This window comes from Sphingomonas sp. GW821-FHT12D09 (assembly GCF_058807215.1).
In genome coordinates this window covers 436476-489543 of sequence record NZ_JBXAQL010000002.1, presented here as the reverse complement: position 1 = coordinate 489543, position 53068 = coordinate 436476, and the positions used below count along the sequence as shown (strand labels likewise).

The 53068-nt window shown below is 66.7% G+C and carries 63 protein-coding genes and 1 tRNA gene (2 of these 64 only partly in view); 29 read left to right on the top strand and 35 right to left on the bottom strand.

Annotated features, from left to right (window positions below; translation table 11 throughout):
- From AC1RPL_RS12435 to AC1RPL_RS12425, 3 genes are all read left to right on the top strand, one after another.
- Positions 1 to 133 carry the 3' portion of a proline iminopeptidase-family hydrolase gene (locus tag AC1RPL_RS12435; protein ID WP_493069607.1) on the top strand. The gene continues 851 nt to the left of window position 1, outside the view, so the window shows 133 of its 984 coding nt (coding positions 852-984); its start codon lies beyond the left edge, outside the window; the stop codon is at positions 131 to 133.
- Between the two features lie 59 nt (positions 134 to 192).
- Positions 193 to 831 (top strand): (d)CMP kinase, encoded by a 639-nt coding sequence (gene cmk, locus AC1RPL_RS12430; protein WP_493069606.1) that lies wholly within the window; start codon positions 193 to 195, stop codon positions 829 to 831.
- 63 nt (positions 832 to 894) lie between these two features.
- The gene (locus AC1RPL_RS12425; protein WP_493069605.1) at positions 895 to 3264 is read left to right on the top strand and encodes an HAD family hydrolase; all 2370 of its coding nucleotides are present in this window, start codon (positions 895 to 897) and stop codon (positions 3262 to 3264) included.
- A gap of 12 nt (positions 3265 to 3276) precedes the next feature.
- Here AC1RPL_RS12425 and AC1RPL_RS12420 read toward each other — a convergent pair whose 3' ends face one another.
- The gene (locus tag AC1RPL_RS12420; RefSeq protein ID WP_493069604.1) at positions 3277 to 3549 is read right to left on the bottom strand and encodes a hypothetical protein; all 273 of its coding nucleotides are present in this window, start codon (positions 3547 to 3549) and stop codon (positions 3277 to 3279) included.
- Between the two features lie 304 nt (positions 3550 to 3853).
- Here AC1RPL_RS12420 and rpsA point away from each other — a divergent pair, with 304 nt between their 5' ends.
- From rpsA to AC1RPL_RS12405, 3 genes are all read left to right on the top strand, one after another.
- Positions 3854 to 5566 (top strand): 30S ribosomal protein S1, encoded by a 1713-nt coding sequence (rpsA, locus tag AC1RPL_RS12415; RefSeq protein ID WP_493069603.1) that lies wholly within the window; start codon positions 3854 to 3856, stop codon positions 5564 to 5566.
- A gap of 170 nt (positions 5567 to 5736) precedes the next feature.
- Positions 5737 to 6015 (top strand): integration host factor subunit beta, encoded by a 279-nt coding sequence (locus AC1RPL_RS12410; protein WP_116838546.1) that lies wholly within the window; start codon positions 5737 to 5739, stop codon positions 6013 to 6015.
- 52 nt (positions 6016 to 6067) lie between these two features.
- Positions 6068 to 6154: transfer RNA gene (locus AC1RPL_RS12405), tRNA-Leu, on the top strand.
- Positions 6155 to 6193: 39 nt separating this feature from the next.
- On the opposite strand, the gene AC1RPL_RS12400 is transcribed toward AC1RPL_RS12405, so the two are convergent.
- Entirely contained in the window at positions 6194 to 6427 is a 234-nt protein-coding gene (locus AC1RPL_RS12400; RefSeq protein WP_493069602.1) for a hypothetical protein, read from the bottom strand.
- A 167-nt stretch (positions 6428 to 6594) separates the two neighbouring features.
- Here AC1RPL_RS12400 and AC1RPL_RS12395 point away from each other — a divergent pair, with 167 nt between their 5' ends.
- On the top strand, positions 6595 to 8058 hold the full coding sequence (locus tag AC1RPL_RS12395) for an ABC transporter substrate-binding protein (RefSeq protein ID WP_493069601.1): 1464 nt from the start codon (positions 6595 to 6597) through the stop codon (positions 8056 to 8058).
- Positions 8059 to 8120: 62 nt separating this feature from the next.
- Complete coding sequence (locus AC1RPL_RS12390) at positions 8121 to 8474, top strand: DUF4112 domain-containing protein (protein WP_493069600.1); 354 nt, start codon at positions 8121 to 8123, stop codon at positions 8472 to 8474.
- Here AC1RPL_RS12390 and AC1RPL_RS12385 read toward each other — a convergent pair whose 3' ends face one another.
- Positions 8475 to 9191: a ribonuclease T2 family protein gene (locus tag AC1RPL_RS12385; protein WP_493069599.1), complete on the bottom strand. Its 717-nt coding sequence runs from the start codon at positions 9189 to 9191 to the stop codon at positions 8475 to 8477.
- Positions 9191 to 10042, bottom strand: a complete 852-nt coding sequence (gene nadC / locus AC1RPL_RS12380) for a carboxylating nicotinate-nucleotide diphosphorylase (RefSeq protein ID WP_493069598.1) — start codon at positions 10040 to 10042, stop codon at positions 9191 to 9193. Before nadC ends, AC1RPL_RS12385 begins: the two co-directional genes overlap by 1 nt.
- 250 nt (positions 10043 to 10292) lie before the next feature.
- On the opposite strand from nadC, the gene AC1RPL_RS12375 reads away from it, so the two are divergent.
- Positions 10293 to 11285, top strand: coding sequence for a phytanoyl-CoA dioxygenase family protein (locus tag AC1RPL_RS12375; protein WP_493069597.1), 993 nt, complete (start codon positions 10293 to 10295; stop codon positions 11283 to 11285).
- A 125-nt stretch (positions 11286 to 11410) separates the two neighbouring features.
- On the opposite strand, the gene nadA is transcribed toward AC1RPL_RS12375, so the two are convergent.
- From nadA to AC1RPL_RS12275, 20 genes are all read right to left on the bottom strand, one after another.
- A complete protein-coding gene (gene nadA / locus AC1RPL_RS12370; RefSeq protein WP_493069596.1) occupies positions 11411 to 12430 on the bottom strand; it encodes a quinolinate synthase NadA in 1020 nt (339 codons plus the stop codon).
- Positions 12431 to 12482: 52 nt separating this feature from the next.
- Entirely contained in the window at positions 12483 to 13256 is a 774-nt protein-coding gene (locus tag AC1RPL_RS12365; RefSeq protein ID WP_493069595.1) for a hypothetical protein, read from the bottom strand.
- Between the two features lie 113 nt (positions 13257 to 13369).
- Positions 13370 to 14077 carry a DUF4230 domain-containing protein gene (locus AC1RPL_RS12360; RefSeq protein WP_493069594.1) on the bottom strand — a complete coding sequence of 236 codons (708 nt, stop codon included), beginning with the start codon at positions 14075 to 14077 and terminating at the stop codon, positions 13370 to 13372.
- On the bottom strand, positions 14038 to 14928 hold the full coding sequence (locus AC1RPL_RS12355) for an MBL fold metallo-hydrolase (RefSeq protein ID WP_493069593.1): 891 nt from the start codon (positions 14926 to 14928) through the stop codon (positions 14038 to 14040). Before AC1RPL_RS12355 ends, AC1RPL_RS12360 begins: the two co-directional genes overlap by 40 nt.
- A 136-nt stretch (positions 14929 to 15064) precedes the next feature.
- Entirely contained in the window at positions 15065 to 16597 is a 1533-nt protein-coding gene (locus AC1RPL_RS12350; RefSeq protein ID WP_493069592.1) for a M56 family metallopeptidase, read from the bottom strand.
- Entirely contained in the window at positions 16594 to 16962 is a 369-nt protein-coding gene (locus AC1RPL_RS12345; RefSeq protein WP_493069591.1) for a BlaI/MecI/CopY family transcriptional regulator, read from the bottom strand. Before AC1RPL_RS12345 ends, AC1RPL_RS12350 begins: the two co-directional genes overlap by 4 nt.
- Before the next feature lie 564 nt (positions 16963 to 17526).
- On the bottom strand, positions 17527 to 17856 hold the full coding sequence (gene grxD, locus AC1RPL_RS12340) for a Grx4 family monothiol glutaredoxin (protein ID WP_493069590.1): 330 nt from the start codon (positions 17854 to 17856) through the stop codon (positions 17527 to 17529).
- 5 nt (positions 17857 to 17861) lie between these two features.
- Positions 17862 to 18101 carry a BolA family protein gene (locus AC1RPL_RS12335; protein ID WP_493069589.1) on the bottom strand — a complete coding sequence of 80 codons (240 nt, stop codon included), beginning with the start codon at positions 18099 to 18101 and terminating at the stop codon, positions 17862 to 17864.
- A complete protein-coding gene (locus tag AC1RPL_RS12330; RefSeq protein ID WP_493069588.1) occupies positions 18101 to 18424 on the bottom strand; it encodes a DUF1476 domain-containing protein in 324 nt (107 codons plus the stop codon). Before AC1RPL_RS12330 ends, AC1RPL_RS12335 begins: the two co-directional genes overlap by 1 nt.
- 192 nt (positions 18425 to 18616) lie before the next feature.
- Positions 18617 to 19612, bottom strand: coding sequence for an NADPH:quinone oxidoreductase family protein (locus AC1RPL_RS12325; protein ID WP_493069587.1), 996 nt, complete (start codon positions 19610 to 19612; stop codon positions 18617 to 18619).
- Positions 19575 to 20204: a 3-isopropylmalate dehydratase small subunit gene (gene leuD / locus AC1RPL_RS12320; RefSeq protein ID WP_493069586.1), complete on the bottom strand. Its 630-nt coding sequence runs from the start codon at positions 20202 to 20204 to the stop codon at positions 19575 to 19577. Before leuD ends, AC1RPL_RS12325 begins: the two co-directional genes overlap by 38 nt.
- A 144-nt stretch (positions 20205 to 20348) precedes the next feature.
- On the bottom strand, positions 20349 to 21791 hold the full coding sequence (gene leuC / locus AC1RPL_RS12315) for a 3-isopropylmalate dehydratase large subunit (protein WP_493069585.1): 1443 nt from the start codon (positions 21789 to 21791) through the stop codon (positions 20349 to 20351).
- An 81-nt stretch (positions 21792 to 21872) separates the two neighbouring features.
- Positions 21873 to 22712: a c-type cytochrome gene (locus AC1RPL_RS12310; protein ID WP_493069584.1), complete on the bottom strand. Its 840-nt coding sequence runs from the start codon at positions 22710 to 22712 to the stop codon at positions 21873 to 21875.
- A 70-nt stretch (positions 22713 to 22782) separates the two neighbouring features.
- Positions 22783 to 23733 (bottom strand): NAD-dependent epimerase/dehydratase family protein, encoded by a 951-nt coding sequence (locus tag AC1RPL_RS12305; RefSeq protein WP_493069583.1) that lies wholly within the window; start codon positions 23731 to 23733, stop codon positions 22783 to 22785.
- 161 nt (positions 23734 to 23894) lie between these two features.
- A complete protein-coding gene (locus AC1RPL_RS12300; protein WP_493069582.1) occupies positions 23895 to 24578 on the bottom strand; it encodes a ferritin-like domain-containing protein in 684 nt (227 codons plus the stop codon).
- A 66-nt stretch (positions 24579 to 24644) separates the two neighbouring features.
- Positions 24645 to 25535: an alpha/beta hydrolase gene (locus AC1RPL_RS12295; RefSeq protein ID WP_493069581.1), complete on the bottom strand. Its 891-nt coding sequence runs from the start codon at positions 25533 to 25535 to the stop codon at positions 24645 to 24647.
- Entirely contained in the window at positions 25535 to 26182 is a 648-nt protein-coding gene (locus AC1RPL_RS12290; protein WP_493069580.1) for a CoA transferase subunit B, read from the bottom strand. The genes AC1RPL_RS12295 and AC1RPL_RS12290 overlap by 1 nt, the downstream gene beginning before the upstream one ends.
- Positions 26182 to 26496, bottom strand: a complete 315-nt coding sequence (locus tag AC1RPL_RS12285) for a DUF5076 domain-containing protein (protein WP_493069579.1) — start codon at positions 26494 to 26496, stop codon at positions 26182 to 26184. Before AC1RPL_RS12285 ends, AC1RPL_RS12290 begins: the two co-directional genes overlap by 1 nt.
- Positions 26493 to 27572, bottom strand: coding sequence for an HAD family acid phosphatase (locus AC1RPL_RS12280; protein WP_493069578.1), 1080 nt, complete (start codon positions 27570 to 27572; stop codon positions 26493 to 26495). The genes AC1RPL_RS12285 and AC1RPL_RS12280 overlap by 4 nt, the downstream gene beginning before the upstream one ends.
- Positions 27569 to 28288 carry a CoA transferase subunit A gene (locus AC1RPL_RS12275; RefSeq protein WP_493069577.1) on the bottom strand — a complete coding sequence of 240 codons (720 nt, stop codon included), beginning with the start codon at positions 28286 to 28288 and terminating at the stop codon, positions 27569 to 27571. The genes AC1RPL_RS12280 and AC1RPL_RS12275 overlap by 4 nt, the downstream gene beginning before the upstream one ends.
- A 269-nt stretch (positions 28289 to 28557) precedes the next feature.
- Between AC1RPL_RS12275 and AC1RPL_RS12270 the strand changes: the two genes are divergently transcribed.
- Complete coding sequence (locus AC1RPL_RS12270) at positions 28558 to 29076, top strand: outer membrane protein (protein ID WP_493069576.1); 519 nt, start codon at positions 28558 to 28560, stop codon at positions 29074 to 29076.
- Positions 29077 to 29230: 154 nt separating this feature from the next.
- On the opposite strand, the gene AC1RPL_RS12265 is transcribed toward AC1RPL_RS12270, so the two are convergent.
- From AC1RPL_RS12265 to AC1RPL_RS12255, 3 genes are all read right to left on the bottom strand, one after another.
- Positions 29231 to 29602, bottom strand: a complete 372-nt coding sequence (locus tag AC1RPL_RS12265) for a VOC family protein (RefSeq protein WP_493069575.1) — start codon at positions 29600 to 29602, stop codon at positions 29231 to 29233.
- A gap of 87 nt (positions 29603 to 29689) precedes the next feature.
- The gene (locus AC1RPL_RS12260; RefSeq protein ID WP_493069574.1) at positions 29690 to 30379 is read right to left on the bottom strand and encodes a helix-turn-helix transcriptional regulator; all 690 of its coding nucleotides are present in this window, start codon (positions 30377 to 30379) and stop codon (positions 29690 to 29692) included.
- Positions 30380 to 30458: 79 nt separating this feature from the next.
- Positions 30459 to 31211 (bottom strand): glutathione S-transferase family protein, encoded by a 753-nt coding sequence (locus AC1RPL_RS12255; protein ID WP_493069573.1) that lies wholly within the window; start codon positions 31209 to 31211, stop codon positions 30459 to 30461.
- Positions 31212 to 31306: 95 nt separating this feature from the next.
- Between AC1RPL_RS12255 and AC1RPL_RS12250 the strand changes: the two genes are divergently transcribed.
- From AC1RPL_RS12250 to AC1RPL_RS12240, 3 genes are all read left to right on the top strand, one after another.
- Positions 31307 to 32131 (top strand): energy transducer TonB, encoded by an 825-nt coding sequence (locus tag AC1RPL_RS12250; RefSeq protein WP_493069572.1) that lies wholly within the window; start codon positions 31307 to 31309, stop codon positions 32129 to 32131.
- Positions 32132 to 32175: 44 nt separating this feature from the next.
- Positions 32176 to 33828, top strand: coding sequence for a thiamine pyrophosphate-binding protein (locus AC1RPL_RS12245; protein ID WP_493069571.1), 1653 nt, complete (start codon positions 32176 to 32178; stop codon positions 33826 to 33828).
- A gap of 73 nt (positions 33829 to 33901) precedes the next feature.
- Positions 33902 to 34141: a hypothetical protein gene (locus AC1RPL_RS12240; RefSeq protein ID WP_493069570.1), complete on the top strand. Its 240-nt coding sequence runs from the start codon at positions 33902 to 33904 to the stop codon at positions 34139 to 34141.
- On the opposite strand, the gene AC1RPL_RS12235 is transcribed toward AC1RPL_RS12240, so the two are convergent.
- Complete coding sequence (locus AC1RPL_RS12235) at positions 34138 to 34626, bottom strand: winged helix-turn-helix transcriptional regulator (protein ID WP_493069569.1); 489 nt, start codon at positions 34624 to 34626, stop codon at positions 34138 to 34140. The two genes, AC1RPL_RS12240 and AC1RPL_RS12235, sit on opposite strands and share 4 nt — an antisense overlap.
- A 69-nt stretch (positions 34627 to 34695) precedes the next feature.
- Here AC1RPL_RS12235 and AC1RPL_RS12230 point away from each other — a divergent pair, with 69 nt between their 5' ends.
- Positions 34696 to 35502, top strand: coding sequence for an SDR family NAD(P)-dependent oxidoreductase (locus AC1RPL_RS12230; RefSeq protein ID WP_493069568.1), 807 nt, complete (start codon positions 34696 to 34698; stop codon positions 35500 to 35502).
- A gap of 185 nt (positions 35503 to 35687) precedes the next feature.
- On the opposite strand, the gene AC1RPL_RS12225 is transcribed toward AC1RPL_RS12230, so the two are convergent.
- The gene (locus AC1RPL_RS12225) at positions 35688 to 35891 is read right to left on the bottom strand and encodes a CsbD family protein (RefSeq protein ID WP_493069567.1); all 204 of its coding nucleotides are present in this window, start codon (positions 35889 to 35891) and stop codon (positions 35688 to 35690) included.
- A 91-nt stretch (positions 35892 to 35982) separates the two neighbouring features.
- On the opposite strand from AC1RPL_RS12225, the gene AC1RPL_RS12220 reads away from it, so the two are divergent.
- Positions 35983 to 36579, top strand: coding sequence for a class I SAM-dependent methyltransferase (locus AC1RPL_RS12220; protein ID WP_493069566.1), 597 nt, complete (start codon positions 35983 to 35985; stop codon positions 36577 to 36579).
- 138 nt (positions 36580 to 36717) lie between these two features.
- Here AC1RPL_RS12220 and AC1RPL_RS12215 read toward each other — a convergent pair whose 3' ends face one another.
- The 3 genes from AC1RPL_RS12215 to thiS all read right to left on the bottom strand — a co-directional run bounded on the left by AC1RPL_RS12215 (position 36718) and on the right by thiS (position 38974).
- Positions 36718 to 36972 (bottom strand): hypothetical protein, encoded by a 255-nt coding sequence (locus AC1RPL_RS12215; RefSeq protein WP_493069565.1) that lies wholly within the window; start codon positions 36970 to 36972, stop codon positions 36718 to 36720.
- Between the two features lie 203 nt (positions 36973 to 37175).
- Positions 37176 to 37934: a serine aminopeptidase domain-containing protein gene (locus tag AC1RPL_RS12210; protein ID WP_493069564.1), complete on the bottom strand. Its 759-nt coding sequence runs from the start codon at positions 37932 to 37934 to the stop codon at positions 37176 to 37178.
- 35 nt (positions 37935 to 37969) lie between these two features.
- Positions 37970 to 38974 carry a sulfur carrier protein ThiS gene (thiS, locus tag AC1RPL_RS12205; RefSeq protein ID WP_493069563.1) on the bottom strand — a complete coding sequence of 335 codons (1005 nt, stop codon included), beginning with the start codon at positions 38972 to 38974 and terminating at the stop codon, positions 37970 to 37972.
- An 81-nt stretch (positions 38975 to 39055) separates the two neighbouring features.
- Between thiS and aroQ the strand changes: the two genes are divergently transcribed.
- From aroQ to AC1RPL_RS12170, 7 genes are all read left to right on the top strand, one after another.
- Positions 39056 to 39490 (top strand): type II 3-dehydroquinate dehydratase, encoded by a 435-nt coding sequence (gene aroQ / locus AC1RPL_RS12200; protein WP_493069562.1) that lies wholly within the window; start codon positions 39056 to 39058, stop codon positions 39488 to 39490.
- Positions 39491 to 39524: 34 nt separating this feature from the next.
- A complete protein-coding gene (accB, locus tag AC1RPL_RS12195) occupies positions 39525 to 40004 on the top strand; it encodes an acetyl-CoA carboxylase biotin carboxyl carrier protein (protein ID WP_493069561.1) in 480 nt (159 codons plus the stop codon).
- A 6-nt stretch (positions 40005 to 40010) separates the two neighbouring features.
- Entirely contained in the window at positions 40011 to 41369 is a 1359-nt protein-coding gene (gene accC, locus AC1RPL_RS12190; protein WP_493069560.1) for an acetyl-CoA carboxylase biotin carboxylase subunit, read from the top strand.
- 99 nt (positions 41370 to 41468) lie between these two features.
- Positions 41469 to 41807, top strand: a complete 339-nt coding sequence (gene arsC, locus AC1RPL_RS12185; protein WP_493069559.1) for an arsenate reductase (glutaredoxin) — start codon at positions 41469 to 41471, stop codon at positions 41805 to 41807.
- A 142-nt stretch (positions 41808 to 41949) separates the two neighbouring features.
- Positions 41950 to 43035, top strand: coding sequence for a GGDEF domain-containing protein (locus tag AC1RPL_RS12180; protein ID WP_493069558.1), 1086 nt, complete (start codon positions 41950 to 41952; stop codon positions 43033 to 43035).
- Positions 43036 to 43304: 269 nt separating this feature from the next.
- Positions 43305 to 44183 carry an AraC family transcriptional regulator gene (locus tag AC1RPL_RS12175; RefSeq protein WP_493069557.1) on the top strand — a complete coding sequence of 293 codons (879 nt, stop codon included), beginning with the start codon at positions 43305 to 43307 and terminating at the stop codon, positions 44181 to 44183.
- Positions 44184 to 44262: 79 nt separating this feature from the next.
- Positions 44263 to 45237 carry a methyltransferase gene (locus tag AC1RPL_RS12170; RefSeq protein WP_493069556.1) on the top strand — a complete coding sequence of 325 codons (975 nt, stop codon included), beginning with the start codon at positions 44263 to 44265 and terminating at the stop codon, positions 45235 to 45237.
- Here AC1RPL_RS12170 and AC1RPL_RS12165 read toward each other — a convergent pair.
- Complete coding sequence (locus AC1RPL_RS12165; RefSeq protein ID WP_493069555.1) at positions 45221 to 45688, bottom strand: PAS domain-containing protein; 468 nt, start codon at positions 45686 to 45688, stop codon at positions 45221 to 45223. The two genes, AC1RPL_RS12170 and AC1RPL_RS12165, sit on opposite strands and share 17 nt — an antisense overlap.
- 282 nt (positions 45689 to 45970) lie before the next feature.
- On the opposite strand from AC1RPL_RS12165, the gene purL reads away from it, so the two are divergent.
- From purL to bfr, 7 genes are all read left to right on the top strand, one after another.
- A complete protein-coding gene (gene purL / locus AC1RPL_RS12160) occupies positions 45971 to 48190 on the top strand; it encodes a phosphoribosylformylglycinamidine synthase subunit PurL (RefSeq protein WP_493069554.1) in 2220 nt (739 codons plus the stop codon).
- A gap of 30 nt (positions 48191 to 48220) precedes the next feature.
- A complete protein-coding gene (locus tag AC1RPL_RS12155) occupies positions 48221 to 48628 on the top strand; it encodes a hypothetical protein (protein ID WP_493069553.1) in 408 nt (135 codons plus the stop codon).
- 56 nt (positions 48629 to 48684) lie between these two features.
- Positions 48685 to 49359 (top strand): nitroreductase family protein, encoded by a 675-nt coding sequence (locus AC1RPL_RS12150; protein WP_493069552.1) that lies wholly within the window; start codon positions 48685 to 48687, stop codon positions 49357 to 49359.
- A 31-nt stretch (positions 49360 to 49390) separates the two neighbouring features.
- Positions 49391 to 49831, top strand: a complete 441-nt coding sequence (locus AC1RPL_RS12145; RefSeq protein WP_493069551.1) for a hypothetical protein — start codon at positions 49391 to 49393, stop codon at positions 49829 to 49831.
- Positions 49832 to 51079 (top strand): DUF418 domain-containing protein, encoded by a 1248-nt coding sequence (locus AC1RPL_RS12140; RefSeq protein ID WP_493069550.1) that lies wholly within the window; start codon positions 49832 to 49834, stop codon positions 51077 to 51079.
- Between the two features lie 56 nt (positions 51080 to 51135).
- A complete protein-coding gene (locus AC1RPL_RS12135; RefSeq protein ID WP_086128692.1) occupies positions 51136 to 51306 on the top strand; it encodes a (2Fe-2S)-binding protein in 171 nt (56 codons plus the stop codon).
- A gap of 106 nt (positions 51307 to 51412) precedes the next feature.
- Positions 51413 to 51895, top strand: coding sequence for a bacterioferritin (gene bfr / locus AC1RPL_RS12130; protein ID WP_493069549.1), 483 nt, complete (start codon positions 51413 to 51415; stop codon positions 51893 to 51895).
- A 295-nt stretch (positions 51896 to 52190) separates the two neighbouring features.
- Here the strand turns inward: bfr and AC1RPL_RS12125 are convergent, their stop codons facing one another.
- Both AC1RPL_RS12125 and der read right to left on the bottom strand, forming a co-directional pair.
- A complete protein-coding gene (locus AC1RPL_RS12125) occupies positions 52191 to 52601 on the bottom strand; it encodes an Hpt domain-containing protein (RefSeq protein ID WP_493069548.1) in 411 nt (136 codons plus the stop codon).
- Positions 52602 to 52722: 121 nt separating this feature from the next.
- Positions 52723 to 53068 carry the final stretch of a ribosome biogenesis GTPase Der gene (der, locus tag AC1RPL_RS12120; protein WP_493069547.1) on the bottom strand. 1025 nt of this gene lie beyond the right edge of the window, so only the last 346 of its 1371 coding nucleotides appear in the window; the start codon falls outside the window, past its right edge; its stop codon occupies positions 52723 to 52725.

Genomic DNA, 53068 nt, shown 5'->3' with positions numbered 1-53068 from the left:
GGGGTTCGCCGCCCGGGTTCCCGGCGCGACCTTCAGGGAGGTGATGGGGTCGGCCCATTCGATCCTTTCCGACCAGCCCGAGGCCTATCTGGCGCTGCTTCGCGACTGGATGGCGCGCCACGACGCCCTTTGATGCGGATTTGTGCCCGAATCGCTTGACGGCGCGCCCGCGTGCCGCGAACGCTCAGGCATATGATCATCGCAGTCGACGGACCGGCAGCCTCTGGAAAAGGCACCATCGCGCGCGCCCTTGCGCAGCATTACGGGCTGCCGCATCTCGATACCGGGCTGCTGTACCGCGCCGTCGCCGCAACCGTGCTGCGCGAGGAGCTGGATCCCGCCAAGGAAGCCGATGCCGTCTCGGCCTGCAGCTTCGAGGATTATCTCCTCAACGACACCTGGCTGCGCACCGATGAGGTAGGCAAGGCGGCATCCGTCGTCTCCGCGCATCCGCTGGTCCGCGCCGCCCTGCTCAATCGCCAGAAGAAATTCGCCCGCCAGCCGAGCGGCGCGGTGCTCGACGGCCGCGATATCGGCACGGTGATCGCGCCGGACGCGGACGTGAAGCTGTTCATCAAGGCGACCCCGATGATCCGCGCCCAGCGCCGCCACCTCGAGCTGCGCAAGCACGGCATCCTCACCAGCCTCGACAAGGTGCTCGCAGATATCCGTGCACGCGACGATCGGGACTCGAAGCGCAGCGAAGCACCGATGCTCCAGGCCTCCGATGCGGCGCTGCTCGACACCAGCTTCCTCTCGATCGACGCGGCGGTGCAGCGCGCGATCGCGATCGTCGACGGCAAGATGAACCCGCCCCCGATTTCTGGTTAACGTCTTTCTAACCATGGCTGCTCAGTATTGTCCCGGAGGAACCCCGGGGGAATATCAATGCAGATGACGGTGCGCGCTTTCGAGATCGAAAGCCTGCTGAACAAGGCGCCCGAGGGCATCGAAGTCCTGTCACTCGACTGTTTCGACACGCTGATCTGGCGCAACACCCATGCGCCGAGCGACGTGTTCGCCGACATTCCCGTGCCCGGCGGCGGCATCGAGCCGCGCATGTGGGCCGAGACCCAGGCCCGCAAGCGCGCCCGCATTCGCGATGGCGCGGCCGAAGTGAGCCTTCGGGAAATCTACGACCAGATGCTCGGCGAGGCCGTGCCCGAGGAAATCGACGCCGCCATCGCTCGCGAGCTCGAGATCGAGGGCCGCCACGCCTTTGCCTTCGCCCCTACCGTTGCGCTGATGCGCGAGGCCAAGAAGCGCGGCCTGAAGCTGATCATCGTCTCCGACATGTACCTCACCGAGGCGCAGCTGCGCGCGCATATCGCCGGCGCCGCGGGCGAGGATGTGCTCGCGCTGATCGACCAGGTCTTCGTGTCCAATGCCTATGGCGAGGGCAAGCGCGACAGGCTGTTCGCCCATGTGCTCGACGCGCTGGGCGTAGCCGGCGACAAGCTGCTCCACGTCGGCGACAATCGAGCCGCCGATTACGAGGCAGCGCATCAGCACGGTATCCACGCCGTCCACCTGCTCCAGTTCGACGCAGAAGCCGCGGCGCGCCTGCGCATGGAAGCAACCACTGCGATGATGCTCGATCCGGCTGCGGGCACCACGCGCTCGATCGCCCAGCCGCACCGCGCCCAGGTCGCGTTGCGCAGCTCGGACGAGCCCGCCTATGTGCTCGGTCACGATATCCTCGGCCCCGGCCTCACCACCTTCTCGCACTGGCTCAAGGCCGAGCTGGACGCGGCCTCCGCCGCCGCCGGCCGCCCGGTCCGCCCACTCTTCGTGATGCGCGACGGCTATCTGCCCTGGCGCGTGTTCGACACCCTCTATCCCGAGATGGGCGCCGCCACGGTGGAGCTCAGCCGCTTCGTCGCGCTGCGTGCCAGCATCTCGGACGAGAAGCAGCTCAACACCTATATCGAGGAATGGCTCGATCGCCTGCCGGCGCATTCGATCGCGCGCCAGCTGATGCTGTTCCAGCATGAATGCGCGCATGTCCTGAAGATCGCCGATCCCGAGGAACGCCGCACCGCGCTTGGCCGCTGGGTGCGCAAGGACCGCGACATCCAGAAGAAGATCTTCACCCGCCGCAATGCATTCCTGAAGAAGATCGCCGCGCATCTGAACGCCGCCGGGGTGCGGCAGGGCGACGCGGTGATGCTGGTCGACATCGGCTATAACGGCACCGTCCAGAACCTGATCGCGCCGGTCCTCGCCGAGGCGATGAACCTCAGCGTGGGCGGCCGCTACATCTTCCTGCGCGAGAAGCGCCAGACCGGCCACGACAAGCGCGGCATGATCGATGTGCGCAACTTCGACTATCGCACGCTCCACGCGCTATCCCGCTCGATCGTGGTGCTCGAACAGCTCTGCAACGTCGAGCAGGGTTCAACGATCGACTTCACGCCCGAAGGCGCGCCGATCCGCGAGGAGACCGACGGCAAGGGCGCGCACAGCGCGACTCGCGACGCCGTGCAGGCCGCCTGCCTCGACTTCGCCCGAAATGCCGGCACGGCACAGCTGCGCGCGCCCCACGCCGACGATCTCGACAGCCGCTGCCGCAGCGCCGCGGCCACCTTCGCCCGCCTCTTCTTCCTGCCCAATGCGCAGGAAGTGCGAGTCTTCGAAGCCTTCAACTATGATTTCAACATGGGCAGCCGCACCGTCGAGGCGCTCATCGACAAGGATCGCGGGCGCGATGGCCTGCGCCGCCGCGGTCTCACCTTCTACAACGAGCAGCTGCCACAGTTCATGTCGGCCGAGCTCCAGGGGCAGGGCCTGCCGGTGAGCATCGCCAACTTCGCCGCCTCACGCTTCAAGCTCGATCTGCGCTCCACCGATTTCGAAGTGGGCGGGATCAAGGTGCCGGTGATCCTGGCCGGCGCGGCGCAGCAAGGCGTGATGGACTTCACTGCCTGGCCGACCGCCGAGGGCTATTACCATGTTCGCGTGCCGGTGGGCGCGCAGCGGCCGGTGGTCGCAGTGCAGCTCGGCCAGATCTGCGAATGGGTCCAGGTCGAGGAGTTCGGCTTCGTCTCGCTCGAAGACATGAAGGACGGCAAGACCGTGACGACCATCGCGGCCAAGGGCACTGCGGACGGAATGGAGCAGATGGGCCCCGGCCTGTTCCGCGCCAGCCCCACTGGCGTGCTGATCGCCGCGCCGCCCGAAGGCACCGAGCCGATGGTGCTTTCGCTGGTGTTCCGCCCCGTTGTCGCCCGCCAGGCCACTGCGCAGCTGCGCGAAGCGGCCTGAGGGCAAGGCAGGTCAGACGCGGAGCTGGATCTCGCCTTCGGGCGGCTCGGTGAAGCCGCGGATCAGCTGCAGCGAGCCTTCGGTGCCGAACAGCTGGTAGAGCGTGAACAGCCCCTGCGCGAGGTTGCCGCCGAACTGCAGCGAGAAGCGTTGGATGCTGCATCCCTCCATTTCCACCGGGCCGCCCGAATAGTGGAAAGTCACGTTGTTGAAGACGCATTTGGTGAAGCTGTTGCCGTCCAGGGTAACCGTGACGCCTTCGAAATTCTCGTTCTCGTGATGCATTGCCGTCCCTTGCCAAATTTGGCCTGAAGACCGCACGTCGCATCCTGCGCGCGTCTCCGCAATGCTTGCGGATAAGGGCTGTTTCCGCTAAGGCGCGCGCGTCCGGCGGGCGTTGCTCGCGGAGGAAGGCGCGGAGAGGTGACTCTCACGCGCCCTTTTCGCTTTAATCGGCGTCCTGCATTCCTCCGCCTGTTTTCGTGTGCTGGGCGCCGCGACCGGCGATCGGCCGCCGCGGCAAATCTGGCCCAAAGACCGCCGGACCCAACCGGTTGGCCGGACAAAACTGAAGTAGGAACTCTAACACATGGCCACTACGGCAAACCCGAGCCGCGACGATTTCGCGGCACTGCTCGACCAGACCCTCGGCGGCGCAGAAAGCTTTGAAGGCCGCGTCGTCATCGGCACCGTCACCGGCATCGAGAACGACCTCGCCGTCATCGACGTCGGCCTGAAGTCGGAAGGCCGCGTGCCCCTGCGCGAATTCGCAGCACCGGGCCAGAAGGCTGACCTCAAGGTCGGCGACGAAGTGCAGGTCTATGTTGACCGCGTCGAGAACGCGAACGGCGAAGCGATGCTCAGCCGCGACCGCGCCCGCCGCGAAGCCGCGTGGGACAATCTCGAGGCAGAATTCGCCAAGTCGGCCCGCGTCGAAGGCGTCATCTTCGGCCGCGTCAAGGGCGGCTTCACCGTCGACCTTTCGGGCGCAGTGGCCTTCCTCCCCGGTTCGCAGGTCGATATCCGTCCGGTGCGCGACGTCACGCCGCTGATGGACATCCCCCAGCCCTTCCAGATCCTCAAGATGGACCGCAAGCGCGGCAACATCGTCGTGTCGCGTCGCGCCGTGCTCGAAGAGACCCGCGCCGAGCAGCGTTCGGGCCTCATCCAGAGCCTGGCCGAAGGCCAGATCATCGACGGCGTCGTCAAGAACATCACCGATTACGGTGCGTTCGTTGACCTGGGCGGCATCGACGGCCTGCTGCACGTCACCGACCTCAGCTACAAGCGCGTCAACCACCCGTCGGAGATGCTCAACATCGGCGACACGGTGAAGGTGCAGATCATCCGCATCAACCGCGACACGCAGCGCATCTCGCTCGGCATGAAGCAACTCGAGAGCGATCCGTGGGATGGCGCCGCCGCCAAGTATCCGGTCGGCGCGAAGCTGTCGGGCCGCGTGACCAACATCACCGAATATGGTGCGTTCGTCGAGCTGGAGCCGGGCATCGAAGGCCTGGTCCACGTCTCGGAGATGAGCTGGACCAAGAAGAACGTGCATCCGGGCAAGATCGTCTCGACCTCGCAGGAAGTCGAGGTCGTGGTGCTCGAGGTGGACGCCGAGAAGCGCCGCATCTCGCTTGGCCTCAAGCAGGCCCAGGGCAATCCGTGGGAGGCCTTCGCGGCTGCCCATCCGGTCGGCACCGAAGTCGAAGGCGAAGTCAAGAACGCCACCGAGTTCGGCCTGTTCATCGGCCTGGACAACGACGTCGACGGCATGGTCCACATGTCCGACATCGCCTGGGGCATCTCGGGTGAGGACGCGCTCAACCTGCACCGCAAGGGCGAGACCGTTAAGGCCATCGTTCTCGCAGTCGAGGCCGACAAGGAGCGCATCTCGCTCGGCATGAAGCAGCTCGAGCGTGGCGGCGTCGCCGCTTCGGGTTCGACCGATTCGGCCGATCGCCTGAACAAGAACCAGGTCGTCACCGTCACCATCCTCGAAGTCCGCGACGCGGGCCTCGAAGTGCAGGTCGGCGACGACGGCGCAACCGGCTTCATCAAGCGCACCGATCTCGGCCGCGACCGCGACGAGCAGCGTCCGGAGCGTTTCCAGGTCGGCCAGAAGCTCGATGCGATGGTCACCGGCTTCGATCGCTCGAAGAAGCCCACCTTCTCGGTCAAGGCGATGCAGATCGCCGAAGAGAAGCAGGCGGTCGCGCAGTATGGCTCGTCCGATTCGGGCGCGTCGCTGGGCGACATCCTCGGCGAGGCCCTCAAGGCCCGCAACGAAAAGAACTAAGACCTTGGGACGGGGAGCGGCAAAAACCGCTCCCCGTTTCGATTAGACACGATTATCATAGGTTAATCACCAATCTTCGGGTTGATGAAGATTGCCCAACCGGGCTAGATGACCACAGGAACAGCGCACGCGCGGAAGCCGCGGTCCGCGCGCGCAAAGGGAGGGTGCGGATGATCCGCTCGGAACTGGTTCAGTTACTGGTGCAGGACAATCCGGGCCTTTCGGTCCGCGAAGTCGAAAAGATCGTGTCGGTCTTCTTCGACGAGATTGTCGGACGCCTTCAGGAAGATGGCCGCGTGGAACTGCGCGGCTTCGGTGCCTTCTCCACCCGCGCACGCGATGCGCGTACCGGCCGCAACCCGCGCACGGGCGAGACGGTGGAAGTCGATGCGAAGCGCGTCCCCTATTTCAAACCTGGCAAGGAAATGCGCATCAAGCTCAACGTTTGAGCGATGCATGCCGCTTGACGCTGGCAGCCCCATGCGCTTGCGTGGGGATCATGCGGACGTGGCGGAACCGGTAGACGCCGGAGACTTAAAATCTTCTGCCCCTCGGGGCGTGCGGGTTCGAGTCCCGCCGTCCGCACCAACCTCCCCCGGTCACCCGGGGGAGTAGGCGCAAATCAGTCTAGGGACTGTCGGGGCTGTCATCGTCGGTGGCGATGATCACCGCGCCCGCGACGATAGCCACCAGGCCGATGACCGCGATGATCGGCACACCGGCAATGTCGGACTTGTGCTTGGACGCCGTCGCCGCACGCAGCGAAAGTTTGGAAGCCGGCGCACCGGGCGCGGCGATCGCCGGCGCGGCGGCCAACGAGAGCAGGGCTGCGGCAGCTGCCGCACGACTTAAGATACGCATATCGAGACACTCCCTTTCGAGACAGAGCGAGGAACAACCCAGCAATGGTGTAGTTCCGCATGCTGCATCGCAGCACGGCAGAACGTTGCCCCACCGCGATGGAGCCACGGGGGTTGGCAGCCGGAGCATGCTTCCATACACCGGCGTCACCCTGCCGGATTTGCATGATGCGCCCTCACCTTCTGTGCCTGTTCCCCTTGCTCGCGCTCGCCGCGTGCGGCAGCGGTGCGGGGCAGCGACGGGACGATACCGCCGTCGTGGTGAGTGCGATCGGCGCGGGCAGCATGCTCGCCGATCCCGATGGCGGACCGCTCGATCCGGCGCGTCGCGCGCTGCTGGGTGCGACGGCACAGGGGTTGGTCCGTTTCGATGCCAGCGGCCAGATCGAGCCGGGACTGGCCGAGCGCTGGATCGTGATCGACGACGGCCGCAGCTTCATCTTCCGCCTGCGCGACGATGCCACCTGGCCCGATGGCGAAGCCGTGACCGCCGAAGAAGTGGTGCGCACGCTGCGCCTAGTGATCTCCCCGCGCTCGCGCAACACGCTGGCGCCCTTCCTGGCGGTGATCGACGAGATCGTCGAAATGACTCCGCAGGTGATCGAAGTGCGGCTGAAGCGGCCGCGGCCCGACCTGCTCAAGCTGTTCGCCCAGCCAGAAATGGCAGTGTTCCGCCTCGGCAAGCTCGACGGCAGCGGCCCGTTCCGCGCATCCGCCCGCTCTGGCGGCATCCTGCTGCGTCCGGTGCCCGACGCCAGCGAGGGCGAGGACGGCGCCGCGCCGCGCCCGCAGGAAACCCTGCTCTTCCGCGGCGAACGCGCCAGCGTGGCGGTCGCGCGCTTCCGCAACGGCCAGTCCGACCTGGTGCTGGGCGGCAGCTTCGCCGATTGGCCACTGATAGAGGCCGCCGCCATCGCCCAGCCCAATGTGCGGATCGACGGCGCGTCGGGCCTGTTCGGGCTGGCAGTGGCTTCGCGGAGCGGGTTCCTGGGCGATGCGGCCAACCGCGCGGCGATTGCCATGGCGATCGACCGGCCCACCCTCACCCATCAGGTCCATCCCGATTGGGCGCCGGGCGAGACACTGCTTCCTGCCCAGCTGGATTCGGCGGCCGCCCCGACCCAGCCCAATTGGGCACCGCTGAACCTGGGCCAGCGCCGGCAGAATGCACGCGCCGCGGTGGCAGCGTGGAAACGCACCCATCCCGGGCCCATCACGCTGCGCGTCGCCCTGCCCGCCGGTCCTGGCGCGACTCTCGTCTGGGCCCGGATCGCCGAGGCGCTCTACGCGATCGGCATCACGCCGGTGCGCACCGGGATCGACACGGCGGCGGAGCTGCGCCTGATCGACGCCGTCGCTCCCTATGACAGCGCTCGCTGGTTCGTCGCCACTGCCTGCCAGCCCTGCTCGCCCGAAGCCCAGGCGCTGGTCGAGGCTGGCCGCAATGCCCCCGATCTCGATGCCCGCGCCCAGCGCATCGCCGAGGCCGATGCCGCGCTCACCGCCGACGGCGCATACATCCCTATCGCCCAGCCCTTCCGATGGTCTATCGTCGCGCTCAGGCTCCAGGCCTGGCAGGGGAACGCACGGGCGTGGCACCCGTTGAACCACCTGCGCAACGAGACGAGGTGAATGTGGCGAAAACGACGCGGATGGCTGCAGGAAACCTCCCTCTGGGGCGGCACGCCCAGGACGTGCGCCGGCGCGTTGAGACGATGGAGCATCTGCTCGAGCGCAGCCTGACCATCCCAGGCATCAACTACAAGATCGGCCTGGACGGCATCCTCGGCCTCGTCCCCGTGGGCGGCGACGTGATCGCGGCGATGCTCGGCCTCTATATCGTCTGGGAAGCCCGCAACCTGAAGATGCCCGCGACGACGATCGCCCGCATGCTCGGCAATGTCGGCTTCGACTGGCTGATCGGGCTGGTCCCCGTGGTAGGCGACGCGGCCGACTTCATCTTCAAGTCGAACAGCCGCAACCTCAAGCTGATCAAGCGCCACCTCGACAAGCACCACCCGGGCACCTCGACGATCAATCACCCCTGATCAGCGCTTCCCTCGCAAGATCTTGAGCGGGTTGCTGTCCGCGGCGCCCCCGCTGCCGGCCTTGCAGCGCTCGTAGCGCAGCCCCGTGTCGAGGCAGAGCCATAGCTCGTCGAGCCAGTCTTCCTTCGTCACCGTCACGCGGATCGCATCGGCGGGGATGTTCGGGTTGGCCGCCGCGAAGCGCGCCTTGAACTGCCCCACGGTCAGCGCTCCGCGCGACAGCCTGGCCATGTCCGGATAGCGAACCGCGTCGTAGAGCTGCTTGGCGGTGCCGAAGAAGGTCGCGGGCGACATGGTCGTGCAGGTGCCATGCTTGGCCCATTCATGCTGGATCAGCTGGGCCGAAGGCGTGGTGCAGAGCATCTGCTTGATCTGCGCCGGCGGCAGGATGCGGGTGTCGGCGCAATATTGCGGCCAGGTCTTGCCGACGCCGTCCGGCCACAGGCCGTGCAGCGTGAAGCCGAAGCGCCCGCCCTTCCCGCAGCGGAAGCGGTTGTCGGGATCGCCGCCATTGGCACGGCACAGGCCCGGGTTCCAGGTCAGCGCCAGCGTGTAGGAACCGATCGGCAGGATCCGGCGCGGCTGCCTGGCATCGGGCAAATCGGGGCGCGGCCGTTCGACGCCGCCGGCAGGACGGCAGACCAGGGCCTGGGCCGAGGCGATGCCCGGCAGCAGCGCCAATCCGGCGCCGACGAACCCGAGAACCAGCTTGCGCATCACGAAACTCCCTGGGTGAAATCGAGGCCGATATCGGCGGCGGGCGCCGACTGGGTGAGCCGGCCGACGCTGACATAGGTGACACCGCTGGCGGCAATCGCGCGGATCGTGTCCAGCCGCACCCCGCCCGAAGCTTCGGTCGGCACGCGCCCGGCGACCAGCGCCACGGCTTCGCGCAGTGTCTCGGGGCCCATATTGTCGAGCAGCAAATGGGTGGCGCCCGCCTCCAGCGCCGGGGCGATCTGGTCGATCCGGTCGACCTCGACGATGATGTTCTCGATCCCGGCGGTGACGGCGCGGCGCACCGCTTCGCCCACCGATCCGGCGACCGCGACATGATTGTCCTTGATCATCGCCGCGTCCCACAGGCCCATGCGGTGATTGGTCGCCCCGCCCATGCGGGTGGCGTATTTCTCGAGCACGCGCAGGCCCGGCAGCGTCTTGCGCGTGTCGAGCAACGTCGCGCCGGTGCCGGCGATCGCATCGACATAAGTCCGCGCCATCGTCGCGATGCCCGACAAATGTTGCACCGTGTTGAGCGCCGAGCGCTCGGCGGTGAGCAGCGCCCGCGCCTTGCCGCGGATGCGCATCAGGTCGGTGCCCGCGGGCACCCGCGCCCCGTCCGCGACCAGGACCTCGATCTCCGCCTCAGGGTCGAGCGCGCGAAAGAAGGCTTCGGCGATCGGCAGCCCGGCGACGATGATCGCGTCGCGGCTGTCCATCACGCCGGTGAACACCGCTTCCGCGGGGATCACCGCGGCGGAGGTGATGTCACCCCTGTCGCCCAGATCCTCGGCAAGGGTGGAAGCGACGAATGCGTCGAGATCGAAATGGTCGAGCGTGAAAGCCATGATCCGCCCTTAAAAGCCGAGCCCAGCAGCGGCAATGGCGCGATCGCATTGCCTCGGCGCGGGCGGCAAAGTGAAGGGAGTCGAGGCAAATCGTTTCACTTTGCCTGGCGGTGGCAAGGCATCGTCGGAATCGAGCCAAAGGCGGGAGTCGCATGCCATAGCCAGTATGCAGCAGACGAAATCCTACATTGCAAGCAATCCCAGCCGATCGCCATTGACCGGCACCGGTTCGCCGGGTCATCGATAGGCGATGGCCGATGCCGAGCTCGCTCCTTTCCCTGAGGTCCGCCGCCTCCACGGCTATTGGGAGCGGCGGACGCAGTATCTCTCCTCGCCGCCCGATGAATGGGTGGCGGACAAGCTGCTGCTCGATGCGCTCGGACTGGGCCTCGAGCAGACACTGCAGTTCCTTGGCAGCGAGCGGCCCGACTTCGAGCGTTTCCAGCGCTGGATCCTCGCCACCGCCGGCACGCCCGGCCGACTGGCGATCGCGCGCTACCATGCCGCGCTGGAGGGCAGCCCGCCGCCGCCCGAGATCGCCGCGCACAACGCCGCAATCGACGCGCTGCCGGATGTGCTCGACGCAGACGACCTCGCCCATTGGGAGGCGCAAGGCTATTTGATCCTACGCGGCGCGATCACGCCCGAGGAAACCGCGGCCGCCGCCGCGTTGCTGTGGGAGACGGTGGGCGCCGACCCGGCCGACCCGGCGAGCTGGTATTCGCCGCGTGGCCAGGGGCTGATGGTCCAGCTCTTCCAGCATCCGGCACTCGAGGCGGCGCGGCGCTCGCCGCGGGTGCACAAGGCGTTCGCCCAGCTCTGGGGCACCGCCGACCTGTGGTGCCGCGTCGACCGGGTGAGCTTCAACGCCCCGCTGCAGCCCGGCCGCAGCTTCGCCGCCCCGCGGCTGCACTGGGACATGAGCCTAGTGCCGCCCTTCGCCTTCGCGACGCAGGGCGTGCTCTATCTGTCGGACACGGCGGAGGATCAGGGTGCGTTCGAGCTGGTGCCCGGCTTCCATCACGGCCTGGCCGAATGGCTGGAAGCGCTGGGCGATGCCGATCCGCGCGCGGTGGACCTGAGCGACCGGGCGGTGCGCGTGGCAGCGCGGGCGGGCGACCTGATCATATGGCGGCAGGACCTGCCGCACGGCGCCAGCCCCAATAGCGCGGCAGCGCCGAGGCTGGCGCAATATGTGAACTTCTATTCGGCGCAGATGGGCGTGCAGCCGGTTTGGCGATGACCTTCCCCTCCCTGGAAGGGAGGGGTTAGGGGTGGGTGGATGCACGCAGAGGCTGGGCGGCCGGCTACAATACGCCCGGACGCGACCCACCCCCGGCCCCTCCCTTTCAGGGAGGGGAGTGTATCTCAATCCCCCTTGGTCGGGTCCCCGCCGATCGCGCCCAGGTCCCCCTGCCCCACCGTCGCGCTCGCCATCTCGAGCATGCGGTCGAGGCTCTTCTTGGCCTGGAGGCGCAGACCTTCCTCGATCTCGACGCGCGGCTCGAGGTCGCGCAACGCCAGGTAGAGCTTCTCCATCGTGTTGAGCGCCATGTACGGACAGATATTGCAGTTGCAGTTGCCGTCGGCACCGGGCGCGCCGATGAAGTTCTTGCTCGGCATCGCCTTTTGCATCTGGTGGATGATGTGCGGTTCGGTCGCGACGATCAGCGTGTCGCCAGCCATGGCTTGCGAGAATTCGAGGATGCCGCGGGTCGAGCCGACATAGTCGGCATGGTCGAGCACGTGCGGCGGGCATTCGGGGTGCGCCGCCACCGGGGCGCCTGGGTGCTGCGCCTTGAGCTTGAGCAGCTCGGTCTCGCTGAACGCCTCGTGCACGATGCACACGCCCGGCCAGAGCAGCATGTCGCGGCCGATCTTGCGCTTCAGATAGCCGCCGAGATTCTTGTCCGGGCCGAAGATGATCTTCTGGCTTTCCGGGATCTGGGCGAGGATCTTCTCGGCCGAGGAACTGGTGACAATGATGTCGCTCAGTGCCTTAACCTCGGTCGAGCAGTTGATATAGGTCAGCGCGATATGGTCCGGGTGCGCGGCGCGGAAGGCGGCGAACTGGTCGGGCGGGCAGCTGTCCTCGAGGCTGCACCCCGCGTTCATGTCCGGCAGCACCACGATCTTCTGCGGCGACAGGATCTTGGCCGTCTCCGCCATGAAGCGCACGCCGCAGAATGCGATCACGTCGGCATCGGTCTCGGCCGCCTTGCGCGAGAGATCGAGGCTGTCGCCGACGAAGTCCGCCAGGTCCTGCAGCTCGGGCTTCTGGTAGTAATGAGCGAGGATCACGGCGTTGCGCTCCTTGCGCAGCCGGTCGATCTCCGCGCGGAGGTCGAGCCCGCTCAAGCTGCCGCCAATGCCGTTGCGCGCGTCCATGCTTCACTCACTCCCTTGCCCGCGCTGCACATGGCCCCGCGCGAGCCCGGGATCAACCCATTGGCGGGGGCGGCGGGAAGGCGAGCGCAGGCAGGGCAGCACCGTGCGTGCCCTGCACCACCCAGTCATAGATCGCCACGCCGACCGGGCTGTGCGCGATCAGGGTCATTGCGATCTGTACCGCGATGATCGTGCCGGCGCCCCACCAAAAGGCGGGATGCACGGCCCCGCGCCGGCGCAGGTCGGCGATCATGCCGATCGCGACGAAGAACAGCACGCCGCCGAGCACCCACCATTCGGCATGCGGCGCGAGCAGCGGCATCGGCATCAGCCGGCCCCAGGCCGGGCCGGTCAGCACGGCCATGCCGCAATACATCAGCCGGCGATGCCAGGCAGTCTCGCGGCGCATCTTGATCGCCGCCGCGGTCAATCCGCCGAAGCAAAGCACGCTGAGCGGGTTCATGATCAGGAAATAGCCGGGCTCGAAGAAGAAGGGCGCACGGCCCGCGCGCACCATCACCACGGTGGTGAAGATGCCGATAGCGACCATCAGCACCGCCCAGCCCGCGCCGATCCAGCCGAGCCTGCGGTGCAGCGTCATGGTGCCGCGGGTCACCAGCACGTTCTGCGTGACGAACAGCACCACCCAGCCAAAGAAGACGACGGCGTGCAGATGGACATGGAACGGCGCGCCGAAGCTGGAACGTCCGGCGGCGAGCTGCAGGCTGAAGCCCGCAACCACGCTCAGCGCCATCACGATCGCCATGGTCAGGAAGAAGCGGTCGTCACGGCCCAGATTGGGCATCGGCTCGGCAAGGGTCGCCATGTTCAGTCCCCCAACTGAAGGTTGCACTGCAGCGAAGGTACAGGGTTTGGCGCGGCCGCTCAACGGGCTGCGTCGCGCGTGCGTCCATCCCCGCCGCAAACCGGCGGAGCGGCTCAGCGGCGGTTGGAGAGCACGTCCTCGGGCCGGCGCGATTCGTCCCAGCGCTCGGTCGGGCGGTTGGCCTCGTCGGGGAAGATCACATTCACGCTGGCATCGATCCCCGCGGCCTTGAGCGGCATCACGAAGCTGCTTTCGATCGCCTTGCGCGTCGCATCGCGGGCCATGCGCATATAGGGGCCGGACTGCGCCTGCTTGAGCAGTTCGGCCTGCCCGGCCTTGCGGTTGGCCTCGTCCAGCTTGCCGCCGACATCGGTGACGGAGAGCAGGATGCCGCCATTGTCGTACTGGCGGATATTGTTGAGATCGACCGCGGGATCGGTGGCCTCGACCTGGGGCAGCTTGACGGTCAGCCGCTTGGTCGCCGCATCCCAGGTGACATCCTCCTGTCGCAGCTTGGACAGGTCGACTTCGTAGCGGACGCTGCCCGGCATGATCATCGTCTTCTGCGCGGTGAAGCCGAGCTGGCTCTGCTTGGAGGTGACCACCGCGACGAACTTGGCCGCGAAGGCGGACAGCCGGTTCTGCTCGCGCAGCCCTGCCAGGCTCGCCTGCGCCACCGTCTCCGGCGTCGGGCCCTGAAACTGCCGCTTGATCGTGTCGCCAACGAACCAGAAGCCGGCGCCGATCGCCAGCAGGATCACCAGCAACGCGCCGAACAGCTTCAGGCAGCCGCCGCCCTGTTTCGCGCTGTCATCTTCCACGCATCGCCCTCCTCGATGACGAGCCCGCGGTCGCGCAGGTCGATCAGATGCGCGAGCACCGACCGCCCGGCCGCACCGGTGAGCCTGGGATCGAGCCCTACATACATGCGCTCGACCAGTGCGGGAACTGCATCGACGTCCGCCTTGAGCAGGCGCAGGATCTGGCCCTCGCGCTGCTTGCGATGGCCGATCAGCCCGCGCACGAAGCGGTGCGGCTTCTGCACGGGTTCGCCATGCGCGGGGAAATAGATGCGATCCTCGGCGCGCTGCATCAGCCTGTCGAGGCTGGCCATGTACGCGGCCATGTCGCCATCGGGCGGCGCCACCACGGTGGTCGACCAGCCCATCACATGGTCGCCGCTGAACAAGGCTCCGGATTCCTGCAGGGCGAAGCAGAGATGGTTGGAAGTGTGGCCGGGGGTGGCGACCGCAGTGAGCGTCCAGTCGGGGCCGGCCACGCTCTCCCCGTCCGCCAGCACCCGGTCGGGCGCATAGCCGGTGTCGAAGGCGGCGTCGGCGCGCGGGCCGGCGTCGGCGAGCGAGAGCGCCGCGCAGCCGATGATCGGGGCGCCGGTCAGTGCCTTTAGCGGCGCGGCGGCGGGGCTATGGTCGCGGTGCGTATGGGTGCACAGGATCGCGACGACCTTGCGTCCGGCGATAGCTGCCATCAGCGCGTCGAGATGCGCGGGCTCGTCCGGGCCCGGATCGATCACCGCGAGCGCGGTCGTGCCGACCAGATAGCTCTGCGTGCCGGTATAGGTGAAGGGCGAGGGATTGGGCGCCAATATGCGCGTGACCAGCGGATCGAGCGCCATGGCCAGCCCCGTCGGGGCGTCCGCGATGATGTCCATATGCCCGAGATGGCCTTTGCCGCGCCGGAGCGCAAGGCCGCAGACGAAACGGGGCCGGCTGCGAAGGAGAGCAGCCGGCCCCGCCGAAAAGGCGTTCGCGAAAGGGGCCTTTTGACGAACGCCCTTCCCCTCTGGGTTACTTGTTGTCGGGAGTGCTGCCCTTCTCGACCTCTGCAATGGCTTCGTCGATGCCCTTCAGTGCCTTGGCGCGCTGCTCGGGGCTGAGGTCGGACTGGCTCTCGATCGAACGGCGGGCCATGTGCAGGCCCATCGCCGCCGAGCGCATGCCCATCTTCCTGCTCTCGAACGCCATCTTCTCGGCATGGACCGTGATCTTCTCGATGCGGTTCGAGCAGATGATCATCACCTTCTTGCCGTTCCGCTCGAAATTCTCGACGACCGGCTTGTCCGCGGTGCCGTCGCACTTGCCGTTCCGGACCTCGGGCATCTCGGCACGGATTTTGTCGATATCGGGCATCATCGTCTCGGTCGACGTGCCGTCCGCGTGGACCATCACCATCTTGGTGATGCGCTTGCCGTCCTTGGCGCCCTTGTCCTTGTCGTCGCTGCTGACGGCGTAGACGTAGCGCGACTTGACCTTGACCGGGCCTTCGGGCGCAGCCGGGGCGTCGGGCGCGGCGGGTTCGCTGGGCGCGGCCTGCGGCGCCGGCGGGGCGGGCACGTCCTGGTCCAGCTTCACGCCGGTGACGGTCTCCACCTTCGCCTTGATCTGCTCGGCGGCCTGGGTGCCCGAGGCGGTGAGGCCGAGCGCGGCCAGGCCGAGCGCGCCGGTGCCGAGCAGGCCGGCGGCCAGGCGAGCAGGGGTATTCTTCTGGGTCTTCGAAAGCATGCGGAGCCTCCCTTTGACTTCATTGATCGTGTGCAGATGACATGCCGCCGAGACCGCACCCCCATGCGCGGACTTGACGATCGCACGGCCATAAGCATGGCGCAGTGCCTGGGCGCGGCCAGCGAGCACCAGGGCGTCGCAGGCCATTTCCTGGTCGGCACGGAAGGCGCGGAAGGCCCTCCAGGCGACCGGGTTGAACCAGTGGATGGCGAGGACGAACAGCGCGACCCAGTTGGCGATCAGATCGCCACGGACATGGTGGCCAAGCTCATGGGCCAGCGCGAGATCGCGCTCCTGCTCGTCATAGCGCTCGGTGAAATCGCACGGGAAGGCGACGTATTTGCGCCACACCCCGAAGGCGAGCGGGCCGTGCACCGCATCGGTCTCGATCACGCGCACGCGGCCCTGGGCCACGGTACGATCGACCCGCGCAGCCTTGAGCAGGCGGCTGCAGTGCCGGGCGTGGGCGATCAGGTGATAGCCCAGGAACAGCGCCGCGCCGGCAAGCCAGGCGACCAGCATCACGAAGATCCAGTCGATCGTCGAGACCATCGCCGTGCCGGCAGCGGGCGTGGACGAGAGCGAAATCGGATCGACGACATAGTAAGCGACGACATCGCTCGCCGCGGCGACTGGAGCCATCGCCTGCTCGCGCCATTCGTGCGGCACCGGCGGAAGGAAAAGCCGCGCCACCGGCAGCAGCCAGAGCACATAGGCGATGTTCGCGCCGAAGGTGCGGCGCACCGGCCCGCGCAGGGCCAGCACCAGCAGCATCAGCAAGGTGGTCGCGACGAAGGTCTCGATGATCCAGCCCATCATTGCTTGAGCTCCCGCAGAAGCGCTTCGATCTCGGCGATGTCCTGGTCGGTCAGCTGGTCGCGCTCGGCCAGATGCGCCACGAGAGGCGTCAGCTTGCCGCCGAACAGCCGGTCCATCAGCTTGCGCGACTCCCCGGCGACATAATCGCCGCGGGCGACCAGCGGGCGATAGAGGTAGCGGCGCCCCTCTTCCTGGTGCGCGATGATGCTCTTGGCGAGCAGGCGCCCGAGCAGGGTCTTGACCGTGTTGGCGCTCCAGCCGCGGGTCGCTGGCACGCGCTCGGCCACTTCCTGGGCGGTGAGCGGCGATTTCTCCCAGAGCACTTCCATCACGGCGTGCTCCGCATCGCTGATCCGTTCCGTCATCGGTCCCTCTTTAGCTCGACTACTTGTGTAATCGTGATGATTACGTCTGTAGTCAAGCGGGTGAACCGTGGGTGAACGAAATCTAACGGCTTGCCCTGCGATCTCGCTGCCTAAGTCCCGAAACTGTCGGAATCGCTTACAAGTGCGAGGTCAGGTTAAAATCCGCTAACCAGGAAAACCCGCGGAAATCTTCGGTTCGCGGGAACTGGCACGGGGTCTGCAAGGTATAAGGCACCTCAAGCGTTCAACGCTTTATTTCAGGGTGGGTCGACCGCTACTTCCCCGGTCTCGCGTCGACCCACCCGACCCGGGTTCTCCCAGACACCAGCGACTCGGACGGCTTGACGCCGTGACGTCACGCCATGGCGGCGTGCAGCCATGACGTCACGATTGCAGCCGTTAGTCCGTCATCCCGGCCTCGTGTCGGGATCCACGGTGCCGCCAATCGCCAACGCAGTAACAAGATCGGAGCGGTCACCCAGCGCCGCCAGGCTCACTCCTCGGGAGGGGCGGCCCGGCACAAGGCCGGAGTGGCGAATTCGAGTTCAGGCTAGCCGGCGGCGATCAGGCCGCCGTCGCACCCTTGTCCGCAAGGAGCTGCGCCAGCTCGCCGCTCTCGTACATCTCCATCATGATGTCCGAACCGCCCACGAATTCGCCCTTCACATAGAGCTGCGGGATGGTCGGCCAGTCGGAGAATTCCTTGATCCCCTGGCGGATGCCCTGGTCCTGGAGCACGTCAACGCTCTCGAACTCGGCGCCGAGATGGCTGAGGATCGTGATCGCGCGGCTGGAAAAGCCGCATTGCGGGAACAGCGGGCTGCCCTTCATGAACAGCAGCACCGGGTTGGCATCGACCAGCGCCTGGATGCGCGCCTGGGTATCGTCGGTCACTTCACTCACTCCTCGACAGGCGCTTCGGTGGTTAGCTGGAGCGCGTGCAGCACGCCGCCCATGCGCCCACCGAGCGCGGCATAGACCGCCTGGTGCTGGCGCACCCGCGGCATGCCCTTGAACATCGGCGCGACAACCCGCGCCGCATAATGATCGCCGTCACCGGCAAGATCGGTGATCTCGACCCGGGCATCGGGGATGCCGGACTTGATCAACTCCTCGATCTCGCTGGCCGCCATCGGCATCAGGCTTCGCCCATCAGCTGGCGGCGCGATTCGACCGACTGTTCCTCGAGTGCACGGCGCACGATGGCCTCATCGGTCTCGACACCGGCGGCGAGCAGGTCGCCGAGCAGCTTGCGGATCACGTCCTCGTCGCCCGCTTCCTCGAAATCGGCCTGGACGACCGCCTTGGCATACGCGTCGGTCTCTTCCGGAGTGAGGTTCATCTGCGCTGCGGCCCACTGGCCGACGAGACGGTTACGACGGGCAGTGACGCGGAAGGCCATGTCCTCGTCGCGCGCGAACTTCGCTTCGAATGCCTTTTCGCGATCGTCGAACGTGGTCATTGCAATCCCCTATCTGGCGTTTGGTGCGGAGATAGGTTGGGGGGACCGCCGTGGCAAGCGAGTGGCCGCTACCCACACACATAACCGTCACCCCGGCGAAAGCCGGGGCCCAGGGTTTCTCTGCCGAATCGCCCGTGGCCCTGGGTTCCGGCTTTCGCCGGGATGACGAATAAGTGTGGCGCGGGATTCGACCTAGATCGTCACCACGACCTTCCCGATCACTGCGCGCGCCGCCATCTTGGCGATCGCCTGGCCTGCATCGGCCAGCGCGAAGGTCTCGGTCACCTTGGGCGCGATATGCCCCTCGCCCCAGAGCCGGAACAACTGCTCGACATGCGCCGCATTGGCCTTGGGATCGCGTGCCGCAAAGGCGCCCCAGAACACGCCGCACACGTCGCAGCTCTTGAGCAGGGTCAGGTTGAGCGGCAGCCTGGGGATGCCCGCCGGGAAGCCGACCACTAGATAGCGCCCTTCCCAGCCGATCGAACGCAGCGCCGGCTCGGCATAATCGCCGCCCACCGGATCGTAGATCACATCGGCGCCCTGGGGCCCGAGCGCGGCCTTGAACTGCTCGGCCAGCGCCTTGGACTGGTCCTTGTCGAAAGGCGCCCGGCCATAGACCAGAGTCTCGTCCGCGCCCGCCGCCTTGGCTGCTTCCCCCTTCTCCGGCGAGGAAACCGCCGCCACGACCCTTGCGCCGAACGCCTTGCCGAGCTCGACCGCCGCGAGGCCGACGCCACCGGCCGCGCCCAGCACGAGCAGATTATGCCCCTCGCGCAGATGCCCGCGGTCGAGCAGCGCGTGGATCGTCGTGGCATAGGTGAGCAGCAGCGCCGCGCCTTCCTCGAAGCTGCGGCCCTCGGGCAGGCGGAACAGCCGCACCGCCTCGATCGCCAGCTTCTCGACCAGCCCGCCATGGCCGGTCACCGCGATCACCCGGTCGCCCACCGCCCAGCCGGTCACGCCCTCGCCGACGCTCTCGATCACGCCGGCGATCTCGCCGCCCGGCGCGAAGGGGCGCGGCGGCTTGAACTGGTATTTGTCCTCGATGATCAGGAAGTCGGGATAGTTGATCGCGCAGGCCTTCACGGCCACGACAACCTGCCCCTTGCCCGCCACCGGATCGGGCAGCTCTTCCAGGATTAGAGTATCAGGTCCGCCCGGTTGCTTCGAGAGCAGTGCCTTCATTCGCCGTCTCCACCGCGATCCACGGGCGGCTTTGCGCCATCCCGGATTCGAATTTCGAAATCGCGGTATCTTGTGCCAGCGTCATACCGATCTCGTCCAGCCCTTCCATCAAGCATTGCCGGCGGAAGGCGTCGAGCTCGAACGGGAAACGGTCCTGGAAGGGCGTGGTGACGGTCATCGTCTCCAGGTCGACGGTGATCTCGTCGGTCTTCGCCACCTCCACGAGCCGGTCCACGGCCTCCTGCGGCAGCACCACCGGCACGATGCCGTTCTTGAAGGCATTGCCCGAGAAGATGTCGGAGAAGCTCGGCGCGATCACGGCCTGGATGCCGAGATCGGCCAGCGCCCAGGCGGCATGCTCGCGGCTGGAACCGCAGCCGAAATTGTCGCCGGCGACGAGCACGGGCGAGCCGGCATAGCGCTCGTCGTCGAACACATTGCCCGGCTGCGCGCGCACGCTTTCGAAGGCGCCCTTGCCAAGCCCCTCGCGCGTCGTGGTCTTCAGCCAGTGCGCCGGGATGATGATGTCGGTGTCGATATTCTTGGCGCCCCACGGATAGGCGCGCCCGTGCACCTGACGGACTGCTTCCATTACACAACCTCCCGGATCAGCGGGCGGCCGTTGTCTCCGCCTTCGGCTCGACGGTCTTGCCGGTCGCGGCATAGGCCGCCACCAGACCACTCAGCACCGTCCCCGCAACCAATGCGATAAGCGCCCGCTTCATACTTCATCCCCTTACGCATCCGCCGACATCAGCTCCCTGACATCGGTGAGGCGCCCTCGGATCGCCGCTGCCGCCGCCATTGCGGGTGAAAGCAGATGCGTCCGCGCCCCAGGACCTTGTCTTCCTACGAAATTTCGATTCGAGGTGGAAGCACAACGTTCGCCGGCGGGGACCTTGTCCGGGTTCATCGCGAGACACATCGAGCAGCCGGGCTCGCGCCACTCGAAGCCGGCCTCGGTGAAGATGCGGTCGAGCCCCTCGGCCTCGGCCTGCAACTTGACCAGCCCGGAGCCCGGCACGATCAGCGCCTGGCGGACGCGGTCGGCGATGTGATGGCCCTTCACCACCGCGGCGGCGGCGCGCAGATCCTCGATCCGGCTGTTGGTGCAGCTGCCGATGAAGACATGCTCGATCGGCACGTCCTCCATCCGCATGCCCGGCGTCAGGCCCATATAGTCGAGCGACTTCTGCGCGGCGACGCGCTTGGCCGGATCCTCGAAGCTCTCGGGATCGGGCACGGTGCCGGTGATCGCCACCACATCCTCGGGGCTGGTGCCCCAGGTGAGCGACGGCGCGATATCGCTGGCGTGGAGGATTACGCTCTTGTCGTAGCGCGCGCCGGCATCGGTCGGCAGCGTCCGCCAATAGGCAACGGCCCGGTCCCAGGCCTCGCCCGTCGGCGCCATCGGGCGGCCCTTTAGATAGGCATAGCTGGCCTCGTCGGGCGCGATCAGGCCGGAGCGGGCGCCGCCCTCGATCGACATGTTCGAGACGGTCAGCCGCCCCTCGATCGACATGGCGCGGATCACGTCGCCGGTGAATTCGATGACATAGCCGGTGCCGCCGGCCGCGCCGATCTTGCCGATGATCGCCAGCACCACGTCCTTGGGGCTCACCCCGAAGCCGAGCGCGCCATCGACGCGGATCTCGAGCGTCTTGGACTGTTTGAGCAGCAAGGTTTGCGTGGCGAGGACATGCTCGACTTCGCTGGTGCCGATGCCGAAGGCCAAGGCTCCGAGCGCCCCATGCGCCGAGGTATGGCTGTCGCCGCAGACCAAAGTCGTGCCGGGCAGCGTGAAGCCCTGCTCGGGGCCGATGACGTGGACGATCCCCTGCCGCACATCGAGCGCGTCGATATAGGGCACGCCGAACTCGGCGGTGTTGATGCGCAGCGTCGAGAGCTGCTTGGCGCTGGCCGGATCGGCGATCGGCAGCTCATGCCCCGCGGCATCGACGCGCGCCGTGGTCGGCAGGTTATGGTCGGGGACCGCAAGCGTAAGGTCCGGGCGGCGCACCGGCCGCCCCGCCGCGCGCAAGCCGGCAAAGGCCTGGGGGCTGGTCACCTCATGGACGAGGTGGCGGTCGATATAGATAAGGCAGGTTCCGTCATCCCGGCGCTCGACCACATGGTCGGCCCAGATTTTCTCGTACAGCGTGCGTGGTTGCAGGGTCATGATGCGCGCGCTTTAACCGATTCTTGCGCGCGAGCAACCCTTTCGGCAATTTTCCATCGCATAGTTGAACTATTCTCCGTCTCAGCGCGGCGGCTTCTGAGCTTCCGCCCTGAGGTAGGTATGCAATGCCACGATTTCCTGGTCGGTGAGATGCGAAAGGTCCCCCTTCGCGACCCGTCCCATCAGCCCCAGGTCGCGCGGCGACATGCCGACGCCGGTGCGCAATAGCTTGCGGAACGCGGGCAGGTCATAGGCCGGCGCGATCTCGAGCAAGGGCGGCACGCGCCGGCCATCGTCATGCGCCTCGCGCGCCTCGGTCATGGAATGGCAACCCGCACACACCGTGCCGGCGATGTAGCCGCCGATATCGGCCGGGCGCCGGGCGGGTGCCCGCGGCGTCTCGATCACTTCCTGCTTGAGCTTGCCGGTGAGGATCGCCACCCGCCCCAGCGGGCCGAAGCTCAGCGTGTCGGTCCGGTCGGCGGCGGAGGGCTTGAGCGTGCGGATCCAGCCGATGATTCGCGCGACATCCTCGTCGGCGATGCGTGCATGGCCTTCGATCGGCATCAGATAGACGCCCTGTCCGTTGCGCTTGATCCCGTAATGGATCAGCCGCGCCAGTTCGGCGTCCGAATAGGTTGCGGCGGCACGCGCCAGCGCCGGGGTGGCGGCGTGGATCACGCCGGGCACTTCGGCCAGCAGCACGCCGTTGCCGTTCGGGCCGTGGCAGCCGCGACACCCCATCGCCGAGGCGAGCCGTCCGCCTTCGGCCACCCCCGCCGGCGAGCGGTCCGAGGCGATGGAAGGCAGCGCCACGGCGTGGCTCTTGCGGATCGCCCATTCGGACCCGCCATAGATCACCGCCAGCCCAAGACAGGCGACGGAAACGAGCACCAACAGCCCGCGAACGACCCAACGCATAAAGAAATCCCCCGAAACGCTTGTGTTATCTCAACAAAACACAAGGCGTCGGTGGACCACCATCCCGCGCCTATATCTCTTTCGGCGAAACATAATTCGGATCATGCGCGAAAGGCAGTGCAGTTTGCTGCCGCAGCGAATCGAGCACCGTTCCGAAATCCGTCTCGCATCGAAAGCCGAGCAGTTTCCCGGCAAGCGCCGCATCATAAACACGACCGATGCTTTTCGGAAGTTGCCAGCCTTTCGCAGCGTATAACGTGACTGCATCGGGATAATGGCGCGTTATTACTGCCCCGGCGTCGCGTTTTAGTTCGGCGCACTCGGATCGGCTGAACGGGGTCGGCGCCGAGACGATGAAGGTACCGAAGCCGATCTCCGGTGCCTTCTCCAGCGCGACCAGGTGCGCGCGCGCCGCATCCTCCACCGTCAGCCGGCGATGGAGCAGCTCGTTCGCCTTCATGTTCTCGCCCGACAGCGCGCGGTGGGTATCGTCCTCTTCGGGGAAGAAGCGGCTGGTGCGCAGCACGACGCAGTTGAGGCCATCGTTGAGCCAGGCCAGCCGGCAGAGCTGCTCGGCGGCGAGCTTGGTGACGCCGTAGATGTTGCGCGGCTCGATCGGCCCCGAGGCCTCGTCGAGCCACACCGCCGCATCCCCCGCCTCGTCGCGAATCGCCTGGCTGATCATCAGCGAGGTGGTCGAGGTGAAGACGAACCGGTCATGTCCGGCCTGCGCCGCCGCCTCGAGCAGGTTGAGCGTGCCGCTAGCGTTGACGTCGATGAACGCCTGTGCGGGATACCGCGCGATATCGGGCTTGTGCAGCGCGCCGCCATGGATGACCGCCTCAATGCCCCGCTCGGCGAAGATGCGGTCGACCAGCGCGCGGTCGGCGACCGAACCGAGGATGTCGGTGTCCGCGCCGGGGGCGATGTCGAGGCCGGTGACAGTGTGGCCGTTGGCCCGCAGCAAGGGCGCGAGGAAGCGGCCGAGCCAGCCGGAAGAGCCTGTCAGGAGGATGCGCATGGGGTTGAGGTAGCCGAGGCGTGGCGGGCTAGAAAGCCCCTCCAGACTTTCTCGTCACCTCCTTCGTCATCCCCGCGAAGGCGGGGATCCAGAGTCACGAAGGACGTTGCTCTGTTACCTGGATCCCCGCCTTCGCGGGGATGACGGGATTAAGGGACGCCTTACCCCAGCACCGGCACCGGCGAGGCCTTGCGCTCGGCCGGCTCGTCCGCGTCCTGCCATTCGGTCCGCCGCTTGACCCGCGGATTGAGGAACAGCGCCGGCAGCTTCAGGAACAGCAGTTCAGAGTGGATGAACGTGTCGATCCCCCGCTCCCACCATTTCGAATCGCGCTTGCCGTTCGCCTTGAGCCAGCCCTCATAGGGCGCCCAGTGGCTCGGCTCGTCCTTCTCGATGATCCGGAAGATCTTCATCAGCACCTTGTCGCCGGTGACCAGCGGATGCTTGAGCAGGATCTCCACCTGCTTGTGGCCGCGCTGCTCGGTGAGCGAGATCACCCGGCAGAGCTTCTCGAACTCGTCGTCCTCGGCGATGATCCTGTTGGTGTCGAGCTCGTCGATCGTCCGGCGGAACATGATCTCGACGAACCGGTCGATATGGCCGCAGGTGCGGTCGACCTGGAGCGGCATCTTGCCCTGCAGCTCGAACCAGCGCTTGAACATGACGTAGTGCTTGCGCTCGTCGGCGCGGTGCTTCTCGATATCGGCGATCAGCTGGTGATCGTCGGGCGCGCGCGCCTTCACCGCTTCGAGCACCCGGTCGATGCTCGTATAGCCACGATGCTCGTTGTAGATGTAGATGGAGCCCAGCAGGTCCAAATAGCGGCGGCGGAACCAGGCTAACATGCGGTTAGGCTTACGCCTTTGCGCCGTCCGCCGCCAATTAATTCGCGTACACGCTGCGCCGCAGCATCAGCGCCTTGCCAGCGCCGCGTTCAGAAACGCCAGGCTGTCGGGCAGCGTCGGCCCCTTGCCGCGAAACGGCGTGGACAGCGCCATCACCACTTCCTCGTGGCTGAGCCCGGGATAGTTCTCAAGCGTGACCGGCGCGCCCAGCGCCCGCAGCCTGGCCGCAAGGTTGATCGCGTTCCTCGGCCGCACCACCGTGTCGCCATCCGAAGTGACGAGCAGCAGCGACGGCGCATCGGCGCGGGCGAAATGGATCGGCTGGGTCATCGCGGGATCGGCGACGCCCTGCATCGCATCGATCGAGCGCTTCGCAGTGAAGGGATAGAAGTCGTACGGACCCGACAGCCCCACGCCCGCGCGCACGATGCCGGGATCGACGCCCTCCGCCTGCAGCCAGCGCCGGTCGAGCGCGAGCATCGCCACGGTGTACGCCCCCGCGGAATGCCCCGCGAGCGCGATGCGTCCGGGATCACCGCCATATTCGGCGACATGGTCGCGCGTCCATTTCACCGCCTGAGCACCGTCCTGGAGGAAGGCCGGGAAGCGCACCCCAGGCACCTTGCGATAGTCCGGCACCACGACGACATAGCCCGCCCGGGCAAAGGCGCGCGCGGCAAAGGCATAGGCGCGGCGATCGCCCTTCACCCAGCCGCCGCCATACCAGAAGATCAGCACCGGCCTTTTGTCAGCCGCCCGGGCGCCCGCCGGGCGCCAGACGTCGAGCGTCTGGCCGTGCGTGCCGAACGCGATCGCGCTGCCCGGCCGCGCCGTGCCCGCGCCGCCGCCCGCCACTGCGTCGGCAAGCGACAGCAACCCCGGCGGCGAGACGAACAGCGCCAGCGCACCGCCCGCGAGCACCAGTGCCAGCTCGGCGCCCGCGGCCCAGCGCCACATCAGGCCGTGGCCAGCGCTTCGTACTTCGCCGTGGTCTTCTCCGCGACTTCCGCCTCGGTCACGCCGGGCGCCAGCTCGACCAGCCGGAAGGGCGAGGCGTGGTCGGGGCGCTGGAACACGGCGAGATCGGTGATGATCATGTCGACCACGTTCTTGCCGGTGAGCGGCAGGCTGCAGCTCGGCACGAACTTCGGCGCGCCGTCCTTGGAGTTGTGCTCCATGACCACGATGATCTTCTTCACCCCGGCGACCAGGTCCATCGCGCCGCCCATGCCCTTGATCATCTTGCCCGGGATCATCCAGTTGGCGATGTCACCGGTCTCGCTGATCTCCATCGCGCCGAGCACGGTCAGGTCGATATGACCGCCGCGGATCATCGCGAAGCTCTGCTCCGAGCCGAAATAGACCGACTGGGGCAGCTCGCTGATCGTCTGCTTGCCGGCGTTGATCAGGTCCGGATCCTCCTCGCCCTCATAGGGAAAGGGCCCGATACCGAGCATGCCGTTCTCGGACTGGAGCGTCACTTCGACGCCCGCCGGAATGTGGTTCGCCACGAGGGTGGGAATGCCGATGCCGAGGTTGACGTAGAAGCCGTCCTGCAGCTCCGTCGCGGCGCGGGCCGCCATTTCATCGCGGGTCCAGGGCATCAGTTCACTTCCTTGCCAAGATCGGTGGGGTTGTCACGTTCGGCATCGAAGCCGAACCAGATGCGCGCCAGCGCCTCGTCCTGGCTGATGCCGGTCGCGTTCGCCCAGGCGCGCGCGCCGTGGCGGATGCAATCAACCAGCGCGATGCCGAACGCCGCGGGATCGGGGTCGAGCGCGGCGGGATCGATCAGGCAGGCCGCTTCCCCGCCCGGCCTGTTCCACATGCGCAGGAACTCGCGGCTGCCCTGGAGCAACTGCGACGCGCCCGAAATATCGAGCTCGTTCGAGATCATGCCCTTGCGCCCAAAGCTCATGGCCTGGGCGCCGCATCGGCCGGATCGGCCCATTGCTTGTCCTTGGGGAATACCTCGTCCATCCCGCCCTTCAGGCCCGAGCCGTAGACCGGGTTGGGCAGGATGAACCAGCCACGCCCCCAGAGCGGCGCGATCAGCGTGTTGGCGGTGGTGTTGCGCCGCGCCGGGGTGGACAGGTCCTTGGCGTTGAACAGGTCGCTAAAGTCGCCCAGCTGGTCGCCACCCATCGCGACGATGCAATAGCGCTCGGCGATTTTCCAGCGACGCTCGTCCTTGCCGCTCGGCGCCTTGTCGTCGCGCAGCACCAGCGTATCGCCAATGGTGACTGGACCAAGCCCTGCCTTGTCGAGCGCCTCCGCGGTGAAGGCCGCAGTGCTGGCGGTACGATTGGAATTGAAGATGACGGTGATGCCGTCGCCGCGGATCGCCGCGACCGTCTCGGCGGCGCCGGGCACTGCCTCCACCTTGTCGGCGCCGGTTTCTTCCCAGCGCGTCCAGCGGGCCTGGTCATAGCCCGGGCCCCGCCGCGCGGCGTCGCTCTCGAAGCCGAGGTTGAGCAGCACGGTCTCGTCCACGTCGAACACCGCGGCCATCGGCCGCTTGCCGCACGTGTCGAACTTGGGCGAAGTCAGCGTCGAATCGCGCGTCATCACTACCGAGGAGATACGGCTCTTGTCGCGGACGTAGCGGATCTCGTTGTGGAGATAATTCCACAGCGCCGAATAGGCCTGCAGGCTCAGCGCCGCACCCTCGCCCGAACCGTAGAGGAACTGCATCTCGGGCGGCACGCTGCCCGGAACCGGCGTGGCGGCAGCCGGCGCCGTGGTGCCGTCAGGCGCCGGCAGCGCGGTGAGGCTGGTGAGCTGAACCTGCTTGCCGTCCGCGGTCGTATAGACCTGGCCCGGCTGCGGGGCCGGCGCCTGTTGCTGGCGCTTGCTCCTCTTGCGCGCCTTGCTGTCCTGCGAGGTCTTGACCACGCCCGCCGCCGCCGCCAGCGGTACCGCGGCCACGGCGATGCAGCCCGAAAGGCTCGTTGCAGCGAGCGCGAGGCCCGCGATCACCGCCAGGCGGCTCATGCCGCGTCTGCGGACTCCGGGCGCGGCCGGGTGGTGCGGAACTCGATCTTCTTGTCGTAGGGCGCGCCCAGGATCAGCCGGTTCACATAGATGCCCGGCAAATGGATCTGGTCGGGATCAAGGCTGCCCACCGGCACCACTTCCTCGACTTCGGCGACGCAGACCTTGCCCGCGGTCGCCATCGGCTGGTTGAAGTTGCGCGCGGTCTTTCGGAAGATCAGGTTGCCGCTCTCGTCCGCCTTCCAGCCCTTGATGATCGACAGGTCGCTGCGGATGCCGCGCTCGAGGATATATTCCTCGCCGTCGAAGACCTTGGCTTCCTTGCCCTCGGCGACCAGCGTGCCGACGCCGGTCTTGGTGTAGAAGCCCGGGATCCCCGCCCCGCCCGCGCGGCAGCGCTCGGCCAGCGTGCCCTGGGGGCAGAATTCCACCTCGAGCTCGCCGCTCAGATATTGCCGCTCGAACTCCTTGTTCTCGCCGACATAGGACGAGATCATCTTCTTCACCTGGCGGGTGCGCAGCAGCTTGCCCAGCCCCTCGCCGTCGATGCCGGCATTGTTGCTGGCGATGGTGAGATCCCTGGTCCCCGCGTCGCGGATCGCGTCGATCAGCCGCTCCGGAATGCCGCTCAGGCCGAACCCGCCGGCGCAGATCGTCATGCCGTCGAACAGCAGCCCTTCCAGCGCTGCTGCGGCGTTGGGATAGAGCTTCTTCATCGGCGATTCTCTCCTGCTTCGCCGCGGGCGATAGTCGGTCGCCCGATCCCGGGTCAAGCGAACCTGAACCGGCCTTCAACTTCGCGGTTACCCTGAGGATGCTCCCGCCCAACCTGAACGGAAGGTGACCAACCATGGTGGTGTGGCACAAACGCAACACGGTCGTTTTGTAATTAAATTGCCATATTGCACTGCGGAATCGGAGGCCTACGTAGAAGCCCGGATGGCCATCCGAACCTGAGTAAATAAGTCCAAAGGTAGGAAATATAATGCGAATTCTCGCAACGACCGCGCTCGCCCTCATGGCAGCCACCGCAGCCCCCGCATTCGCGCAGGACAGCGACGCGCCCTTCACCGGCCCGCGCATCGAGGCCAATGCCGGCTGGGATCATGTCGGCTCCGAGGGCGATGGCCGCTCGGGCGTCGCCTATGGCGGCGCGATCGGGTACGACCAGCAGATCAGCAAGTTCGTGATCGGCGCCGACGCCGAGATCACTGGCGCGACGACCAAGGAAAGCGGCGTCAAGGCTGGCCGTGATCTCTATGCAGGCGTGCGCGTCGGCTTCGTCGCCGGCGGCTCGACGCTGATCTACGGCAAGGGCGGCTACACCAACGCTCGCATCACCGTCGGCAATGACGGCGCGAACTTCGACGGCTACCGCCTCGGCGCCGGCATCGAGAAGAACTTCGGCAAGTTCTACGGCAAGGTCGAGTATCGCTACTCGCGCTACGACGACATCGAGCTGAACCGCGACCAGGTCGTGGCCGGCGTCGGCTATCGCTTCTGATCGCCTGACGATCCGAAGAGAAAGGGGCCGCGCGGGCAATCGCGCGGCCCTTTTTCTATGGGCAATCGCTGCCTGGCGCCGCGACGACGACCGGGTTATCTCTGTTACCAGTGATGGGGTGGCCAGCCCTATGCGGCGGCCACCCAGGATATTGTCATGCAGCCGCGGGTGCGAACACGCGTAACCGGTGACCATCGGGGTCGCGTGCAACGAAGGTCTTGCCGAAGCTCATGCGTGTTGGGGCCTGGATAATCGACAGACCGCGCCGGCTCCAGTCGGCATGCATCGCATCCACCGCGGCCGCATCGGCAACCCCGAACGCGATCTCGCTTGCGCCGGTCTGACCCGTACTCTCGGGTTCCACCGTCTCGCGTGACCATAGCCCCAGCATGACGCCGTCGCGCAACGGCAAAATCGCGATATCCGGCTTCTGCGCGACAATCGGGATGCCAAGCAGTTCGTGGTAGAGCGCGGCGCTGGCTGCATGGTCTCGGACGTGCAGGAGCACGAAATTGAAGTCCGGCATGAAACTCCCTTTCGGATCAACGGCACACGGGGATCGGTGCCGGCGAAAGGAGCGTTACGACGCCATCCTGTCAGTTCTTGTCAGCAGTCATTGTTCGGGGACGCCCTGGACTGCGTGCCACTCCTTGAGCAGCTTGGCGCGACGGCGTGGATACCGCTCCGCCTGGCATTCGAGTGTGGCAATGCGGTCAATCCTGAAATGGCGGTAGCCGGTACGCAACTCGCACCAGGCGACCAAGACACGCACGCGATCATAGAAGGCCAGCGCGATCGGCCAGATGATCCGTTCGGTGGCGTTCCCATGTTCATCGGCATAGGCGACCTGTATCTTGTGTTCGGACCGTATCGCCTGGCGGATCGCGGCAAGCTCACCGTCTCGTGCTGCAATCGGCTCACCGGGGCCGATCAGCAGGCCCGAGGCCTCTATGCCCGCCTTGAGATCGTCGGGGAGCACGGCGCCGATCTTCGCGAGCACGTTGCGCGCGGCCTTGCCGAGCAGCCCGTCCGCCCGTTCCGAAACCCAGCGCGAGCCGAGCACCAGCGCCTCGATTTCCTCTTCGGAGAACATCAGCGGCGGCAGCATGAAGCCCGGACGGAGAACATACCCCAAGCCTGCTTCCCCCTCGATATGCGCGCCTTGGGCTTTCAACGTCTGTATGTCGCGATAGAGGGTACGCAACGAGATGCCGAGTTCTTCGGCCAGCACGGCACCCGCAACCGGTCGCCGATGCTGGCGTAGCACTTGGATCAGGTCGAGAAGACGTTGCGCGCGAGACATGGAAGCCGCTCTCCGGGCGCCATACTGCCATGATCTGGCAGTTGGGCAATCCTTCCCGGAACGCGATTGCGCCAGGCCCTTACGCCTCCGGCCCGTCCCCCAGCATGATCGAGCGGTGCGGCTCCAGTCCGCCATAGCTCTGCTCGACCACCTTCGCCCCCGCCGCGCGTAGCGCCTCCGGCCGGTCCGCCGAACGCACCCCGGTGATCGCCGCTTCGAACTTCATCGTGCCCGCGAACGCCGGCACCGCCCGCACCCGCTCCATCCAGCCGGCCGTGCGTGGCCAGCGATCCGCGTCGATCTCGAACTGGGCGAGCGAGGCATTGCGGAAGAAGCAGGCATAGGTGAAGTCCGCGGTGCAGACATGGTCGAACAGGAAGCCGTCCGCCGGCGCCCGCACCTCGATCCAGTCGAGCGCTTCGGGCAGGTCGCGCGTCGTCACCTGCTCGATCAGCGCGTGATCGATCTCGCGCTTCCAGACATAGGGGACGATCGTCTTCTGGTAGAACAGCCGCCAGATGATCAGGTCGCCCAGCCGGCTGTCGGCGAACTCCTCCATCCAGCGCGCCTTGGCCCGATCCGCGGCCCCGCGCGGCATCAGCGGCGGCTCGGGCCAGCGCTCGTCGATATATTCGGCGATCACGGTCGAATCGTTAAGCACGAGGTCGCCGTCGATCAGCACCGGAATGCGGCGCAGCGGGCTAATCCGAGTGAAGGCATCGGTGCCGAAAAAGGGAATGATCGGATCGAGCTCGTAATCGACGCCCTTGTGATAGAGCGCGACCAGCACCTTGCGGGCATAAGGCGAGACGTGGTTGCCGACGATGAGCATGGGGTTCCCTTTATTGCCGGCAGGCCTAACGCCCCACCCCGAACCGGTCCAGTCGGTGCGTTGACCGTTACGGGAGCGACACGCATAAATCGCGCATGCGCCGCCTCGCCTTCGCCCTCGCCTGCACCGCCCTGCTCGCACTCACCCTGCCAGCCGCGGCCCAGACGCTGCCCGCGCCCGCCTGGAGCCAGGTTCGCGGCGATGATTTCTGTGCGAGCCAAGCGTCGCCCGGTGGGACGGAAACCGGGGTCACCTTGCTCCAGCGGCAGGACCGCGGCCCCGAACTACGCCTGAACGCCGCCCCCTGGACCGATGCAGTGGATGGCAAGATTATCCTTCTGCTCACCGTAGCTCGCGCCGACAAGCCTCAGAAATTCACGGCCAACGCCCGGCGCGACCCGAGCGGGCATGGGACGGCAATCGATCTGGCAGGGATCAACCCTCGGTTTCTCGGCGGCACGCTTGCGGTGCGCACAGCGAAGGGCCGGGCGATCGGCACCGTGCAAACGCTGGGCATTTTTCGCGCGGCGGAGTGGCTGGAGCGCTGCACCCGGGAGCGGTCGCGCATCGACCCGGGTTCCGGCGAACCACTGGTCACCCCGCCACGCGTCCTCGCGAACCCGATCACCTCGATCGACTATCCCGCCGCGGCCCTTCGCGCCGACATGCAGGGTCGCACGGTGCTGGCACTCACAGTCTCGGCAAAGGGTCAGGTCAGCCAGTGCGAAATTGCCCAGAGTAGTGGCTACGCGCTCCTCGACGACACCGGCTGCAATGTCGTCTCGCGTCGCACCACCTTCGTCCCGGCCACCGATGCGCAAGGCCGCGCAACCCAGGCGATGGTGAAGATGCCTATCGTCTGGAAGATCCCGGACGACTCCCGCATTGACCCATTGCCGCAGCCTATACGCCAGCAATGATCGCGCGCCTTGGTCCCGCGCGCGTGCCGGGCTAGGACCGCAGCATGACCGCGAAACGCACCGGGGGCAGGATCCTCGTCGACAATCTGGTCGCGCAGGGCTGCGACCGTATCTTCCACGTGCCGGGCGAGAGCTTCCTCGCCGTACTCGACGCGCTGCACGACGTGCCGGCGATCGATGTGGTGACGTGCCGCCAGGAAGGCGGGGTCGGGTTCATGGCCTGTGCCGACGGCGCGATGACGCAGCGCCCGGGCGTCGCCTTCGTGACGCGCGGGCCCGGTGCGACCAACGCCTCGATCGGCGTCCATGTCGCGATGCAGGATTCGCAGCCGATGATCCTGTTCATCGGCGATGTCGACCGCGGCATGCGCGACCGCGAGGGTTTCCAGGAAGTCGATTTCCCCGCGATGTTCGCCCCGCTCGCGAAGTGGGCGACGCGGATCGAGGACGCCGCCCGCATCCCGGAGTACGTCGCCCGCGCCTTCGCCGTTGCCACCTCCGGCCGCCCCGGCCCGGTGGTGATCGCGCTGCCCGAGGACATGCTGTGCGATATGGTCGAGGCGGTGGACCGGCCCGAACTCGCCCCGCCGCTCCAGGCACCCGGCGCCTATGACCTCGACCAGATGTTCGAGATGCTCGCCGCCGCCAAGCGCCCGGTCGCGATCGTCGGCGGTGCCGGCTGGGATGCCGAGGCCGGCGAGGAATTCGCCAAATTCGCCGCGCGGATCGCCCTGCCCGTCGCCGGCGCCTTCCGCCGCCAGGATGCGATCCCCAACAGCTCGCCGGTCTGGGCTGGCAATCTCGGCTATGGCCCCAACCCCAAGCTGGTCCAGCGGATCAGGGATGCCGATCTGCTGCTGGTGGTGGGCGCCCGCCTGGGCGAGGCGACGACCGATGGCTATGCGCTGATCACCCCCGACCATCCCGGCCAGACGCTGATCCACGTCCATCCGGATCCCACCGAGCTAAACCGCGTCTATCTCGCCGACCTGCCGATCTGCGCGCGCCCGTTCGAGTTCGCGGCGACACTCGCGGCCGACGAGGACGTCACGCTGCCCAGCTTCGATGCCAAGGCCGCGCATGCCGAGTGGCTCGACTGGTCCACCCCGAAGCCCCGCGAAGGCGTCGCGCTCGATCTCGGCCAGTGCGTCGCGGCGATGCGCGAAGCGATGCCGGCGGATACGATCATCTGCAATGGCGCCGGCAATTTCTCGAGCTGGTGGCACCGCTTCTGGCATTATGGCCCGCTGCCGACCCAGCTTGCCCCCACCGCCGGGGCGATGGGCTATGGCGTCCCCGCCGCCGTCGCCGCCGCCTTGCGCTTCCCGGACCGCGCCGTGGTCGCGCTGGCGGGCGATGGCGACTTCATGATGAACGGCCAGGAGCTCGCCACTGCGATCCAGCATGACGCCGACCTGATCGTCCTGGTCATCGACAATTCGACCTATGGCACGATCCGCATGCACCAGGAGCGCGAATATCCATCGCGCCTGTCGGGCACGGCGCTGTGCAACCCCGATTTTGCCGCGCTCGCCCGCGCCTATGGCGGCTGGGCCGAGACCGTCGAGACGACCGAGCAGTTCGCCCCCGCGCTCGACCGCGCGCTGGAGCAGACCGGCCTGCGCCTGCTCCATCTCAAGACCGATATCGAGTTCATCACGCCGGGCCTGACCGTGTCGGGACTGCGCGGCAAATAATCCCGTCCGAACCCGGCTTTGACTGCCCTGTCCCCGCTATAATGTGGACAGGGCAATCGAAGAGGCTGAACACATGCGCTGGCGGCACCTGCACGTCGGACAGAAGGGCGACCGTCTTACCATCCAGAACCACCGGGTCTGGCAGGAAGAATGGCGCTGGCTCAACGCCGAGACGGTGCGCCTGCCCGATCCGCTCGTTTCGTCGGACATCCTGTCGTACATGATCTGCGAGATCGGCCCGCGGACCAAGCCGACGCGCTTCGCCGCGGTGAAGCTGCAGAGCGATCTCTGGTCGTTCTACGTTCCGGACTAATCGAGCAGCCAGCCGCGCTTCGGCGCCGCGCCTGAAACCAGCGGATCGTCCGGCTGCGCCAGGCGCAGCTTCGCGCCCGCCAGCGGCTTGCCGGTGAGCCGATCGATCACCACCGGCTCGACCAGCGTATCGCTTTCGATATCGACCAGCCGGCTGGTGCCGCCTTCGCCATTGTGGCGCCGGCCCCATTCGCCGATCACGTGCAGCACCGGCAGGAAATCCCGGCCGGCATCGCTCAGCACATATTCGTCTCGCGGCGGGCGTTCGCTATATCGTCTTTTCACCACCAGCCCCGCTTCGCCCAGCGCGCGCAACCGCGCGGTGAGGATGTTCGGCGCGATGCCCAGGCTGACGCGCAATTCCTCGAACCGGCTGAGCCCCAGGCTCAGGTCGCGCAGGATCAGCATGCTCCACGCATCCCCCACCTTGGCGAGCCCGCGGGCAACCGGACAGCATGTCCGCGATTTTTCCTCATTCGAGTCCATTGCATAATGATAGTGAGTTACTATTAAAATGCAAGCGACTCGATCTCCGGGCCGCATCGGAGACGAACCATGACTGTTTCTTCGCTCGGCACCGCCCTCATCACCGGGGCCTCCACCGGGATCGGCGCCGTCTATGCCGATCGCCTGGCCCGCCGCGGCCACGACCTGATCCTCGTCGCGCGGGACGCGGCACGCATGCAGGCACTTGCCGACCGCCTGACCGCCGAGACCGGCCGCAGCATCGAAGTCCTTCCCGCCGACCTTACCGATGGCGACGACCTCGACCGCGTGGCGAAGCGCCTCGCCACCGACGCCAGCATCACCCTGCTGCTCAACAATGCCGGCATGTCGCTGAACGGCGGGCTGCTCGACAACGAAGCCCCCGCGATCGAGCGGCTGATCGCGCTCAACATCACCGCCCCCGCGCTGCTCGCCTCTGCGGCCGGACGCGCGTTCAAGGCACGCGGCACGGGCGCGATCGTCAATATCGCCTCGGTCCTCGCCTTCGCGCCCGAGATGTTCGACGGCACCTATTCGGGCTCCAAGGCCTTCCTGCTCAACATCTCGCTCTCGCTCGCTGCGCAGCTCGAGCCGCTGGGCGTGCGCGTCCAGGCGGTCCTCCCCGGCGCCACCCGCACCGAGATCTGGGCGAAGTCCGGTAAGGATGTCGACAGCTTCCCGCCCGATTTCGTGATGGAAGTGGACGATCTGGTCGATGCCGCGCTCACTGGCTTCGACAAGGGCGAGACAGTGACGATCCCGCCGCTCGCCGATGAGGGGCAATATACCACCTATGACGCGGCGCGCCTGGCGATGGCCCCGAACCTGTCGAAGCGCGACGTGGCCCCGCGCTATCGCGAAACGGTGGCGGCCTGAGCCACTCGATCGTCACCCCGGCGAAAGCCGGGGCCCAGGGTTTCTCTGCGGCATCGCTTGTAACGCTGGGCCGGCTTTCGCCGGGATGACGGTTTATGGGCATCCCATGCCCCAAGCCTGCGCAAACGAAGAGGGCCGCCCCGGTCTCCCGGAGCGGCCCTCGATGCCTTGCCGGCACGTAATGCTTAGATGTCGTCGCCCAGCGCGCCCTTGACCGAGCCGACGAACTGCTGGCCCTTGCCCTTCAGCTCCTGGGTCTTGCCCTCGGCATCGAGCTTGTCGTCGGCATGGGTGCGCTGCGGATCGGCGGGATCGCCCGCCACCGCCTGCTTGGCCTTGCCGACCAGCTCGTTGACATTGCCCTTGATCTTGTCGGTAAGTTCACCCATGATTTCAAACTCCTAGCCGTGGATTGGCGCTTGGCCGCGCTTGTGATCCGTTCAACTGAAACAACGGTCCGCGCAGGAAATGGGTTCCGTCATGCCTGATCGGATTGCCGAACATTATGAGCGCCATGCGCACGCCTTCGACGATGCCCGGCGCAAGGCCTTTGTCGAACGCGCCTGGCTCGATCGCTTCCTGCTCGGCGTCGCCAAGGGCGCGGCGGTGCTCGACCTGGGATGCGGCGCCGGCGAACCGATCGCGCGCTACCTCCATGATCATCGCCACCCGATCACCGGCATCGATACGTCGGAGAAGATGATCGCGCTGTGCCGCACCCGCTTCCCGCGCGAGCGCTGGATCGTCAGCGACATGCGCCGCGTCGTGCTCGACCGCCAGTTCGGCGGGATGATCGCCTGGGACAGCCTGTTCCACCTGCCCGCCGACGACCAATTGTCGCTGCTCGAGCGGCTGGCTGCCTGGCTTTCGCCGGGCGGCGCCCTGCTGTTCAACACCGGCCCCGGGCGCGGCACTGCGATGGGCGAGCAGTTCGGCGAGGAACTCTACCACGCCAGCGCCGACCCGGCGGAATATCGCGCGGTGTTCGCGCGGACAGGGTTGTTCGAAGTCGCCTATGCGCCGGAGCATGCCGGCGCGGGCGGGCGAAGCGTGTGGCTGGTGCGCAAGCCGCACTGAGACATGTCGCCACCGCTTCGCTATCCGTTACACCGCGAAAGCAGGCTGCCAGTTGCCGTGCGTACTGACGGGAAGAAACTGGGTCCCGCTTTGGCGGTGTCGGTTAGTCAGGTTCGTGGGGCCGGCCCGCGCCCACGGTCACGCAGCGATTATCGCGGCACCTTCCGCAAGTTCTTCGACTTCGGCAGCCTCTCCGACTGCGGCGCCCCCAGCGGGTGCGGCACCGCCGCCTTCGGCGGCCTCGCCAACGACGTCCTCGGCTTCGCGGGGCGGCCAGATCTGCCCGCCTGTCGGCACATGCGCGTTGCCGGCACCCGAATTGAAGCCAAAAGGTACGGACGGAACCTTCGAAATACGATTGAGAACACCCGTGATCATGCCAAAGATATTCATGTTATTCCCCCCAAACGATAGAAAGACCTCACGATCCAATACAAAGCTATCATATTACTTTGGGAAAGAGAAATGGCACAATTCTCTATTTGCCGCGGCGCAGATACCTGCTCCCCCGACCTCCAGCCGAGACCAAAGGCTGATTTGATGTCCTCGGGCTGCTGCATGCGATCATGATCGTCACCGCAGTGTGACAGCCGGGGTCAGGGAGCCACTTTCCCCAGGAATGCGATCACCGCCGCCCATACTGGTTCGGCACCATCCTTGTTCTTCGCGCGTAGTAGCGTCGAAGCGCCATGCACCCCGCCCTGTTTTGGCACGAACTGTTCCTTCGCCCCCGGCACCGCGGCGAGGATGTCGCGGGTGGCGTCGATCTCGTGCCCATCCTGCGCGGACGTGGCGAATACCGGCGCCTTCACCTTCGCCGCCGCGCGCGCCACCAGGGTCTTGTCATCGAAATACTCGCCCGGCGAGAATGCCATCACGGCCTTCACCGCCCCCGGATGCTCGGCCGCGAGCAGGAACGCCAGCGACGCCGAATAGCTGCTTCCCCACAGGATCACCGGCAGCTTCTTCGCCTCGGCCCAGGCGAGTGCCGCCTCGAGATCCGGCTTGGCCGCCAGATATTCCGCTGAAGTCGCGACATGCCCCTTGGGCACGCCGAGCCCCCGCGCCGTCTCGTTGCCGCCGAACAGGTCCCCGCCCGCCCGCTGGTCGATGCGCAGCGAGGCATAGCCCCAGGTCGCCAGCCGCGGCGCGATGATGGCATATTCGTCCTTGCTCGATTCGGCCTGGTGGAAGAGCAGGATCAGGGCCTTGGGCTTCTCCACGCTGGTGTAGACCCCGGACACCTTCACCCCGTCAGCCGCGGTGAGCGTCACCGGCTCGGCCGAGATCGCGCGGGTTTCCTTGGGCACATTGGCAGGCTTGGGATGGCAGGCCGAGAGCGAAAGCAGCGTCAACGCCGCGGCTGCCCCGCCCAATCCTGCCCTGCGCATCAGATCAGCCCCGCCAGCGGGCTCGACGGATCGGCATAGCGCCGCTTGGCCATGCGCCCGGCGCGATAGGAGAGCCGCCCGGCCTCCACCGCCGCCTTCATTGCCGCCGCCATCAGGATCGGGTCCTTGGCCTCGGCGATCGCGGTGTTCATCAGGATGCCGTCGCAGCCCAGTTCCATGCCGATTGCCGCGTCGCTTGCCGAGCCGACGCCGGCATCGACCAGCACCGGCACCTTGGCGCCCTCGACGATCAGCCGGATCGTCACGCGGTTCTGGATGCCCAGCCCCGAACCGATCGGCGCGCCCAGCGGCATGATCGCCACCGCGCCGACATCCTCCAGCCGCTTCGCCGCGATGGGATCGTCGACGCAATAGACCATCGGCTTGAAGCCTTCCTTGGCGAGGATCTCCGTCGCCCGCAGCGTTTCGACCATGTCCGGGTAGAGCGTCCGCGCCTCGCCGAGCACTTCCAATTTCACCAGCTCCCAGCCCCCCGCCTCGCGCGCCAGGCGCAGCGTGCGAATCGCCGATTCGGCATCGAAACAACCCGCGGTGTTGGGGAGGTAGGTGATCTTCTTCGGGTCGATATAGTCGGTGAGCATCGGCGCATTGGGATCGCTGACATTCACCCGGCGCACCGCCACGGTGACGATCTCGGCGCCGCTTGCCGCCACGGCGGCCGCGTTCTGCTCGAAATCCTTGTACTTGCCGGTGCCGACGATCAGCCGCGAGCGGAAGGTCTTGCCCGCCACCGTCCAGCTATCGTCGTCCACTGGCCGGCCATGGTCGCCGCCGCCTACGAAATGGACGATCTCCAGCTCGTCGCCATCCTCGACGATAACCTGGTCCAGCGTCGAGCGCGGCACCACTTCGAGATTGCGCTCCACCGCCAGCTTGGCGGGCACCAGCCCAAGCACTTCGGCCAGCTGCGCGATGGTCAGGCCGGCCGTCACGCGCTTGTGCTCGCCGTTGACGATGATGGAGACGGTGCCGTCGCTGTGCATGAACTGTCCTTGGATATTTGATCGGGAGCGCGGGCTCATATAGGGAAGCCGCTCCCGCGCCCGCAACCGAAAGGCTAGGCCTTGGCCGATACGATCTACGTCCTCAACGGTCCCAACCTCAATCTGCTGGGACTGCGCGAGCCGGAGATCTACGGTTCGGACACGCTCGACGACATTGCCGGGCGCCTGGAGGACCGTGCGAAGGAGCTGGGGCTTCAGATCGACCTGCGCCAGTCCAACCATGAGGGGCACCTGATCGACTGGCTGCACGAGGCCCAGGCATACAAGGCGAAGGCGGTACTGCTCAACGCCGGCGCCTTCACCCATACCAGCCTGGCGCTCTACGATGCGATCCGCGCGATCAAGACGCCGGTCCTCGAAGTCCATCTCTCCAACCCGCTCACCCGGGAGGAGTTTCGCCACCACAGCTATGTCGGCATGGCCGCCAAGGGAACCATCGCCGGTTTCGGGACGCTATCCTACATGCTTGCGCTTGAAGCCGCCGCGCACCTCTGACAAAGGGCGCGGTTTCATCGGAAGACGAGATCAAATGGCAGATAAGAACGAAAAGACGGGCGCCATGCAGGTGGATATCGAGTTGGTGCGCCAGCTCGCCGCAGTGCTCGATGAGACGAACCTCACCGAAATCGAAGTCGAGGACGCCGATCGCAAGGTCCGCGTCGCGCGCACCGTGCAGGCCGCTCCGGCGATCATGCATGCGCCGATGGCCTCGCCTGTGGCGGCTGCGCCCGCGGCCGCGCCAGTTGCCGCCGCCGAGGCCGCGCCGGTCGCGGCGCTGAACGCCGTCAAGTCGCCGATGGTCGGCACCGTCTATCTGGCGCCCAACCCCGAAGCGGCTAATTTCGTCGCGGTCGGCCAGCAGGTGAAGGCCGGCGACACGCTGGTGATCATCGAGGCGATGAAGGTGATGAACCCGATCCACGCCTCCTCGGCCGGCACGGTCAAGGCGATCCTGGTCGACAATGGCCAGCCCGTCGAGTTCGACCAGCCCCTCGTCGTCGTCGAGTAAAGCACCTTGCCAGAGATCAAGAAGCTCCTGATCGCCAATCGCGGCGAGATAGCCCTGCGCATCCACCGCGCTTGCCACGAGATGGGCATCAAGACGGTCGCGGTGCACTCCACCGCCGATTCCGATGCGATGCACGTACGCCTCGCCGACGAGGCGATCTGCATCGGGCCGCCGGCCGCGGCCGAGAGCTATCTGAAGATCGACCGGATCATCGCCGCCGCCGAGATCTCGGGCGCCGACGCGATCCATCCGGGCTATGGCTTCCTCTCGGAGAACGCCAAGTTCGCCGAGATCGTCGAGGCACACGGCATCATCTTCGTCGGGCCCAAGCCCGAGCATATCCGCACGATGGGCGACAAGATCGAGGCGAAGCGCACCGCCGGCGCGCTCGGCCTGCCGCTCGTCCCCGGCTCGGACGGCGCGATCAGCGATGTCGAGGAAGCCAAGCTGATCGCGGAAGCCGCCGGCTATCCGGTGATCATCAAGGCGGCATCGGGCGGCGGCGGCCGCGGCATGAAGGTCGTCACCAACCCTGCCGATCTCGAAGCACAGATGCTCCAGGCAGGCAGCGAGGCGAAGGCCGCGTTCGGCGACGCCACCGTCTATCTCGAAAAGTATCTCGGCAATCCGCGCCACATCGAGATCCAGGTGTTCGGCGACGGCAATGGCAACGCCATCCATCTGGGCGAGCGCGACTGCTCGCTACAGCGCCGCCACCAGAAGGTGCTCGAAGAGGCCCCCTCGCCCGTTCTCGGCGCCGACGACCGCGCACGCATCGGCAGCATCTGTGCCAAGGCGATGGCCGACATGGGCTATCGCGGCGCCGGCACGATCGAGTTCCTGTGGGAAGACGGCGAGTTCTACTTCATCGAGATGAACACTCGCCTGCAGGTGGAGCATCCGGTGACCGAGGCGATCACCGGCCTCGACCTGGTCCGCGAGCAGATCCGCGTCGCCGAAGGCCACGGCCTGACGCTGCGCCAGGAAGACGTCCAGTTCCGCGGCCATGCGATCGAGTGCCGCATCAACGCCGAGGACCCGCGTACCTTCGCCCCCTCGCCGGGCCTGGTGAAGGGCTATCACGCGCCGGGCGGCATGAACGTCCGCGTCGATTCGGGCCTCTACACCGGCTACAAGGTGCCGCCCTATTACGACTCGATGATCGCCAAGCTGATCGTCTACGGCACCACCCGCCAGGGAGCGCTCCGCCGTCTCCGCCGCGCGCTCGAGGAGTTCGTGATCGACGGGATGAAGACCACCATTCCCCTCCACCAGGCGCTGCTCGACGACCCCGACTTCCAGAAGGGCGACTATACGATCAAGTGGCTCGAAGAATGGCTGGCGCGGCAGGACGACGCCAACTGATACTCCGTCAGCCCAGCGAGAGCCGGGGCCCAGGGTTTCTCTGCCATGCCGCTCGGGGCTCTGGGCCCCGGCTTTTGCCGGGGTGACGAAAGAAGACGAATGAAAGCGACGATCTACCACAATCCCCGCTGCTCCAAGTCGCGCGAGGCCCTGGCGATCCTCAACGGAACGCCGGGCCTCGAGGTCGCGATCGTCGAGTATCTCAAGACTTCGCCGAGTCGCGCGAAGCTCAAGGACCTCTACCAGCGCGCCGGGATGACCCCGCGTGAGGGCCTGCGCACTGCGGAGGATGCCGCCAAGCCTTTGAAAAGCGCGGATGACGACGCGATCCTCGATGCGATGGCGGCGAATCCGATCCTGATCGAGCGCCCCCTAGTCGTCACCGAGAAGGGCGTCCGCCTCGGCCGGCCGCCCGAGAAGGTCCGCGAGATTCTCTAGGTTTCGCTACCCGATTTGACGGATTCACCGCGCGGTTAACTCGAAGATTACGATCCCCGCCGTATCAATTCCGCCTGGGAAGAGGGTGGGAAATGCGGGCAAGGATCATGATCGGCGGTTTGCGGTTTGGCGAGACCCGGGCATGAACGCGCCCATCTCCCTCCACTCGCAGCTCGACCGCCTCACCTCCTGGTTCCGCCGCAGCGACAGCGATTCGCTCGACCGCGCCGCGCTCCACCGGCTGCGCTACGAGCAGATCGGCACCTTCCTGTTCGAGCACGGTCTCGAGCCCAGCAGCACCAATTTCGATTTCGCCGGCCGCTTCCTCGATGGCCGCGAAGCCGCGCTCGTCCGGGCGGCGGAGGATCTGATCGAGGCCAAGGGCCGTCTCAGCGACCGCGATGTCGAACGGATCGTCGAGCGCTGCACCTCCAGCGACACCTCCGACAAGCTCGAGAAGCTCACCCGCCAGCTCGAAGCCAAGGTCGCCGAATGCCTCGGCGCCGTGGGTGAGGCCGCGAACTCGACCAGCGCCTATTCCACTGCGCTCGGCGAAGCCGCCGGCCAGATGGAAAGCGCGCCGGGCGAGACCTATCGCCGCCTGCTCGAAGTCACGCTGGAAGTCGCCGAGACCACCCGCAAGATCGGCGGCCGGCTCGAAAGCACGCGCGAGGACACGCGCCGCCTGCGCGCCGATCTCGAGCGTGCGGTGCGCGAGGCCGAGGAGGACCACCTCACCGGCTTGCCCAATCGCCGCGGCTTCTTCGCCCGGATGGAAGAGACGCTCGCCAAGCCCGACGCCGCGCCCTTCACGCTGGCGCTGTGCGACATCGACAATTTCAAGGCGATCAACGATCGCCACGGCCACCATACCGGCGACCGCGTGCTCCGCTTCGTCGCGCGCTTCCTGCGCGAGGATCTCGGCCGCCGCGTGATGGTCGCCCGCTATGGCGGCGAGGAGTTCGTCTGCCTGTTCGAAGGCAGTGATGCCGAGGAGGCCGCCGACATGCTCGACGCCAGCCGCGGCCGGCTGCGCGACCGGCTGCTGCGCGACCAGACCACCAACTTGCCGATCGGCCGGATCAGCTTCTCGGCCGGCGTCACCACGATCACCGGCGATTCCGCCGACGCCCTGCGTGCCGCCGACGACCTGCTCTATGCCGCGAAGAACGCCGGCAAGGACCAGGTGGTCACTTCCGCTTCGCCGCCGGTGGCCTCGGCGGCTTAGGCTGAGGCCCGGGCAAGGCCCACACCACTATCGTCATCCCCGCGAAGGCGGGGATCCAGGGTAGCGCGGTAAGATCGATGCAATCGATCCGGGATTATCCGAAGCTGCCGAAGCAAAGCCGCGGGCATTCCCCCCTGGCTCTGGATCCCCGCCTTCGCGGGGATGACGGATTGGGGGACAGGGCGTCATTGCCGCCCTAAACTCCGCAATATCCGTCAGGCCCCCCTCGCCCCTTGCGGCATCTGTTCTCCGCAGGGAGACCAGGAATCGTGAAGCCCGACCCAAGCCAGCTTTATCTCGCCCGCATGCGGCGCGTGCTCGATCACATCGACGCGCACCTGGATGCGGATCTGAGCATCGACAGCCTGGCGGCCGTCGCGGCCTTCTCGCGCTTCCATTTCCACCGCCAGTTCGCCGAACTGCTCGGGATCAGCGTCCACCGCTATGTCCAGCTCGCCCGCCTCAAGCGGGCCTCCCACGCCCTCGCCTATCGAAAGGACCCGGTGCTCGACATCGCGCTCGACTCGGGGTTCGGCGGGCCGGAGGCCTTTGCGCGCGCGTTCCGGCAGCGGATCGGACAGAGCCCGAGCGGATTTCGGCAGGCACCGGAATGGGCTCCCTTGGCCGCGGCCCTCGCGCCGCTCGAACAGGCAAGGAGCCAGCACATGACCCCGACCTACACCGATGCCGATGTGACGATCGTCGATTTCCCCGCCACCCCGGTCGCATTGATCGAGCATCGCGGTGATCCGATGGCCATAGGCGACACGATCCGCCGCTTCATCGACTGGCGCCGCGCCAACGCCCTGCCCCCGGCGAAGAGCGCCACCTTCAACATCCTCCACAACGACCCCGACAGCGTGCCGCCCAAGGAACACCGCCTTGACATCGCCTGCGCCGCCGACCGCGTGACGCCCAACCATGCCGGCGTCAGCGAAGGCCTGATTCCCGCCGGCCGTTGCGCGGTCGTGCGCCTGACGGGTCCCGGCGACGACCTGCCCGCGCCGGCGCACTTCCTCTATGCCGACTGGCTGCCGAGGAGCGGCGAGGAACTACGCGATTTCCCGATGTTCGCGCAGAGGGTGAAGTTCTTCCCCGACGTGCCCGCGAACGAAGCGGTGACGGACGTATATTTGCCGCTCGTGTGACACTAAATCCTCCCCGAGCTTGTCTCGGGGAGGAATTGAAAGTCACGCAACTCGCACCCCCACCCCGCGTTCGGCACGCATGGCCACATTGTTCACGGCGCCCGTCGCCCCCTCCCTCGCCACGAGCCCCGCGGACACCGCCCTCCTGGCGCTCCTCGCCCGGCTACAGGCCCTCGGCTATCATTTCGTCACTCCCACGCCAGCCACCCATGCGCGCGTTCTTGCCCGTCCGGACCGGTGCGTAGCCGAGACGATGGAGGACGCGCTCGGCTGGAGCCTGCCCTTCGCCGAAGTCGCGCTCGACCCCGCCATCCTCGCCGCCTTGCGCGCCGCCGACGCGATCGAGCCCGCCGCGGCGGGGCTGGTGCGCAGCCGCCTGCGCGTCTCGACGCTGCGTGGCATGCACTTCCTCCATTCGGCTTATCCGACCGACGCAATCGATTCGGTGTTCTTCGGGCCGGACAGCTATCGCTTCGCCGATTGCATCGCCGCCGAACTCACCCACGCGCCGCTGCCGCCGGGTGCCGCAATCCTCGATATCGGCGCCGGCAGCGGCGTCGGCGGGATCGTCGCGGCGCAGCTCGGGGAGCGGGCGCATGCCATGCTCACCGACATCAACCCGCAGGCCCATCGTCTCGCCCGCCTTAACGCCCGCGCCGCCGGCGTCTCCGCGGAATGTTTCGAAGGCGCAGTGCCGCCGAGCGGCCCGTTCGACTTCGCCATGGCCAACCCGCCCTATATGATCGATGAGACCGGCCGCGACTATCGCGACGGCGGCGCGATGCACGGGGCCGAAGTTGCGGTGCAGATGACGCGCGACGCGCTTTCCCGGCTCGCGCCCGCCGGCCGTTTCCTGCTCTACACCGGCAGCGCGATCGTGCGCGGCGAGGACCGGCTCCAGGCATTGCTCGCCGATCTCGCCGCACGGGAAGGCTGGGCGATGCGCTACCGCGAGCTCGATCCCGACGTGTTCGGCGAGGATCTCGAAAAACCGGCTTACCGCGACGTCGAGCGGATCGCCGTCGTCGCAGCGGTGTTCACGCGCCTTCGCTAGATCCGGAGCCGCCGCGCCGCTTCAGATGGGTGATGTCCTGCTTCAGCCCGTAGAGATAGGCCGCCCGCCCCCCGCGCATTTCGACATCGGCGGTCACTCGCATCCAGCGCGTCTCGCCATCGGGACGGCGGATCTCGGCGTCGAAGGTAAAGCTGCCGGAAGAAGCGATCGCCTCGCTGCGCAGCCTCTCCAGTTCGGCCTGTGACGCTTCGCTGTACATGGCGACCACATCGTCGCGCCGCACCGGCAGGTTGGGCGCCAGGCCGAAGATCTCGAACACGCCCGGCGTCCAGCGCAGCGAATCGTCGGACAGGTCGCATTCCCAGGCGGCGGGCATCGGCGCGAGCACCGCGGGGGTGCTGTCGGGCACCACGTGCAACTCGCGCGCCCAGCCCATCGGCACCCGGCCGGCGGTGGGTTCGGCTACCCGATCTATCCAGTGACGCGCCACGACGACCCCCGCCCTTGTTGTTGTCCGCTGTGCTACGCCCTCATGGGGGTATGTCCAGTCCGGAGCGACTGCGACGAATCGGGCTTTAAATGTAGGATTTCACCTGCTTGGCTCGCCCGCGATGCAGATGCCCCGCGCCTTTCCCATCGCTGCCCGCGCCCTCTCCGCGGGGGAAGGCCCGCCGCCCCCGCGCACGCGTTGGACTACCAAGAGATTCAAGATTTCTGCCGTCGTCCCACTCGGGGGTGACGCGGGCACATGCCCTCGCTATGGGCTCGTCGCATGACTGACATCACCCCCGAGATCGTGGCCGAGCATGGCTTCACCCCCGAGGAATATGAGCGCGTCCTGAAGGCGATGGGCCGCGTGCCCAATATCACCGAGCTGGGCATCTTCTCGGTGATGTGGTCCGAGCACTGCTCGTACAAGTCGAGCCGCATCCATCTGAAGAAGCTGCCGACCACCGGGCCCCAGGTGATCTGCGGCCCCGGCGAGAATGCCGGCGTGGTCGACATTGGCGACGGCCAGGCGGCGATCTTCAAGATGGAGAGCCACAACCACCCGTCCTACATCGAGCCCTATCAGGGCGCGGCGACCGGCGTGGGCGGCATCCTGCGCGACGTGTTCACCATGGGCGCGCGCCCGATCGCCAACATGAATGCGCTGCGCTTCGGCCGGCCCGACCACCCCAAGATGAAGCACCTTATCGCCGGCGTGGTCCATGGCATCGGCGGCTATGGCAATTGCGTCGGCGTCCCCACGGTCGGCGGCGAAGTCAATTTCCACAAGGCGTATGACGGCAACATCCTCGTCAACGCGATGACCGTCGGCATCGCCGATACCGACAAGATCTTCTATTCGGCCGCAAGCGGCGTGGGCAACCCGATCGTCTATGTCGGCTCGAAGACCGGCCGCGACGGCATCCACGGCGCCACCATGGCCTCGGCCGATTTCGGCGAGGATAGCGAGGAGAAGCGCCCCACCGTCCAGGTCGGCGATCCTTTCACCGAGAAGCTGCTGATCGAAGCATGCCTCGAGCTGATGGCATCGGACGCCATCGTCGCCATCCAGGACATGGGCGCCGCCGGCCTCACCTCGTCCTCGGTCGAGATGGCGTCGAAGGGCGGCGTCGGGATCGAGCTGGTGATGGACGATGTTCCCCAGCGCGAAACCGGCATGACGCCGTACGAGATGATGCTGTCGGAGAGCCAGGAGCGCATGCTCATGGTGCTCAAGCCCGGTCGCGAGGATTTCGCCAAGGCGATCTTCGAGAAGTGGGAGCTCGACTTCGCCGTCATCGGCCACGTCACCGATACCGGCCGCATGGTGCTCAAGTGGAAGGGCGACACCGTCGCCGACATCCCGCTCGCCCCGCTGGCCGACGAAGCGCCGCTCTACGACCGCCCGCACGTCCCGACGCCCAAGCCCGCCGAGCTGACCGACGTGCCCGAGAGCACCGACCCGGCCGCGGACCTGCTCAAGCTGGTCGGCACGCCCGACCTGGCGTCGCGCCGCTGGATCTGGGAACAATATGACCACATGGTCGGCGCCGACACCGTGCAACGCCCGGGCGGCGATGCCGCGGTGGTTCGCGTCCATGAGAGCAACAAGGGCCTGGCGATCACTACCGATTGCACCCCGCGCTATTGCTTCGCGGACCCCGTCGAGGGCGGCAAGCAGGCAATTGCGGAAGCCTGGCGCAACCTGTCGGCGGTCGGCGCGACCCCGCTGGCGGTGACCAACTGCCTCAACTTCGCCAATCCGCAGCGCCCCGAGATCATGGGCCAGATCGTCGGCTGCCTCGAAGGCATGTCGGAGGCCTGCCGCGCGCTCGACTTCCCGATCGTCTCGGGGAACGTCTCGCTCTACAACGAGTCCAAGGCCACCGGTGGCGGCTCGGCGATCCTGCCGACCCCGGCGATCGGCGCGATCGGGCTTCTCAAGGATTACACCAAGAGCGCGACCATCGCCTTCAAGGGCACCGGCGACATCCTGCTCGCGGTCGGCGAGCGTTCGGGCCATCTCGGCCAGTCGCTCTACCTGCGCGAACTGCATGGCCGTGAAGAGGGCCCGCCCCCCAAGGTCGACCTGATGGCCGAGCGCCGCGCCGGCGCATTCATCCGCGCCGCGATCTGCAGCGGCGCGATCAGCGCCTGCCATGACGTGGCGGATGGCGGCCTGGCCGTCGCCGTCGCCGAGATGGCGCTGGCCAGCGGCATCGGCGCGATCCTCGACCAGGCCCAGCCCTACGGCGTGGCGGAGAGCTTCTTCGGCGAGGACCAGGGTCTCTACATCGTCACGGTGAAGGACGAGGCGCTCGCCGACTTCCTCGTCGCCGCCGACCGCGCCGGCGTTCTCGCCGATCCGATCGGCCGCACGATCAAGGACCGCATCATCTTCGAGTTGGAGGAAGGCGATTTCTGTGTGACCTTGACCGATCTCAAGGCGGCCCATGAAGGATTCTTCCCACAATTGATGGGAGCAGACGCCGCCCTGGCATGAGTTTCCGGGCCGGCAATAGAGGAGGTCCAGGTGACCGAAGGCTATTCCGGCACGCCGCTCGCCCAGAAGCTGGGCCTGAAACCGGGCATCCGCGCCTGGTTCTGCCATATGCCCGACAGCGTCCGGGCCGAGATCGATCCCCAGGGCCTGGGCATCGAGGAATATGAAGCCGCCGCCAGCGGGCTCCAGGCGGCGCACCTCTTCGTCACCGAGCGGGAGAGGCTGGAACGCGAGCTCGACGCGCTGCTGGCGCTGATCGACCGGGGTGGCTTCATCTGGGTCTCCTGGCCGAAAAAGGCCGCCAGGGTGGAAACCGATGTCACCGAAGACGTTATTCGGGAAGTGGCGCTGCCCAGGGGGCTGGTCGATATCAAGGTCTGTGCGGTCGATGCGACCTGGTCCGGCCTCAAGCTCGTGATCCGGAAGGAAAATCGTTGACCACCTCAGGGAAAGTTCTGAGTGATGGAAACAAGCTGGAAATGTCATGCTATGGCATGTCCGAGCATGAGTCGCTTCCCTGGCAGCCCTATCCGCAACTGACCGACGAGGCGCGGATCGAACGCGCCCGCGCCTTTCTGGGCCATATGGTCACCCGCCGCAGCTGCCGCGAATTCAGCGACCAGCCGGTGCCCCGCGAAGTGATCGAGGCGGCCTTGCTCGCCGCCGGTTCCGCCCCCAGCGGCGCAAACCGCCAGCCCTGGCATTTCGGCGTGATCGAATCGGCCGAGGCCAAGGCGGCGATCCGCGTCGCTGTCGAGGAGGAAGAGCGCCAATTCTATGCCGGGCTCGGCGGCCAGGCCTGGCTCAGCGCCGTGCAGCCGCTGGGTACCCAGGCCGACAAGCCCTATCTTGAGGCGGCTCCCTGGCTGATCGCGGTCTTCGCCCAGCGCTATACCGGCCTCGACGAGCGCGACGAGCAGCGCAACTACAACGTCACCGAGAGCGTGTGCATCGCCACCGGCCTGCTGCTCGCCACGCTGCATTCGGCAGGCGTCGCCACCTTGGTCCATACCCCGCATCCGATGCGCTTCCTCAACCGCGTCTGCCGCCGGCCCGAGAATGAGCGCCCGGTCCTGCTGATCGTCGCCGGCCATGCGGCAGAGGGCGCCACCGTGCCCGCGGCCATCGCAAGCAAGAAGCCGCTGGAGGAGATCAGCTCCTGGCTGTAGCGTGCCCCCAGGAGAACGGGGAGTACGCGACATGAATGCCGGACGCCGGATCCTTACGGCAACACTGGTCGCCGGCACGCTCGACATCGCCGCCGCCGCGCTGCTGGCGGTGCTGGCCGGCCGGATGCCCGACCGGATACTGCGCGGCGTGGCGAGCGGCCCCTTCCCCGACGCGACGCATTGGGGCGCGGGTAGCGCGGTCCTGGGGCTTGCAGTTCATTTCGCCATCATGGCCGGGATGGCCGCTGTCTTCGTCCTCGCCGCCGACCGGCTGCCAAGGCTCAAGGCCCATTGGCCTGCTGCCGGCACCGGCTATGGGCTGGCCACCTGGGCGGCGATGAACCTGGTCGTGCTGCCGCTGCGCTGGCCCGGCCTGTTTCCCCAGCTCGACCCGAAGAGCGTGGCCATCTCGCTCTTCTGCCACATCGTGCTGGTCGGCATCCCGATCGCCCGGATCGCGGCGCAGCGCTGAATGGAGGTTCCTGCCGCAGCGGCGCGGCTGCCGTCGCTCGATCTCGTCCGCGGCGTGGCGGTGCTGGGCATCCTCCTGCTCAACATCCTCGCCTTCGCCATGCCCCAGGCCGCCTACGTGAACCCGCGTGCCTATGGCGGCGCACAGGGCGCGGACCTGGCCACTTGGGCAGTGAACTTCATCCTGTTCGACGGGCGGATGCGCGGGCTGTTCTCCTTCCTGTTCGGCGCGTCTACCCTGCTGGTGATCGAGCGCGCCGAGGCGAGCGGCCGCAGTCCCGCCGAGGTCCATTACCACCGCATGGCCTGGTTGCTGGTCTTCGGCCTCGCCCACCTGTTCCTGGTCTGGCACGGCGACATCCTCGCCCACTACGCGCTGATCGGCATGATCACCTATGCGATGCGCGACCTGTCCGTGCCGCGGCTACTGATCATGGGCACGATGCTGACGCTGCTCGGCGCCGTCCTGTTCGCAACCATTCCGCTCACCATCCTCCAGCTCCACGCGAGCCCGGCAGGGGTCTCGCAGCTCCACGACTATGCGCTGACTTTCGGCATCCCCAGGCCTGCCGACATCGCCCGCGACATGGCCCTGCACCGCGGCGGCTATGGCCCGATCTTCGCGGAACGGCTGCGCGAGGATGGCGGAGCGCTGGCCGGGTTGTTCGTCTTCTTCGGGCCGGAGACGCTGGGATACATGCTGTTCGGCATGGCGGCGCTGCGCAGCGGCATGCTGCGGGGCGAATGGGCGCCGGCGCGCTATCGCCGCTGGCTGCTGGCCTGCTGGGCAATCAGCCTGCCAGCCTATGCCGCGCTGGCCTGGTGCCAATGGGCCTCGGGCTTCGACATCCGAATGGTCGCCGCGATGATGCCGCTCACCGCGCTGGTCCGCCCGCCGATGATCGCAGGATGGATCTGCCTGATCGTGCTCCTTGCCCGCCCCGGCGGCCCGCTCACCACCCGCCTGGCAGCGGCTGGGCGCATGGCCTTCACCAACTATCTGGCGACCAGCCTGATCTGCACCACGCTCTGCTACGGCTATGGCCTGGGTTGGTACGGCCATCTGAGCCGCTGGCAGCTCTATCCCGTGGTTTTCGGGATCTGGGCCCTGATCCTGTTCTGGTCCAAACCCTGGCTGGCCCATTTCCGATTCGGCCCGTTCGAGTGGCTGTGGCGCAGCCTCGCCCGCGGCAGCCTCCAACCGATCCGCGGAGGCGCCCTAGGTAGTAATGCGAGTGCCTCGCAATAGTCTTGCGAATCAGTGTCAATAGCCCTACCTCTAGATTCGAGAGACGAGAGGGTCTGATGGTCGTTTGCGTTTGCAATGCTCTGCGGGAACGGGATGTGCGCGAAGCCGCGCGGGAAGGTGCCACCAGCGCCTGCCAAGCCTATCGGGCGCTCGGCTGTCAGGCGAAGTGCGGACAATGCGTGCCATTCGCACGGGAGATCATCGCCCAGGAGCGTGCTGCTGCGTAACAGTCGCAACAGCCAGAAACCGCAGATTTCCGCCATTTTCTGACTGTCCAAGGCGTGGTTGCACGCCTATGTTTGCCGCCTGAAATTCAAGTAAAAGGCAGGCGACATGAAGGGCGATCCCAAGGTCCTCGACTATCTCAACGAGGCGCTCCGGAACGAGCTGACCGCGATCAACCAATATTGGCTGCATTACCGGCTGCTCGATAATTGGGGCGTCACCAAGCTCGCCGAACTCGAGCGCCACGAATCGATCGACGAGATGAAGCACGCCGACAAGCTGGCCGAGCGCATCCTCTTCCTCGACGGCCTGCCCAATTTCCAGCTGCTCGGCCGCCTGCGCATCGGCGAGACGGTGGAGGAGATCCTCAAGGCCGATCTGGCGGTGGAGATGGAAGCGATCCCGCTGCTGCGCGATGCGATCCAGCATTGCGAGAGCGTGCGCGACTATGTCTCGCGCGACCTGTTCGCCCATATCCTCGAAAGCGAGGAAGAGCATGTCGACACGCTGGAGAAGCAGTTCGACATGATCAGCCGCATGGGGATCGCGAACTACATCCAGCTCAACAGCGAGCCTGCAGAGGCGAGCTAGGGCTTCCTACAGCGCGCACCGGAGCGACTCGCGGAAGTTCACTAAGTTCACGCCTGTGGCGGATCTGGCGGTCGCTTATTTTCCCTGTTTTCCCGGGAAAGGGGCGCATCTCGCAACATCCTTGCGCGCGCGTGATCCTATCGTTCCTACGACTTCAAAGAGCGGCCGGGCCTTGCGCCCGGCTGCGTGAGCCAAGCAGGGAAATCCTACATTGCAACCCGCCGCGTACCAGCGAAGGCGCAGGGCAAGAGCCGCACGAGATCCCGGCTTTCGCCGGGATGACCGTAATTTTGGTTCAGCCCGCCAGCGAACGCCGGCCGAACACCGGGCGGCGCTCCACCAGCGGGTTCGATTCGCGCTCCAGCAACGCCAGGGTCTCTTCGAAGAGCGGGCGCAGCGCCACGACATGTTCCAGAATGGTGGTAGGCGTGTCCTGGCGCTCGATGCACAGGCGCGCGCTCATCTCGATCGTCTCGGCCAGGTCCGCGAGCGGATCCGCACCGAACTGGCGCGCCTCGCCCTTCAGCGTATGCGCCGGAATCACCATCGCCGCGGCATTCTGCCCGCGCATCGCTTCTTCGATCCGCGCGACGGATTTCACCCCATCCTCGCGGAAATAGCCGAGAATACGCACAAAATTGCTGCCGAGCTCGCTCCGCGACTGCGAAAAGCTATCCCAATTCACCAGCTGCACATTGCCGGTCATCGTGTCATTCCCCTACTCCACCCCCAGAGCAACAAGGGCAATCTAGAGCCGGTGTGTAAACACGAGGTTGATGCGGGACCGGATCGTTACGCAAGCGATTGGATTATCGACGCTCGTCGCCTCAATCCTTGCTGTGGTCGAACGGGTTTTTCGACGCACGCAGCGAAAGCCGCACCGGCACCGCGCCGAAATCGAATTCGCGGCGCAATCCGTTGATCAGATAGCGCTGATAGCTCATCGGCAACAGGTCGACGCGCGTGCCGAACAGCACGAAGCTGGGTGGGCGCGACTTGTTCTGCGTGATGTAGCGTGGCTTGATACGCTTGCCGCCAGGCGCGGGCGGCGGGTTCGCTTCAATCGCGCGCTCGAACCAGCGGTTGAGCTGGCCGGTGGAAACGCGGCGCGACCAGGAGTCACGGGTCTCGAACGCGACCTTGAGCAAGGTATCCAGCCCCTTGCCGGTGGCG

What these genes read in the sequence shown, in the direction of transcription:
- thiS (WP_493069563.1), bottom strand. Translation starts at nt 38,974, where the DNA reads ATGCACAGCGACGGCACCGTCTCCATCATCGTCAACGGCGAGCACAAG.
- AC1RPL_RS12250 (WP_493069572.1), top strand. Translation starts at nt 31,307, where the DNA reads ATGCGCCGCCTCGCCTTCGCCCTCGCCTGCACCGCCCTGCTCGCACTC.
- AC1RPL_RS12410 (WP_116838546.1), top strand. Translation starts at nt 5,737, where the DNA reads ATGATCCGCTCGGAACTGGTTCAGTTACTGGTGCAGGACAATCCGGGC.
- AC1RPL_RS12335 (WP_493069589.1), bottom strand. Translation starts at nt 18,101, where the DNA reads ATGCCGATGGCGGCCAGCGAGATCGAGGAGTTGATCAAGTCCGGCATC.
- AC1RPL_RS12400 (WP_493069602.1), bottom strand. Translation starts at nt 6,427, where the DNA reads ATGCGTATCTTAAGTCGTGCGGCAGCTGCCGCAGCCCTGCTCTCGTTG.
- leuC (WP_493069585.1), bottom strand. Translation starts at nt 21,791, where the DNA reads ATGACCCTGCAACCACGCACGCTGTACGAGAAAATCTGGGCCGACCAT.
- AC1RPL_RS12395 (WP_493069601.1), top strand. Translation starts at nt 6,595, where the DNA reads ATGCGCCCTCACCTTCTGTGCCTGTTCCCCTTGCTCGCGCTCGCCGCG.
- AC1RPL_RS12125 (WP_493069548.1), bottom strand. Translation starts at nt 52,601, where the DNA reads ATGACCGGCAATGTGCAGCTGGTGAATTGGGATAGCTTTTCGCAGTCG.
- AC1RPL_RS12330 (WP_493069588.1), bottom strand. Translation starts at nt 18,424, where the DNA reads ATGACCACGTTCGACGATCGCGAAAAGGCATTCGAAGCGAAGTTCGCG.
- AC1RPL_RS12420 (WP_493069604.1), bottom strand. Translation starts at nt 3,549, where the DNA reads ATGCATCACGAGAACGAGAATTTCGAAGGCGTCACGGTTACCCTGGAC.
- AC1RPL_RS12365 (WP_493069595.1), bottom strand. Translation starts at nt 13,256, where the DNA reads ATGGCGACCCTTGCCGAGCCGATGCCCAATCTGGGCCGTGACGACCGC.
- AC1RPL_RS12305 (WP_493069583.1), bottom strand. Translation starts at nt 23,733, where the DNA reads ATGCGCATCCTCCTGACAGGCTCTTCCGGCTGGCTCGGCCGCTTCCTC.
- AC1RPL_RS12180 (WP_493069558.1), top strand. Translation starts at nt 41,950, where the DNA reads ATGAACGCGCCCATCTCCCTCCACTCGCAGCTCGACCGCCTCACCTCC.
- AC1RPL_RS12145 (WP_493069551.1), top strand. Translation starts at nt 49,391, where the DNA reads ATGAATGCCGGACGCCGGATCCTTACGGCAACACTGGTCGCCGGCACG.
- purL (WP_493069554.1), top strand. Translation starts at nt 45,971, where the DNA reads ATGACTGACATCACCCCCGAGATCGTGGCCGAGCATGGCTTCACCCCC.
- leuD (WP_493069586.1), bottom strand. Translation starts at nt 20,204, where the DNA reads ATGGAAGCAGTCCGTCAGGTGCACGGGCGCGCCTATCCGTGGGGCGCC.
- AC1RPL_RS12255 (WP_493069573.1), bottom strand. Translation starts at nt 31,211, where the DNA reads ATGCTCATCGTCGGCAACCACGTCTCGCCTTATGCCCGCAAGGTGCTG.
- AC1RPL_RS12215 (WP_493069565.1), bottom strand. Translation starts at nt 36,972, where the DNA reads ATGAATATCTTTGGCATGATCACGGGTGTTCTCAATCGTATTTCGAAG.
- rpsA (WP_493069603.1), top strand. Translation starts at nt 3,854, where the DNA reads ATGGCCACTACGGCAAACCCGAGCCGCGACGATTTCGCGGCACTGCTC.
- AC1RPL_RS12265 (WP_493069575.1), bottom strand. Translation starts at nt 29,602, where the DNA reads ATGCCGGACTTCAATTTCGTGCTCCTGCACGTCCGAGACCATGCAGCC.
- AC1RPL_RS12295 (WP_493069581.1), bottom strand. Translation starts at nt 25,535, where the DNA reads ATGTGGCGCTGGGCCGCGGGCGCCGAGCTGGCACTGGTGCTCGCGGGC.
- AC1RPL_RS12260 (WP_493069574.1), bottom strand. Translation starts at nt 30,379, where the DNA reads ATGTCTCGCGCGCAACGTCTTCTCGACCTGATCCAAGTGCTACGCCAG.
- AC1RPL_RS12235 (WP_493069569.1), bottom strand. Translation starts at nt 34,626, where the DNA reads ATGGACTCGAATGAGGAAAAATCGCGGACATGCTGTCCGGTTGCCCGC.
- cmk (WP_493069606.1), top strand. Translation starts at nt 193, where the DNA reads ATGATCATCGCAGTCGACGGACCGGCAGCCTCTGGAAAAGGCACCATC.
- AC1RPL_RS12140 (WP_493069550.1), top strand. Translation starts at nt 49,832, where the DNA reads ATGGAGGTTCCTGCCGCAGCGGCGCGGCTGCCGTCGCTCGATCTCGTC.
- AC1RPL_RS12425 (WP_493069605.1), top strand. Translation starts at nt 895, where the DNA reads ATGACGGTGCGCGCTTTCGAGATCGAAAGCCTGCTGAACAAGGCGCCC.
- AC1RPL_RS12135 (WP_086128692.1), top strand. Translation starts at nt 51,136, where the DNA reads ATGGTCGTTTGCGTTTGCAATGCTCTGCGGGAACGGGATGTGCGCGAA.
- AC1RPL_RS12385 (WP_493069599.1), bottom strand. Translation starts at nt 9,191, where the DNA reads ATGCGCAAGCTGGTTCTCGGGTTCGTCGGCGCCGGATTGGCGCTGCTG.
- AC1RPL_RS12325 (WP_493069587.1), bottom strand. Translation starts at nt 19,612, where the DNA reads ATGAAGGCACTGCTCTCGAAGCAACCGGGCGGACCTGATACTCTAATC.
- AC1RPL_RS12290 (WP_493069580.1), bottom strand. Translation starts at nt 26,182, where the DNA reads ATGCCCTGGACCCGCGATGAAATGGCGGCCCGCGCCGCGACGGAGCTG.
- AC1RPL_RS12230 (WP_493069568.1), top strand. Translation starts at nt 34,696, where the DNA reads ATGACTGTTTCTTCGCTCGGCACCGCCCTCATCACCGGGGCCTCCACC.
- AC1RPL_RS12285 (WP_493069579.1), bottom strand. Translation starts at nt 26,496, where the DNA reads ATGAGCTTTGGGCGCAAGGGCATGATCTCGAACGAGCTCGATATTTCG.
- AC1RPL_RS12220 (WP_493069566.1), top strand. Translation starts at nt 35,983, where the DNA reads ATGCCTGATCGGATTGCCGAACATTATGAGCGCCATGCGCACGCCTTC.
- AC1RPL_RS12270 (WP_493069576.1), top strand. Translation starts at nt 28,558, where the DNA reads ATGCGAATTCTCGCAACGACCGCGCTCGCCCTCATGGCAGCCACCGCA.
- nadC (WP_493069598.1), bottom strand. Translation starts at nt 10,042, where the DNA reads ATGGCTTTCACGCTCGACCATTTCGATCTCGACGCATTCGTCGCTTCC.
- AC1RPL_RS12170 (WP_493069556.1), top strand. Translation starts at nt 44,263, where the DNA reads ATGGCCACATTGTTCACGGCGCCCGTCGCCCCCTCCCTCGCCACGAGC.
- AC1RPL_RS12240 (WP_493069570.1), top strand. Translation starts at nt 33,902, where the DNA reads ATGCGCTGGCGGCACCTGCACGTCGGACAGAAGGGCGACCGTCTTACC.
- AC1RPL_RS12345 (WP_493069591.1), bottom strand. Translation starts at nt 16,962, where the DNA reads ATGACGGAACGGATCAGCGATGCGGAGCACGCCGTGATGGAAGTGCTC.
- accB (WP_493069561.1), top strand. Translation starts at nt 39,525, where the DNA reads ATGGCAGATAAGAACGAAAAGACGGGCGCCATGCAGGTGGATATCGAG.
- AC1RPL_RS12245 (WP_493069571.1), top strand. Translation starts at nt 32,176, where the DNA reads ATGACCGCGAAACGCACCGGGGGCAGGATCCTCGTCGACAATCTGGTC.
- AC1RPL_RS12300 (WP_493069582.1), bottom strand. Translation starts at nt 24,578, where the DNA reads ATGTTAGCCTGGTTCCGCCGCCGCTATTTGGACCTGCTGGGCTCCATC.
- AC1RPL_RS12355 (WP_493069593.1), bottom strand. Translation starts at nt 14,928, where the DNA reads ATGGACATCATCGCGGACGCCCCGACGGGGCTGGCCATGGCGCTCGAT.
- AC1RPL_RS12350 (WP_493069592.1), bottom strand. Translation starts at nt 16,597, where the DNA reads ATGATGGGCTGGATCATCGAGACCTTCGTCGCGACCACCTTGCTGATG.
- arsC (WP_493069559.1), top strand. Translation starts at nt 41,469, where the DNA reads ATGAAAGCGACGATCTACCACAATCCCCGCTGCTCCAAGTCGCGCGAG.
- AC1RPL_RS12150 (WP_493069552.1), top strand. Translation starts at nt 48,685, where the DNA reads ATGTCCGAGCATGAGTCGCTTCCCTGGCAGCCCTATCCGCAACTGACC.
- AC1RPL_RS12275 (WP_493069577.1), bottom strand. Translation starts at nt 28,288, where the DNA reads ATGAAGAAGCTCTATCCCAACGCCGCAGCAGCGCTGGAAGGGCTGCTG.
- nadA (WP_493069596.1), bottom strand. Translation starts at nt 12,430, where the DNA reads ATGGACGCGCGCAACGGCATTGGCGGCAGCTTGAGCGGGCTCGACCTC.
- AC1RPL_RS12280 (WP_493069578.1), bottom strand. Translation starts at nt 27,572, where the DNA reads ATGAGCCGCCTGGCGGTGATCGCGGGCCTCGCGCTCGCTGCAACGAGC.
- bfr (WP_493069549.1), top strand. Translation starts at nt 51,413, where the DNA reads ATGAAGGGCGATCCCAAGGTCCTCGACTATCTCAACGAGGCGCTCCGG.
- AC1RPL_RS12225 (WP_493069567.1), bottom strand. Translation starts at nt 35,891, where the DNA reads ATGGGTGAACTTACCGACAAGATCAAGGGCAATGTCAACGAGCTGGTC.
- AC1RPL_RS12310 (WP_493069584.1), bottom strand. Translation starts at nt 22,712, where the DNA reads ATGCGTTGGGTCGTTCGCGGGCTGTTGGTGCTCGTTTCCGTCGCCTGT.
- AC1RPL_RS12375 (WP_493069597.1), top strand. Translation starts at nt 10,293, where the DNA reads ATGGCCGATGCCGAGCTCGCTCCTTTCCCTGAGGTCCGCCGCCTCCAC.